Genomic DNA, 55,636 nt, shown 5'->3' with positions numbered 1-55,636 from the left:
GAGATCACCCACCGGGCGGTCGGCACCAACCTGGTGCAGATGATCCTGTCGATCGACCTGCTGGACCGAAACACCCACGGCGTCAGCTGGTTACCGCTCTACCACGACATGGGTCTGTCGATGATCGGCTTTCCCGCGGTGTACGGCGGGCACTCCACGCTGATGTCGCCCACCGCGTTCGTGCGCCGGCCGCTGCGGTGGATCCACGCGCTGTCGGAGGGCTCGCGGCAAGGGCGGGTGGTTACCGCGGCGCCCAACTTCGCCTACGAATGGGCCGCGCAGCGCGGCCTGCCCCGGCCGGGCGACGACGTCGACCTGGGCAACGTGGTGCTGATCATCGGGTCCGAACCGGTCAGCATCGAGGCGATCAAAACCTTCAACAAGGCCTTCGCGCCCTACGGATTGCCGCGCACGGCGTTCAAACCGTCGTACGGCATCGCGGAGGCGACGCTGTTGGTGGCGACCATCGAACCCGCCGCGGAGGCTTCGGTGGTCTACCTCGACCGCGAACGGCTGGGCGCCGGGCACGCGGTGCGCGTCGCGGCCGACGCGCCGAACGCCGTGCCGCAGGTGTCCTGCGGGCGGGTGGCCCGCAGCCTGTGGGCGGTCGTCGTCGACCCGGACACCGCGGACGAATTGCCCGACGGCCGGGTCGGCGAGATCTGGCTGCAGGGCGACAACGTGGGCCGCGGCTATTGGGGCCTGCCGGCCGAAAGCCGGCGGGCCTTCGGCGCGCAGCTGCGATCCCGGCTCGGCGAGGGCAGCCACGCCGAGGGCGCGAACGCCGGGCGCCCCTGGCTGCGGACCGGGGACCTGGGGTTCTATCTCGACGGCGAGCTGTACGTGACGGGCCGCATCGCCGACCTGGTGACGGTCGGGGGCCGCAACCACTACCCGCAAGACATCGAGGCCACCGCCGCCGGGGCGTCGGCGATGGTGCGCCGCGGCTACGCGACCGCGTTCACCGCGCCGGCCGGCGACGGCGGCGAGCGGCTGGTGATCGTCGCCGAACGCGCCGCGGGCACCAGCCGCGACGACCCGGCGCCGGCCATCGAGGCGATCCGGGCCGCGGTGGCGCGGCGGCACGGGGTAACCGTGTCCGACGTGCGCTTCCTGCCCGCCGGCGCGATCCCACGCACCACCAGCGGCAAGCTGGCCCGCCGGGCCTGCCGCGCCGAATACCTCGGCGGCACGCTGGGCGCGCACTAGGGTCGGGGTCAAAACGCCCGGCCACCCCCTCGGGGGTGGCATCCTGGCCGTGTGGGCTTGCTATTCCGGTTGGCGGAGCTGCTGATCGTGATCCTGCCGGTGGCGGGCATGTTCTTTGCCGCGGTCCGGGCGTTCGCCGCCAACCGGCGCCGCGCCGCAGAACCGCGGCCCCTCGATCACGCCCCGACGGCCGAAGCGGCCACGCCCTCCGCCTCGAACGCCAATAGCCAAGCCGCGCAATGGCGTTCGCTGCGGCGGGTGATCGAGGAGCACGGCCGCACGGACGCGCGCTGGCTCGAGTACGAACTCGACGTCGCCAAACTTTTGGACTTCCCACTGATGACCGACATGCGCGACCCGCTGACCGTCGAATTCCACAAGGCCAAGCTGCGGGCGGACTTCCTGCGCCCGCTCAAGGCCGAAGACCTCCTGGACGACCGGGAGGTGGCGGCGCGATATCAATCCGCGGTCGAGGACTACGTGACCGCGTTCAACGTCGCCGAGGCCGAGGCGATGCGCAGGCGGCGCAGCGACTTCTCGCGCGACGACCAGCAGCGCATCGCGCGGGCGCAGAGCCTGTTGCGGGTGGCGGCCGACCCCGCCGCGGCACCGCGGGAACGCCAGAACGCCTTCGACCTGGCCCGCAAGGAACTCGATGGCCTGATCGTGTTGCCGGCCACCACGCGGGCGAGCATCGATCGCGGAATCTCCGGCCAGCTGGAGGGATAGCCGATCTAAGGGCAGGTGTAGCCGCCGTCGATGACGAGGTCGGAACCGGTCATGTAGCTCGACGCCTCGCTGGCCAGATACAGATACAGGCCGGTGAGTTCGTCGGGCCGGCCCATTCGCCCCAGCGGTATCTTCGGCTCCCATTGGGCGTGGTATTCGACCAACGGCTCGACGAGCTCGGTGCGGATGTATCCCGGGCTGACGCTGTTGACCCGGATGTTGTGCGGCGCGAATTCCACGGCCATCGCCTTGGTCAGGTGGATGACCGCGGCCTTGGAGGTGCAGTAGTGGCCGACCTGCTGCGGGACGTTGATGATGTGGCCCGACATCGAGGCGGTGGTGATGATGGCCCCGCCGTTGCCGCGCTTGACCATGGCCCGGGCGGCGGCCTGGGCGGTGAGGAACACCCCCGTCACATTGGTGTCCTGGATCGCCTGAAACTGTTCGGGCGACATGTCCAGCAGCGCGGTGACATTCACGAATCCGGCGTTGCACACCGCGATGTCGAGCCCACCCAGATCGGCGGTGACCCGGTCCACCATCGCGGTCACCTGCTCGGGTTGCGTCACGTCACAACCGATCGGCAGCACCGCGCCGCCGACCGAGGAGAGCTCCTCGGCGACCTCGTGCAAAACGTCGGAATGGCGTGCCGCGATGGCGACTTGGGCGCCGGCCTGCAGGTATGCCTCCGCCACCTTCTTGCCGATGCCGCTGGACGCCCCGGTCACCAGGGCCGTCTTGCCGCGCAAGTCAAACAGATCCAAAACGCCCATGCCAACCCCATTCGAGAACTTTCGCCAATAGTGAGAACACGTTCTAGTGTGTCCGCTATGGGCAGATTCAGCAGGGCCGAAATCGAAGAAGCCGTCCGGAACTACACCACCGTCGTTGAAGGGTGTAGCGCCTCGGGCGACTGGCGTCCCTTTGCCGACCTCTTCACCGAGGATGTGGTCTACACCGAACACCACTACGGCGTCTTTCACGGCCGCGAGGCCGTGCGGGACTGGATCGTCGCGGTCATGGCCCCGTTCCCGCACATGCGGTTTCCCAGCGACTGGATCGCCTACGACGACGACAACGACGCGGTCGTCGTGATGATCAAGAACCTGCTCGACCACCCCACCGACCCGAACGGTGAGCCGTTCTGGTTCCCGAACTGGACCCGCCTCGTCTATGCCGGCGACGGCCTGTTCTCCAGCGAGGAAGACATCTACAACCCCAACCGGGACGCGCCTCGGGTCGTCGCCGAATGGATGCAGGCCGGCGGCCAGCTCGCGACCACCGACATCCTGCAGCCCCAGTCATAGCGCCGAGCGTGCAATCCGCGACGCGTCACCGGCGTGTCGCGTCGTGAATTTCACGCTCGGCGTTGGACTTAGCGGCCCGCTTCGGCCGGCCACACGATCGGCACGTCGGCGCCGGGCGGGTTGCGCAGCAGCGCGTACGGGCCGATCATGTCCAGCCGGTGAGTCCGGGGTAGGCCACGAACGCGATCTGTGTCATCGGTGTTGTCCTCTCTGCCTAGGCGAAGGCCTTGCGGTACTGGTCCGGTGAAATACCCACGCGCCGAAGGAAATTGCGGCGCATGGTTTCCGCGGTGCCGAAGCCGCACCGGGCGGCGATGGCGACGACGGTGTCGTCGGTTTCCTCCAGCTGGCGGCGCGCGGCTTCGGTGCGGACGCGTTCCACGTAGCGGCCGGGCGCCTCACCGACCTCGTCGGTGAACACACGCGTGAAGTGGCGCGGGCTCATCGCGGCGCGGCGGGCCAGCTCGCCGATGCTGTGCGTGCCGCCCGGTTCGGCCTCGATGGCCTCCTATACCTCGCGGATCGACGGCCGCTTGGCGCGCGGCATCCACACCGGCGCCGCGAACTGCGTCTGCCCACCGGGCCGGCGCAGGTACAGCACCAGCCAGCGGGCGACCGTCTGCGCGATCTCGGTGCCGTGATCGTCCTCGACCAGCGAGAGCGCCAGGTCGATCCCGGCGGTGACGCCGGCGGCCGTCCACACCGTCTCGGAGCTGCGCACGAAGATCGGGTCCGGGTCGACGTCGACGCTCGGAAACTCGCGGGCCAAGCGCCCGGCAAACGCCCAGTGGGTGGTCGCCCGCCGCCCGTCGAGCAGCCCCGCTTCCGCGGCGAGAAAGGCGCCCGTGCACACGGTGACGACGCGGCGGGCGTGTCCGGCGACCGCCTTGACCCAGGCCATCAACTCCGGGTTGGAGCGCGCCGCGTCCACACCACCGCCCCCGGGCAGCACGACGGTGTCGACGGGTTCGCCCGGATGCGGCAGCGGCGCCGTGACGAAACCCAGCCCGGTGGCGGTGGTCACCGGCTGCCGGTCGGGCGCGGCCAGGGCGACGTCGTAGCCGCCGCCGGTCAGCAGGGACGCGCTGGTGAACACGTCGTGGGGCCCCACCACGTCGAGCGCCTGGACGCCGGGGAAGCCGACGATCACGACGTTGCGAGCCATGGCCGTTAGTCTTCGCCACCCGCCGGATGTCGTCTACGCCAGGTGCCCCACCATTTAGGACATGTGGACCTGGCCCGCGGTCGCGCCGCGGCGCTTGGCAGACTGTGGCCATGGCACAGATAACCTTGCGTGGAAACCCGATCAACACTGTCGGCGAGCTTCCTGCCGTCGGATCTAAGGCCCCGGCCTTCACCGTGACCGGCAGCGACCTCGGCGCGGTCAGCAGCGAGCAGTTCAGCGGAAAGCCCTTGCTGCTGAACATCTTTCCGTCGGTCGATACGCCGGTGTGCGCGACGAGCGTGCGAACCTTCAACCAGCGCGCCGCCGACAGCGGTGTGTCGGTCCTGTGCGTATCGAAGGACCTGCCGTTCGCCCAGGCCCGATTCTGTGGCGCGGAGGGCATCGAAAACGTCAAGACGGCCTCGGCGTTCCGGGACAGCTTCGGCGAGGACTACGGGGTCACCATCGCCGACGGCCCGATGGCGGGGCTGCTGGCCCGTGCGGTCGTGGTGATCGGCGCCGACGGCAACGTCGCTTACTCGGAGCTGGTGCCCGAGATCGCGCAAGAGCCCAACTACGACGCGGCGCTGGCGGCCCTGAGCTGAGCCGGCCCGACCGGGCGCCAAGTCCACGCTGACGCCGGCGCTCACCGCGGATCGATGAGGTCACGAAAGCTCGCCGACGGATAGACCGTCGCGCCCAGCCCGGCGACGCGATCGGTGAGCGCCTTGTCCGAGGTGACGACCCGTATCTCGCCGGGTCGCGCGTCGGCCCGCACCAGGCGAACGATCTCGTCGTCGCCGGAGTTCGCCGCGGCCCTGGGCGCATAGGCGATCTCGACCACCGACGAAGTGACGGCCGTCGCCGGCGGCCGCTCGAACACCACCGTCACGCGGCCTTCCTGCGTCGGCGCCCAGGCCTCGAGCCGGTCGACCAGGCTCACCATCGCGCGGCCGCGGTCCTTCCACCACCCGTCGGGGCGACTCCCGATCACGTTCATGCCGTCGACGATCCACCGCACAGCCACACGGTAGGGCACCGCCGTAGAGTTAGGCGATCCGCCGCTCGATGAGGAGTACGCCGATGACGTCGTTGGCCGACACGGACGACCGCGTGGTCTCGCTGGCCCGCGGAATGCGAGAGCTGGTTCGCGCGCAGGCGGCGGAATCCGAGCGGGCCCGCACCCTCACCCCCGCGATCGTCGACGAGATGTGGGCCACCGGGCTGATGTCGGCCTTCAACCCCGTCCCGGCCGGCGGTGTCGAGCCGTCGTTCGCCGAGATGATCGAGACCTGGATCGAAATGGCTTGGCAGGACGGGTCGTTCGGCTGGATCGGGATCGCCAACCTGCCGTCGTCCTTCGCCGCCGCGGCCTACCTGCCCGACGAGGGCTTCGCGGAGGTGTTCACGGCCCACAACAACCGCGTCACCCTGGGCGGCCAGTTCTTCCCCAACGGGCAGGGCACCGCCGTCGACGGCGGCTACGTTGTGAACGGGGCGTGGAACTTCGGCTCGGGCATCGGCCACTCCCAATACATCGCGGCCGGGTTCCTGCCGATGGACGACGGCGAGATGCGCTGGATCAGCGAGGGCTTCCCGGAGATGCGGGTCGCCGTGGTGCCGCGCGACCAGATCAGCTTCGACGACGGCTGGTTCGTCCAGGGGCTCAAGGGAACCGGGTCCTACGACTACAGCGCGCAGGACCTGTTCGTGCCCGCCGAGCGCACCTTCGAGCTGTTCGTGCGCGAGCCCCACCGCGGCGCGTCGCCGGCCACCCGGATGGGGCTGATGCCGGTCACCGCCGCGGGCCACGCGTCGTGGGCGCTCGGGGTCGCCAAGAGCATGCTCGACGACGTCCAGGAGCTGGCCGCCACGAAGTTCCGGATGAGCGACATGGCGTCGCTGGCCAGCCGGCCGACCTTCCAGAAGGGGCTGGCCCACCACCGGGCGGCGTGGCGCGCCGCCCGCCTGCTGGTGCTCGACGCGTTCGGCACCGCCGAGGCGGCCGTCGCGGCCGGCGACGACCTGACACCGGCCCTGCGCGCCGACATGCGGGTGGCCGCCGTCTACGCGACCGACACGGCCCGGGCCTGCGCCGAGTGGGCCCATCTGGTCGCGGGCACCAGCTCCATCCGCGAGGGCAGCCGCCTGGAGCGCGCCTTCCGCGACATGTACACCGGAACCCAGCACGCCTTCATCAGCGAGAAGGTGGCCATCGACGCGGCGCAGATCTGGCTGGGCATCATCGACGATCAGCCGGGGCTGTGAATCCGTAACGCCGCCAACACCTCACGCTGAGCACAATGCGCAAAACCGGGTAATCGTCGCTTAGTTCGACTATCGCCCACAAGCGAGACTCCCCACACCGTCGCGCCGTAACTTCGGTTTCAGCTGATAACCGAATACGCCGCAGGAACGCCGCATGAGCCGAAAAGCCGCTCGCGGCAACCACTTTCGCGAGATTGCGATCGGGCCGCGGCACGACACGAGAAACGGGGTCGGGGAAAATGGTCGCACTGGGAAGCATCGACGGGTGGCAGCCGGGCGAGGGTCGGGTCGTCACGTGGCGGGCCTCGGCCGCCGCGCGCGCCGCGGCCCGCATCGCGCCGCGCAGCGACTTGGCGCCCAGTTACCAGCGCGCTCGCCACCTGCGGACCGCCCACGACGCCGCGAAGCGGGGCGCGCAACTGCCCCGGCTGATGGTGGTGGCGTGGGACATCCCCGGTGCATGTGACATCGCGGCGATGACGGCGACGATCACCGCGCACGTCCGCCGTCACGACGCCTACCACGACTGGTTCCAGCTCGAGGACGGCGTCATCGTCCGCCGCACGATCGAGGACCCCCGGGCCATCGACCTGGTGCCCACCGAGTTCGGCCACATGAGCGCCGAGCAGGTTCGCACGCACGCGCTGACGACGACGCCGCCGACGCTCGAGTGGGACTGCTTCACGTTCGGCGTCGTCCAGCACGCCGACCACTTCACCTTCTACGCCAGCGTCGACCACCTGCACATCGACGGGATGTCGGCCGGCCTGATCTTCTTCGACGTCCATTTGACCTACCAGCACCTGTCGCAGCCCGGGGCCGAGCCCGTCGCGCTGCCACAGGTGGCGAGCTACCGCGCCTACGCCGCGCGCCAGCGCGACGGCCTCGCGGGGTTGACCCTGTCCGCACCGGAGGTCAAGGCGTGGATCGACTTCGCGCGCGACGCCGGCGGCCAGTGGCCGACCTTCCCGCTGCCGCTCGGCGACGGCGGGGCCGCCAACAAGGGCGCCTTCATCACGGTCGACCTGCTGGACGCCGCCGACACCGAGTCGTTCGAGATCGCCTGCCACGCGGCCGGGGCCCGGTTCAGCGGGGGAGTGCTGGCCTGCGCGGCCTTCACCGAGCACGAGTTCACCGGCGCCGCAACCTATCACGGCTTCACGCCGTACGACACGCGCACGCCGGGCGTCGACTCGATGACCGTCGGGTGGTTCGCCAACCTGGTCCCGGTCAGCGTGCCGATCTGCACCGCCACCTTCGCCGAGGCGGCCCGGGCCGCTCAGGAGTCGTTCGGCGCCGCCAAGGCCCTCGCCGACGTGCCCGTCGAGCGCGCGCTCGAACTGGCGGCCCCACTCGAGTTGGGCATCGCGCCACCCGACCACCGGGCAATGATGGTGTCCTTCATGGATTTTCGGAAGATCCCCGCCTTCGGCCTCTTCGAAGAGACCAACTGGGGCACCTACGCCGACAACCTGTCACACGGCGGAGTCAACCTGTGGATCAACCGTCAGGCCGACAAGACCACCGCGACGATCTCATTCCCGGACAACCCCGAGGCCCGCAAGTCGGTGCACCGCTACCTCGCGGCGCTCACCCGGGCGTTCGCCTACGCCGTCAAGTCCACCTCGGGCTGGACGGATGCCGTTGCACACCACGCCAATTCGTCGCACGGCATACCGGTCATCAGCCGCTGACAAACCCCTGATTAGGAAAGGACCGACCGACATGACCAACGTCCTCGACCTGTTCGACCAGGCCCTGTTCCGCTTCGAGGAGGCGACCGGGGTCACCGGCGTGGGGCAGTGCGTCTGGGTGTACAACCGCGGGGTCGACCTGGACGGCCTGCGCCGGTTTCACCGCCACCTGATGCGGGGCCGGCTGGCGCGGCGCATCGAACGCTCGCCGCTGCCGTTCGGCCGGCACCGGTGGGTCGCACCCGCCGATGACGCCGAGCTCGAGATCGTCGCGACGCCGCGGCCGCGCGAGGAGTTCGACGCCTGGCTGGGCGAGCAGGCCGCAACTCCCCTGGACGCCGAGCGCGGACCGGGTTTTCACCTCGCGGTGCTGCCGTTCACCGACGGCGGCGCGGGGGTGAGCCTGGTCGCCCTGCACAGCCTGGCCGACGGCATGGCCGGCTGCCTGGCGGTGATGGAAGCGGCCTGCGGCTACGACAGCGCCATCGACTGGCCCGCCGCCGGGGCGCGCCGACGCTGGCAGGCCCTGCGCGAGGACGCCCGCCAGACCGCCCGCGACCTGCCGGCCGTCCGGCGCGCGTTGAAAGCCGCCGCCGCCGCGGCGCGTCGGGCACGGCGCGACCGCGGCGCCGAGCAGGCCGGTCCCGCCGCCACGCCGGCCGGCGGCGCGGACGAGCCCGTCACCATCCCCACGACGACGGTCTTCCTCGACGCCGCGGAGTGGGACGCCCGCGCCGAGGCGCTCGGCGGCACCAGCAACGCGCTGCTCGCGGGGCTGGCGGCCCGGCTCGCCCAGCGCGTGGGGCGCGTCGGCGCCGACGGCTCGGTCGCCCTGGCGATTCCCGTCAGCGAGCGCACCGCGGGCGACACCCGCGCCAACGCCGTCGCCAACGTCGACGTCACCGTCGACCCCGCGCCCGCGGCCACCGACCTGCGCGAGATCCGGGCCGCGATCAAGCGGGCGCTGATTCACCGCCAGGAGGCGTCGGACGAGCGGGAGGCACTGCTGCCCCTCGTCCCGCTGCTGCCCAAGCGGGTCGCCAAGCGGTGCGTGGGCGTCGCCACCGGCAATGCCACCGGCGTCGTCTCCTCCAACCTCGGCGCGGCCCCCGCGGAGGTCAACCGGCCAGACGGCACCGACGCGGACTACGTCTCGGTGACCTCGCTGTACCCGGGCATGACCCGGGCGACGATGGAACGCGTCGGCGGGGTGCTGGCCCTGCTGTCGGCGCGCGTGCACGGCCAGGTCTTCGTCTCGGTGCAGGCGTACCAGCCGGGTCGGCAAAACTCCAAGGACGCTCTGCGGCAAGCGCTTTCGGGCGCATTGCACGACTTCTCACTCAACGCCACCAGCGGCTGGCCGGCCCCCGCGCTCGCGGCCCGATAGACCCCGACAGACGACAGGAACAAGGCACATGAACACCACGCTCGACCTCTTCGACCAGACCTTCGCCACCCTGGAGCGCGCGACCAAAGTCCTCGGCCAGCTGCAGTGCGTCTGGGTCTACGAGCGAGCGATCGACCTCGACGGCCTGCGCCGGTTCCACCGCAACCTGCAGCGGGGCCGGCTGTCGCGCCGGATCGAGCGCTCGGCGCTGCCGTTCGGCCGGCACCGCTGGGTCGCACCCGCCGATGACGCCGAGCTCGAGATCGCCGCGACCCCGCGGCCGCGCGAGGACTTCGACGCCTGGCTGCGCGAGCAGGCCGCCACGCCGCTCGACGTCGAGCGCGGGCCCGGCTGGCAGCTGGCGGTGCTGCCGTTCACCGACGGCGGCGCGGGGGTGAGCCTGGTCGTCCCGCACGTGCTCACCGACGGCATCGGGCTCTGCGACGCCCTGGCCGACGCCGCCGCGGGCCGCCCCGACCCGATCGAGTGGCCCGCCGCCGGGTCGCGCCGGCGCTGGCGCGCGCTGCGCGAGGACGCCGGCCGGCTCGCGCGCGACCTCCCCGACATCGGCCGCGCCTTGCGCGCCGCCGCACGGCTCGCGCGGCCCGGCCACGACGGCCCGGTCCGGGCCGGCCCGCCACCGGCGTCTCCCCGCGGCGCCGACGAAACCATCACGCTGCCAACGGAAACCATCTTCGTCGACGCCGCCGAGTGGGACGCCCGCGCCGAGGCGCTCGGCGGGACCAGCAACAGCCTCCTCGCGGGGCTGGCGGCCCGCCTGGCCCAGCGCGTGGGACGGGTCACCGCCGACGGCGCCGTCACCGTGGGCATCCCCGTCAACGAGCGCACCGCGGGCGACACCCGCGCCAACGCCGTCGGCAACGTCGACATCACCGTCGACCCCGTCCGCGCGGCGACCGACCTGCGCGAGATCCGCGCCGCGACCAAGCGGGCGCTGATCCGCCGGGGGGACGTCCCGGACAACCGGCGGGAACTGCTGCCCCTCGTTCCGCTGATGCCGCGGCGGCTGGTCAGGCGGATCGCCGGGGCGGCCGCCGGCAGCCCCACCGCGGTCGTCTCCTCCAACATCGGCGTGGTCGACCCGGACGCCTACCGGCCGGACGGCACCCGGGCCGACCGGTTCGCCATCAAGGCTCCCCACCCCGACGTCAGCACGTCGATCATGGACCGGTTCGGCGGAATGCTGTCCGTGGCCTCGGGCCGGGTCAACGGGGAGGTTTTCGTCTCCGTCGTCGCGTACCAGCCGGGCCGTAAACCCTCGAATGGGACGCTGCGGCAAGCACTTTCGGGCGCCCTGAACGACCTGTCGCTGAACGCCACCATCGGCTGGCCGTGCCGCGAGCCGGCGGCGGCGGGGTAGCCGCGCGGCGAGCACAACGCGCAAAACCGGGGAATCGTCGCTATTTCCGACTATCGCTCACAAGCGAGACCCCGGCGCCTGCGGCGCCATAAGTTCGCCGTACCGAGGCGAAAGTCGTTCGCGGCCCGACGATGAGGGGTTTGAAAAATGACCAAGCAGTCCACCACGCCCAAGGCCGGCACCGGCGCGTTCGGCGTGCTGGGTCGCGCCGCGGTGCGCGCGCCGTGGCTCGTGATCGCGGCCTGGGCCGCGGCGGTGGCGGTGCTGGCCGTCGCCTTCCCACCGCTGGCCAAGGTGGTCGAGGGCCAGACGGTGCAGCCGCTGCCGGCCAAGGCGATGGCGGCCGCCGAGCAGATGGCCAAGGACTTCGGCGAATCGGCCCAGAATGTCCTGATCGTCGTCCTCACCGGCGACCGGGGCCTGCAACCGGCCGACGAGGACGCCTACGGCAAGCTGGCCGCGACGCTGCGCGGCGCGGCGCGCGACGTGGCCGGCGTGCAGGACGCGGTGACCACGCCCGCGCTGCGCCCCCTGCTGGTCAGCGCCGACAACAAGGCCCTATACCTGGCGGTGATGCTGCGGGCGCCCGCCGGCTCACCCGAGTCCTCGGCGGCCTACCAACGGATCACCGACGTCGTCAAGCGCTCCACCGCGGGCAGCGCGCTCACCGCGAACGTGACCGGGCAGGCCGCCATGGTCGGGGACATGTCGATCGTCACCGCCCGCGACATGCACATGACCGAGATCGTCACGGCGTTGTTCGTGCTGATCATCCTGCTGGTCATCTACCGGCGGCCGGTGACCGTGCTGCTGCCGTTGATCACCATCGGGGTCTCGGTGGCGTCGGCCCAGGGCGTGGTGTCCGCCCTCTCACAGGTCGGGCTCGGGGTCTCGGCGCTGACGATCGCGCTGATGACCGCCATGATCTTCGGCGCCGGCACCGATTACGCGGTCTTTTTGATCAGCCGCTACCACGAGTACATCCGGTCCGGCCTCGAGTCGGACGCGGCCGTGCAGAAGGCGCTGAGCTCCATCGGCGAGGTGATCGCGGGATCCGCCGCGACCGTGGCGGTCACGTTCCTGGGCATGGTCTTCACCCGGCTGCCGGCCTTCACCAGTATCGGTCCGGCGCTTGCGATTTCGATCGCGATCGCGTTTCTGGCCGCCGTCACGCTGTTGCCGGCCATCCTCGCGCTGGCCGGCCGGCGCGGGTGGGTGGCGCCGCGCGCGGCGCTCGCCGGCCGCCTGTGGCAGCGGTCCGCCGTGCACCTGGTTCGCCGGCCCAAGACGCACCTGCTGGTCAGCCTGTCGGTGTTGATCGCGCTCGCCTGCTGCGCGGCGTTCCTTCGGCCCACCTTCAACGACCGCCTGCAGCTTCCCCAAACGGCCCCCAGCAACGCCGGGTTTTCGGCGATGCAGAACCACTTCTCGACGAGCGCGCTGCTGCCGGAATACATCTACGTCCGCTCGCCGCACGACCTCCGCACGTCGCGGGCGCTCGCCGACCTCGACCAGATGGCGCAACGCGTGTCGCAGCTGCCGGACATCGCCGCGGTGCGCGGCATCACGCGGCCCGACGGCCAGCCGCTGGATCAGGCCAAGCTCAGCTCGCAAGCCGGAGCGGTCGGCGGCAAGCTGGCCGACGCGTCGACACAGATCAGCGACCGCGCCACCGACCTCGACGCGCTGGCCGGCGGCGCGGACAAACTGGCGGCAAGCCTCGCCGAGGTGCGCGACCAACTCCGCGGCGCCGGCGGCCCCATGACCCAGCTCGCCGCCACCGTCGCCCAGGCGCAGCGACAGCTCGCCGGGGCCGCCGGGACGCTGGACGACATCCGCGGGCTGGCCAACGGGTCGGTTGCGACACTGGCCGACAGCGTCGCGGCGGCCGCCGGCCCGCTGCTGGGCGGGGCGAACCCGCGGCCCGCGGTGGCCGGCATCCAAGCGGCCGTGCGGAATCTGAGCGCGCTGCTGGCCGCGGCCGGCAACGGGTTGCGGACCGCCGGCAACGGCGCCGCGGGCATGCGGCAGAAGGTCGCGCAGATGCAGGCGGCCGCCGACCAGCTGGCCGACGGCAGCCGCAGGCTGGCCGACGGCGTGCGGACCCTGGTCGACCAGACCAAGAAGATGGGCCTGGGCATGAACCAGGCGGCCGACCTGCTGCTGTCGATGAAGCGCGACGCCGGCCAGCAGTCAATGGCGGGCATGTACATCCCGCCCCAGGCGCTCGGCTCGGACGATTTCAAGAAGGCGGCCAAGATGTTCTTCTCACCGGACGGGCATTCGGTGCGCTACCTCGTCGAAACCAAATTCGACCCGTTCAGCACGGCCGCGATGGACCAGGTCGCGTCGATCCTCGACACGGCCCGCGGCGCGCAGCCGAACACCTCGCTGTCGGACGCGACGATTTCGTTGGTCGGAACGACCGCGATGTACAGCGCGATTCGCGGCTACTACGACCACGACGTGCGCCTCATCGTGGCGATGACGCTGCTCATCGTGTTCCTCATCCTCGTGCTGCTGCTCCGCGCGATCGTGGCGCCGTTGTATCTCATTGCGTCCGTGGTGATCTCGTTCCTGTCGGCGGTGGGAGTGGGCGTCGTCTTCTTCCAGTTCGTGCTCCATCAGCCGATCTACTGGAACGTGCAGGCGACGGCGTTCATCGTGCTGGTCGCGGTCGGGGCGGACTACAACCTGCTGCTGATCACCCGGATCCGCGAAGAGTCGCGCACCGGCGTCCGCTCGGGCATCGTTCGCGCGGTCCGTTCGACGGGCGGGGTGATCACCTCGGCGGGCATCATCTTCGCGGCCTCGATGTCCGGACTGTTGTTCGGCAGCCTCTCGACCATGGTGCAGACCGGATTCATCATCGGCATGGGCATCTTGATCGACACCTTCGTGGTGCGCACCGTCACGGTGCCGGCCCTGGCGGCCCTGGTCGGCAAGGCGAACTGGTGGCCCGCCAAGCCCAAGGACCGCGGGCAGACGCGGACGCGCGTGAACGCGCCCGCGCCGGTGCGAGTCTGCGTCTGCTCGGCCGGGGACTACCAGTTAGCGCGGTAGCCGGGGTCGCCGGTTGTCCGACGCGGTGAACTCCTGTTCGGGCCGCCCGGTGGTGCCGTAGCGCAGCCCGACGGTGACGTCACCGGCGGTGGCCAGCGCCGCCAGGTACCGCTGGGCGGTCGCCCGCGAGATGCCGATCGACGCGGAGACCTCCGCCGCGGACATGGCCTTGGCCGAGGTTCGCAGTGCCTGCAGCACAAGCTGTTTGGTGGACGACGCCGCGATCGTGGGGGGAGTCGGGGCGGCGACGCGGGGGCGCAGCGCGTCCTGCGCCGCGTCGACGTCGGCGGCCGTGAGGTTCTGGGACGCCAGGATCTTGCGGTAGCGCGCGTAGCCGGCCAGGCGGGCGGCCAGCTCGGTGGTGGCGAACGGCTTGACGAGGTAGCTCAGCGCCCCGGCGGACATGGCGGCGCGGATCGTGACGGCCTCCGTCGCCGCCGTCAATACCATGCTGTCGCAGTCCAATTCGCGGACGAAGTCGATCCCGGAACCGTCGGGCAGGTAGACGTCGACCAGCGCGAGGTCGACCGCGGGGGCCTTGCGCGCGGCCTCGAGCGTGTTCACCGTGGCGGTCACGGTGAAGCCGGGCAGCGTGTTGACGACCTCGGCGTGCATGTTGGCGACCCGGAAGTCGTCGTCGACCACCAGCACGGTCAGGTCTGCGTCGCCCATTGCGCCTCCTCAACCATCACGCCCGGCAGCCGGGCAATGAATTCCGCTCCGCACAACCTCAACTCGGCGTTGCCGGCACTGGCCAGCAAGAGGTCGCCGCCGAGCGCGCGAGTGATCTGCCGCGACAACGCGAGCCCGATACCCCGGCCGCCCGGTATGCCGGAGTCCGGCTTGGTGGTGGTCCCCTCGGTGAATAGCTGGTCGACGAAGCCGGGCGCGACGCCGTCGCCGCTGTCGGCGACCGTGATGTGCAGCGTCGTACCCTCTTGCAACAGCTCGACTTCCACCTCTTTGACGGCGTTGCCGCTCATCCGGACCGCGTCGATCGCATTGTCGAGCAAGTTACCGAGGACCGTGGTGACGTCGACCGGCAGGACGAGCCGACCGGGCACCCAGGTGTTTTCACCGATGGTGAGCGTCACGCCGGCCTCGCGGGCGGCCGCGCCCTTGGCCGCCAGGAACGCTTGCAGGTAGGTGTCGCGGATGGCATCGATACCGGGCAGCGCCGATCCCAGCGGCCCCGCCCCCAACAACTCCTCGAGGTATTGCAGTCCCTCCTCGACGTGGCCGCCGTGCAAGAGCCCGGTCAGCAGGTGCAGCCGGTTGGCGAACTCGTGACGCTGGGCGCGCAGCACGGTGCTCATCACCTGCACCGCATCGAGCTGCCGGGTCAGCGATTCGACGTCGGTGCGGTCCCGCACCACCAAAACCGTTCCCAGCTCACGCCCTTCGCGCGAGACCGGTCGCGCCGAAACCACGACGATGCGTTCGCCGACCGTCGCCAAACTGGGCTTTGAATCCGCAGCCTTGAACACGTCGAGCACGCGGGGCGTCAACCCGATCTCGTCCACAGGCCGCCCGGTGTCGGTACCGATCTCGAGCAGTCGGCACGCCTCGTCGTTGACGAAGGTCGTCCTCCCGGCCGTGTCGGTCGCGAGCACACCCTCACCGATGCCCTGCAGCACCGCCGCCTGAGTTCGCACGAGTTCGGTGATCTCGTCCGGGCGCAAACCCAACGTCAGCCCTCGCCATCGGCGGGCCAGTACCACCGAGCCGGCGCCGCCGAGCAGCAGGAGGACGCCTGCGATACCGGCCATTACGCGCAGGTTCCTCGAGAATTGGTCGTCAAACTCCTTCGTGGAGATGCCAACGAGGACCGCCCCCAGGACACGACCGGAACCGGGCTCGAGCACTGGGACTTGGGCCACTATCGCCCGGCCTAAAGGAGTGGCTTCGTGGAACGTCCCCTCGTGCCCGGTCAGCGCCCGGGTGATATCGGCGCGGACCGAAAGACCCAGCGTGTCGCGATCGGGAGCCGCGAGCTTGATGCCGCGCATGTTGGCGACCACTACGAACGAAGCATGTGTGCGGTCTTCGACGCGCGACGCGATGCCCTGGATCGGGCCGGTCGTGAGTTCGCCGATCAGCGCCGGCCCGGGGCTCAATTTTTCGGTGTCGTAGCGGCCGATGTTGTTGATGACCGTCGGCGACGAGGAAACGACGCGGGCGATATCCAACGCGTGGCGGTTGTACTGGAGGTCCAGACGGTGGCGATTGAACCAGGCGAACAAAACGAGCGCGACGAGCAGCGTCAGCGTCACGATGACCAGCTGCAGCAGCATCACCTGGGTGGCGAGTCGCAGGCTGATGCGACCCCTGGTAGCCATGGAAGGACCCTACCGCGCGGCTGAGCACAATGCGCGAAAGTCGGGCATCACACGTGCCCGGCGAAGGCCGCGCGCTTTGCCGATCGCCTACCATCAGCGCATGCGCGGCTCGAAAATCCTGATCACCGGTCCGACCGGCTAAATCGCGACGCCCGTCGCCCGGGCCCTCGCCGCCGACAACGAGGTGTGGGGCATCGCCCGCTTCACCGACCCGGCCGCGCAAGAGGGCCTCGAGAAGGCCGGGATTTGCTGCCAGCGGGTCAACCTGGCCAAGGGCGACTTCACAGGCCTGCCAAACGATTTCGACTACGTGCTCAACCTTGCGGTGGCCAAGAGCGGCGGCTGGGACACCGACCTGGCAACCAACGCGGAATCGGTCGGCCTGCTGATGGCCCACTGCCGCGGCGCCAAGGCCTTCCTGCATTGCTCGTCGGCGGCCGTGTACGACCCGCCGGGCGACGAGCCGCGGACCGAGAAGGCCGCGCTGGGCGACAACCACAAGTGTTTGTTCCCAACGTATTCCATCTCCAAGATCGCCGGGGAGGTCGTCGCGCGGACGGTGGCGCGCGCCCTCGGTGTGCCCACCACCATCGCCCGCCTCAACGTCCCGTACGGCGACAACGGCGGGTGGCCGTACTACCACATGGAGATGATGCTGGCCGGCATCCCGATTCCCGTCCCGCCGGGCGGACCCGCCTTCTACAACCCGATTCACGAGGACGATGTCATCGCGACCATCCCCAAGCTGCTCGAGGTGGCGTCGGTGCCGGCGACGACGGTCAATTGGGGCGGCGACCAGACCGTCAGCCTGCAGGAGTGGTGCGGCTTTCTCGGTGAGCTCATCGGCAAGGAGCCGGTGTTCAGCGAGAGCGAGCAGGCGCTGCGCGGCAACCCCACCGACGCAACCCGGATGCACGAGCTGATCGGCGGCACCACCGTCGACTGGCGCGACGGGCTACGCCGGATGGCGGCCAAGTTCCACCCCGAGCTGGTCGCCTGACCTTTTGTTTCGAAGGCGGCGTCGAGCCTGCGTACAGATACGCCTTTCGCGCGCCGACCCACGCGCTGGGCGCAGTCTCGGCGCGCGAGGCGGGCGCGGGGTCACGACCCCCTGTTGTAGCGGGTCAGGAAGCCGACCGCCGCGACGCCGGCGACGGCGCCGATCACGGCCAAGAACACCATCTGGAAAACCAGCGAACCGAACATCCAGTCGAAGGTGAACGCCAGGTAGAGCACCCAAAGCAGGCGGAACACGCTCAACACCGCGACCACCGCGGCGCTGATTCCGAAGTACAGGCTGCGCTGCCGGTCGACGCGGTTGATCTGCTCTTCGATGCTGGCGGGGACGATCTTCATCTTGCTGATTTCCTTTCAGGTGGCGCCGCCGGGTTGGCGTCGTCGTTGCGAGAAGTACAAAAGGACCGACGGGCTACCGATCCCAAGAACCGTGCGACGCGGGCCTCAGGGCGCGATCGGCGCGCTCTCCGCGTCCTCGCCAACCGCGCGGTTGATCTCGGCGCAAAACCGGCGGTACCTCTCGCTGTGTCCGGGCCGGCGCCGCACGATCAGCCATCCCGCCGCAAGGATTACGAACCACAGCGGAAACCAGCCCAGGGCGATCGCCGTTTCCCGCTCGGTACACAACGTCCAAATCACGAACGCGAAGAACACCAGGACGGCCCAACACATCACCACGCCGCCCGGCATCTTGTAGCGCGACGCGGCGTGCCGCGCCGCGTCGCGGCGGCGGTAGGCGAGGTAGCTGACGATGATCATCGCCCACACGAACATGAACAGCAGCGAAGAAATCGTCGTCACGAGCGTGAAGGCGTTCATCACGGAACCGCCGACGTAGAGCAGCGGGATGGCCGTCAACAGCAGGGCGGCGGTGAGAAACAGCGCGAGCGCCGGCACGCCGCCGCGGTTCAACCGGCGGAAGGGCGCCGGGGCGCTCCCTTCGTCGGCCAGGCCGAAAAGCATGCGGCCGGTGGAGAATACACCGGAATTGGCCGAGGAGGCGGCCGCGGTGGTGACGACGAAGTTGACCACCGACGCCGCGGCGGCGAGCCCGGCCAGCGAGAACATCGTCACGAAGGGGGACTCGCCGCTGGGTAGCCGCCGCCAGGGGACGACGGTGAGGATCGCCAGCAGCGCACCGATGTAGAAGATCGCCACCCGCAGCGGGACCGCATTGATGGCGCGGGGGAGGGTGCGGCGCGGATTGGCCGTCTCGGCCGCCGCGGTGCCGACCAATTCGACGCCCACGAATGCGAAAAACGCGATCTGGAATCCGCCGACCACGCCCATGAAGCCGGTCGCGAAGAACCCGCCGTCGTTCCACAGGTTATTCACCGTCGCGGGATAACCTTGCGGCGAAACGAATTTCGTCGCAACCAGGATGGCACCGACGACGATGAAACACACGATCGCGGCGACCTTGATCATCGCGAACCAGAACTCGATCTCCCCGAAATGCCGCACGCTGAACAGATTGAACAGCAGGATCAGCCCGACGGCCACCACGGCCGGCAGCCATGCCGGCAGGCCCGGCCACCAGAATTTCGCGTAGCCGGTGATCGCGACGATTTCCGCGATCGCGGTGACGACCCAGGCGAACCAGTACGACCACCCGATGAAAAACCCCGCCGCGGGGCCCAACAGGTCGGCGGCGAAGTCGAGGAACGACTTGTAGTTCAGGTTCGACAGCAGCAATTCGCCCATCGCGCGCAGCACGAAGAACACGAAGAACCCGATGATCCCGTACACCAACAGCACCGCCGGGCCGGCCAACGAGATCGTTTTGCCGCTGCCCATGAACAAGCCGGTGCCGATCGCGCCGCCGATCGCGATCAACTGGATGTGCCGGTTGGCAAGACCTCGGCGCAGCTGCGGGACGCCATCGGCGTCACCGCGACCGGCGACATCGTTTGCCATGGGTGGATCCTCGTCAGTCAGGAACCGTTGCTGGGCCGCGCAGGGTCCGCGGACGACCACATGATTCCTCATTTCCGGTGACCGTGGGTGACGATGACGGTTGTCTCTATGGCTGGTGATCGCCGACCTTGACCACGAGCTTGCCGACGTTCTTGCCGTCGAACAGCATGTTGATCGCCGTGGGCAGCTTCTCGAAACCCTCGACGACGGTCTCGAGCGGCGTGAGCTTGCCGTCGCCGATCAGGCCGGCGATTTCGCCCATCGCTTCTGTCGCGCGGCCCAGGTGGTCGAGGACGATGAAGCCCCGCAGCGTGGCGCGCTGGACCAGCAGGTTGCCGAAGGCGCGCGGCCCCGGCGGCGGGTCGGCCGAGTTGTAGCCGGAGATCAAGCCGCAAAGCGCAACGCGCGCACCGATGTTCAGCCGCGCGAACACCGCGTCCATGATGTCGCCGCCGACGTTTTCGAAGTCAACGTCGATGCCGTCGGGGGTCGCCGCGGCGAGCCGGGCGGCCCAGTCGCCGGCGCGGTGGTCGACGGCCGCGTCGAAGCCGAGCCGGTCGGTGAGCAGGGCGCACTTCTCCGGTCCGCCGGCGATGCCGACGACGCGCGCCCCGGCGGCCTTGGCGAGCTGACCGGCGACCGAGCCGACCGCGCCGGCCGCGGCCGAGACGACCACGGTGTCGCCCCGTTTCGGCTTGCCGATGTCGCGGATGCCGATCCAGGCGGTCAGTCCGGTCGTTCCCAGCGCACCCAGGTAGGCGCTCGGCGAAATGCCCGCGGCGACGTCGACCGGCGTCACGAACGCCGCGTCGGAGATCACCGCGTACTCCTGCCAGCCGAGCAGACCCTGCAGCGTCTGGCCCACCGCATACTTCGGATTCTTCGACGCGACGACCTCGCCGAGACCGCCGGCGCGCATCACCTCCCCGATGCCCACCGGCGGCAGGTACGTCGGCGTGTCGTTGATCCACATGCGGTTCGTCGGGTCCAGCGATATCCAGTCGACACGGACCAGCGCCTCGCCGTCGCCGATGTCGGGCACGGCCTCCTCGCGCAGCTCGAAGGTGTTCGGGCCGATGCGTCCGGTGGGGCGCTCGCGCAGCAGGAAGCGACGGTTTCGTTCGGGCATAGCCGCACCGTACCCTCCAGAAGGGGGTAGCTGAACGGGAGGTTTGGCGCGATGAAAGCGATGCCGCGAGTTGCCCTCATCCCCGTCGCGGTGCTGGCGATGGCGGCGCTAGCGCCACCGCGACCGGCCGCCGCCGAACCGCCCCCGACCCAGCAGATCACGGTCGTGGCCGTCGGACCGGGCGGCGAACCGATCAACGGTTACCAGGTGGCGTCCGGGCCGGGCAACGTCGGGCAGGCCAGCGACTGCACGACGGCGTCGCCGTCGGCGGTGGCCGGCGACGTCTACTACTGCTCGCCAACCGCGGCCGGTGCCAACGCCTGTTGGCCGTCGACGCCCGGATCGCTTCTGTGCGTGGACAATCCGTGGGACAAGAGCATGCATCGCGTGACCTATGGCCGTCCGCTCCCGCCCGTGCAGCCGACGGCGACTCCGGACCCGTTCGCGCTGGCGTTGGACGACGGCAGTCACTGCCTGTTCCGCAACGGCGGCGCGTGGGGTGCCCGCGCCGACGGGTATGAAGGCGTCTACAGCTGCGACGGCGGCCCCCAACCAAACCTCAGGGTGCTGTGGCTCCCGAGCCAGGGCGCCGGGAGCTGCATCGACCGATCGTCGGCGGCGTGGACGGTCCGAGTCGGCCAGCTCGGCGCGCCGGGCGCCGTCTTCCCGCCGCCCGAGACCCGGGCGGTGACCGCGGCGTGGTTCGCCGGGCCCAGGGCCGGCCAGTAGCGACAACTGCTATAAGCAACGTATGTCAAGCCCGGGGCCATCGATCACCCACGTTTCCGACACCGCCCGCTGGACCGCGTTGCACCGCGCCACCGAATCCTCGCGCCCCGACGCCCTGTTCAGCGATCCGCTCGCGGCGCGCCTGGCCGGCGAGCAGGGCCACGCCATCGTCGCCGGCTCGCCGCGATCCGCCCGCAGCGGCTGGTGGCTCGTCGCGCGCACCAAGATCATCGACGACGCCATCGCCGACGCGATCGCCGACGGCTGCGACCGGGTACTGAACCTGGCCGCCGGCCTGGACACCCGGCCCTACCGGTTGCAGCTGCCGCCCGACTTCGCCTGGGTGGAGGCGGACCTGCCCAAGTTGCTCGAGGAAAAGACGCGGCTGCTGGCCGACCAGACACCGCGCTGCCGGCTGACCCGCACCGCCGTCGACCTGGCCGACCCGCAGGCCCGCGACGCCTTCCTCGATGAGGCGCTGCGCGGGGCGACCAGGGCGCTGGTGCTGACCGAGGGCCTGTCGATGTACCTGGACGACGCCGACATGACCTCGCTGTCCGCGGCGCTCACGCGCCCCGAGGTTGCCTGGTGGATGATCGACTTCGCCGGTCCCGGCCTGAAGAAGCTGATGAACAAGAAGATGGCGGGCATGCTGCAGAACGCGCCGTTCAGGTTCGCACCCGAGAACGGGATGGCCTTCTTCGAGGACCTCGGCTGGCGCGTCGTGGACGTGCAGGCGCTGTATCTGGCCGCCCACCGGCTGCGACGGCTGCCGCTGTCCATGCGCCCCCTGACCTGGCTGCCCGAGCCGGACCCGCGTCACCCGGGTCGCCGGCCGTGGAGCGCGACGGCCCTGCTCACCCGCTGAGCGCGGCGGATTACCAGACGCGGATCCAGTCGATCAGCATGTCGGCGGGGTACGTCCCCGGGCCGGGATCGCCGCCGCCGGAACCGGCGATCGCGAGGTTGAAGACCGGAAAGACGGTGTAGCCGGCGCCGTTGAACGGCCAATCCGGCAGCGAGCTGGCCGGCACGTCGAAGTAGGGTTGGGCGCCGTCGACGTAGTCCTTCCAGAACCGGATGCCCGCCTCGTCCCACTGGGTGCGCCAGGTGTGCCAGGCGCTGTCCACGGCGATGTTGTGGGTCTTCCATTCGCCGCCGTTCGCCTTGGCGTGCACGGTGGTGGCCGACGGCCAGTTGCCGTTGCCGTACCACTCCATGACGTCGATCTCGCCCTGATCGTCGTTGCCCAGCCAGTACGCGGGCCACGCGCCCGCGGTCAGGCAGTTGAGCTTGATCCGGGCTTCCCAGGTGTGGCCCACGCCGCCTCGCCAGAGGCTTTGCACCTTGCCGCTGAAATAGGTGGGGCCGTCCTTGGCGGCGCGCAGCACGAGATTGGAGTTGCCGTCGAGAAACACGTTGCGGCGGTCGTCGCGGTACTGCCCGATGTTCTCCGGCCGCTCCCAATAGGTCGGGTCCTTGATCGTCTCGCGGGCCTTCGCGACCGCCCACTTCGACCCGTCGGGGGCCGAGCCGGCCGGGCCGTCGAACTCGTCGTGGAAGATGTAGCTCGCGGTCTGGCCGCTGGGCGCGGCCGGCGGCGACACCCGTTCCGGGTTGGCCCGGGCCTCGGGCAGCGGCAGCGCGGCTGCCAGGACGCCGATCCCGGTCGTCAGCATCATGCGGCGGCGATCCATCTCCGGCATAAGCAAGGGACGATAGCAGCCGAGCCGCGGCGCGGTCGAAACCGCAATTCTGTCGGTGCCCGTCGCTACAGTTCGATCGCGGCCGGCCGGAAACGGGCGGCCGCGCGGTAGCGGTTCTGGATTCGGGCGATTTCACGGCCAATTCTCATGTTTGCGCATGGTTTGGTCTCAGGATCACCGAGGCATTCTGGAATCACGATCCGATAACCAGCGTTCTTTTGTTTTGCAGGTTGCCCGGGGAGGAGTGGAATCGTGGCGAATGAATCAGGAGCGACGGTCATTTTCCTTGAATCGCATCCGACCTGGCTCGCTGCCCGGCGACAGGCACGCGAACGAAGCGAAGCGATGCGCCGCCACCCCTCGGGTTTCACACGTCGGCGCGGTGGGGCGGCGGCCGTCAGCCGCAACTTCCGGGTGTACTCCAGCACCGACACCCCGGCCTGAGTTCGCCAATCCCTCGGTCTCGACGCATTTAGCTGGCGGGGCCGACTGATTTCTTTTCGGTGCTGACGCGCCAAGCGAATTCACCCTTATTAGTCGACGCGTTTACATCGGCGAACTTCGGGGACCGGCGACTCCGGCGGCGCGCGAGGCCCGACCCGGGACCCGAAGCCGAATTGCATACAACACGGCAGGCAACCGCCCGTGAGCCCTCGCCAGCGGGATTGACACCCGTCAAATCGCCCCTAGTGTATACAAAATGGCCGTCTCGCTCGGATCGCCGTCGCGCGCGTCGGAACTCGACGAACTCCGCGACATGGTGCGCAAGGTGGTGGCCAGGCATCTGCCCCTGCGCGAAACCCGCCACGCCGACGCCGCGGCCGCGCGGCGGGCGGGCTGGCCGGTGCTGGCCGAACTCGGCCTGCTGGGCATCGCCGTGCCGGAGCAATACGGCGGCGGCGGCGCCGGCCTGAGGGAACAGGCCGTCGTGTTCGAAGAGCTCGCGCGCGAGCTGACGCCGGTGCCCTACTTCGCCTCCGCCTGCCTGGCGGCCGAGGCGCTGTTGGCCTCCGGTGACGGCGATGCCTGCGCCGAGCTGCTGCCCGCGCTGGTTTCCGGCGAGCTCACCGCCACGCTCGCCGGCGACCCGGCGCGGGCCGAACGCGACGGATCGGGCTGGGCCCTCGCTGGCGACCTCCGCCACGTCCCCGACGGCGCCGACGCCGACCTGGTCCTGGTGGTCGCCGAAACCGACCGCGGCACCAGCCTTTTCGCGGTGACCGGTCGCGACGGCCTGTACCGCGAGCGATTGACCACCCTGGACACGACACGACCGCTGGCCAATCTGCGGCTGTCCGGCGCGCCGGGCCGCCGCATCGGCGTGGCCGGAGCGGCCCAGTCCATCCTGGCCCGAGTCCGCCTGCGCGCGACGGCGCTCCTGGCCGCCGAGCAGGCGGCGCTGGCGGAGCACTGCGTGTCACTCACCAGGCAGTACCTCTTGGACCGCCGCCAGTTCGGCCGACAGATCGGCGCGTTCCAGGCGCTCAAGCACCGCCTCGCCGACGCCGCCGTCCGCGCCGAATTGTCCACCGGCAGCGCCTGGTATGCGATCCGGCAACTGCAAACCGATGCCCCCGACGCGGAGTTCGCCGTGGCGGTCGCCGCGGCGCGGTGCGGCGACGCCGCCCTGCAGAACGCCGCCGAGATGATCCAGCTGCACGGCGGCATCGGCTACACCTGGGAGCACGTCGCGCACCTGTACCTGCGCCGCGCCAAGGCCGACCAGTACCTCATCGACCACCCGTCGACCCACCGCGACCGGCTCGGCGAGGCGGTGGCCGAAAGGCAGCCCGTGGCAACGCATTCCGCGTCGGCAGCCACCGGCGGAGCGCCGGCCGCGGTCGAGGAGCTGCGCCGCTGGCTGGCCGACAACCTCACGGCCGCCGTCGTCGACGACGACCAACCGCCGGCGGCGGGCGAAAAGTACTCACCGGCGCGCCGCGACTGGTATCGCCGGCTCGGCCAGGCCGGCTGGGCGACGCCGACCTGGCCGACCGAATTCGGCGGCCGGGGGCTGGGCCGGGACGAGGGGGCCGCGGTGGTCGAGGAATTGCGCCGTCGCGGCGTCGACCGGCCCGAGGAGGACTTCGTCGGCGTCTGGCTGGCCGGCCCGACCATCCTCGAGTGGGGCACCGACGAGCAACGCGAAACCTACCTGCGGCCACTGGCGCTCGGCGAGCACCGCTGGTGCCAGCTGTTCAGCGAGCCCGGCGCGGGCTCCGATCTGGCGTCGCTGGCCACCTCGGCGGTCCGGATCGACGGGGACCGCTGGTTGGTCAACGGGCAAAAGATCTGGAGTTCGTTCGCCGACACCGCCGACTTCGGTCTGCTGATGGCCCGCACCGATCCGACGCTGCCCAAACACGCCGGAATCACATACTTTTTGCTCGACATGCGCACCCCGGGGGTGGAGGTGCGCCCGCTGCGCCAGATGACCGGTGACGCCGAGTTCAACGAGGTCTTTTTGACCGACGTGGTGGTGCCCGACTCTGCGCGCCTGGGCCCGCTGAACGCCGGCTGGAAGGTCGGCATCAGCACGTTGATGCAGGAACGCAACAGCCTCACCGGCCCCGCGGTCGTCGGCCCGGGCGTGACCGATCAACTCGTCGCGGAGGCGGTCGCCAGCGGGGCCTGGCGCCATGCGGACGTGCGAAATCGGCTGCAGCACTTGCTCGTTGACGAACGCGCCCTGCAGGCCGCCAGCCTGCGCGCCAGCGTCACCCCGGGCCGCGACCCGGGAGCCATCGACTCCATCCGCAAGCTCGTCAGTGCGGATCTGCACGAACGCGCCGGCCGCGTCCGCGTCGACCTGCGGCCCGAGCTCACGATGGGCTGGCCTGCCGGCGCTCAAATGCCCGCGGGCACCCGGTCTTTCCTGGAGATGAAAAAGTACTGCATCGCCGGCGGCACCTCGGAAATCCAGCGCAACATCATCGCCGAACGGGTGCTGGGGCTGCCGCGCGAGACCGATCCCGACCGTGGTAAGCCGTTCAACGCGCGGACCAGCCGATAACGAGGAGCGTGCACCCAGATGATGACCGGCGAGCAATACAAGGACTCGTTACGCGACGGACGGCGCGTCTACCAGGACGGCAAGCTGGTCGCCGACCTGGACACCGAGCCGTTGCTGGCACCGGCGCTCAATGCGGTGGCCGCCGGATACGACGAGTATTACCGGCCCGAAGCCGGCGCGGTGAACCCGCTCGTCGAGGCGCCGCGCAGCGTGGCCGAACTGCGCGACCGGGTGCCGATCCTCACCCACATGGACTTGTTGCTCAACGTCACCTACCAGTCGCTGATGACGCTGGTGGTGGCCGCGGCCCGGCTCGCCGAGGCGCACCCCGAGTTCGTCGCGCGCATCAATGCCTATGTCGCACAGGCGCGTCGGGACGACATCCGGATCGCCGAATGCATCACCGACTCCAAGGGCGACCGGTCCAAGGCGCCCGCCGCGCAGCAAGACGCCGACCAGTACGTCCGCGTGGTCGAGCGGCGCGACGACGGCGTGGTGATCCGCGGCGCCAAGCTGCACATCAGCGCCGCGCCCTTCGCGCATCACCTGATGGTGATGCCGACCAAGTCGATGAAGCTGGGCGAGGAGGACTACGCCATCGCCTGCGCGGTGCCGGTCAACGCGCCCGGCGTGCACGTCATCAGCCGCACCGTGCAGGCGCGCGGCGGGGACAGTCGCGACTACCCGGTGAGCGCGGGCCGCAGCATGCCCGACGGGTTCGTCATCTTCGACGACGTTTTCGTGCCGACCGAGCACGTGTTCCTCGACGGGGTGGCGGCTCAGGCCGGGATCTTCGCGCATTCGCTCGGGCTGTGGGAACGCCTCGGGGGCACCGCGGTCATGGTGGAACAGGCCGACGAGATGGTGGGGCTGGCGCAGTTGATCGCGGAAGCCAATGGGACGGCACGGGTTTCGCACATCCGAGAAAAAATCGACGAGATGATGATCCACGCCACCAACCTGCGGGCAGGCATGGAGGCCGCGATCAGCAACGCGCACACCACGCCCGAGGGCTACTACTATCCCGACGACCTGTACACCAACGCCACGAAATACCTTGGCGCGGCGAACTTCAACCTTATGGTGCGGCACCTGCACGACATCGCCGGCGGCGGCGTGATCACCACACCGTCGATGGCCGACTTGGACAACCCGGACGTCGGCCCGCAGCTGCGCAAGTATCTGACCGGAGCCCCCGAGGTGCCCGGCGATGTCCGCGCCAAGCTGTTCCACGCGATCCGGGACGCCACCGCGGACGCGTATGGCGGCTGGCATCTGGTGACCAACGTGCAGTCCGGGGGCGGGTTGTTCGCCCAGCGACTGGTGACGCGCAAGCACTACGACCTCGAACGGGCCAAGCGCCTGGCCCGGCGGGCCGCCGGCCTGGAGTAGGCCCGCACCGCGAAAGCGCCACCGCCGATTTCGCCATGCCCATACACCCTTGCATGAACGTGAACGTAGACGTAGATTCGCGGTATGCGCTTTGGGGTCTTCATCGCTCCGTACCACATGGTGGGGGACAATCCCACGCTCGCATTGGAGCGTGACCTGCAATTGGTCGAGGCCGTCGAGGAACTCGGCTACGAGGAAGCGTGGTTCGGCGAACACCATTCCGGCGGAACCGAAATCATCGGCGCGCCAGACCTGATGATCGCGACGGCCGCCGCGCGCACCAAGCGCATCCGGCTGGGCACCGGCGTCGCGTCGCTGCCCTACTACCACCCGTTCATGTTCGCCGACCGCATGGTGCAGCTCGACCACCTGACCAGGGGCCGGCTGATCGTCGGCGTCGGGCCCGGCGCCCTGCCCGGCGACGCGTACATGATGGGCATCGAAACCACCCGGCAGCGCGACATGATGCTCGAGTCGCTGGAGGCGGTGCTCGCACTGTGGCGCGACGAGGCGCCGGTGAACCGCGAGACCGACTGGTTCACGCTGCGCGACGCCCGGCTGCAGCTGCGGCCGTACAGCAAGCCCGGCATCGAGGTGAGCGTGGCGGTCACGGCGTCGCCGTCCGGCCCGGTGGCCGCGGGCAAGTTCGGCATCGGGCTGCTGTCCATCGCCGCGACGCAGAAAAAGGCGTTCGACGCGCTGGCCCGCAATTGGCGCACCGCGACCGAGACCGCGGCCGCGCACGGCACTACGGTGAGCCGCCAGGGCTGGCGGATGTGCGGGCCGATGCACATCGCCGAGTCCGAGGAGCAGGCGCGCCGCGACGTCGAGCTCGGGCTGGCGCAATGGGTCGACTACTTCCAAAACGTTGGCGCCATCCCGATTCTGGGCGACTTCGACCCGGGGGAGGACATCGTCGCGGCGGTCAACGAGACCGGCGTCGGGGTCATCGGCACGCCGGACATGGCGATCGACCAGTTGCGCCGGCTGGAAAGGCAGTCCGGCGGCTTCGGCACCTACCTGTTGATGGCGCACGAGTGGGCCAACCGCGAGGCCACGCTGCGCTCCTACGAGCTGATCAGCCGCTACGTCACGCCGGTGTTCCAGGATTCGCTCGAACCGCTGGAGCGCAGCCGGGACTGGACGATCTTCCACCGGGAGACGCTGATGGGCAACATCACCAACGCGATCGTCGGCGCGACGCAGCAATTCCTCGAGGAGCGCGACGCCCGCCGGCGCGCCGAAACCGACGCGCTGCACGCCCGTCAGTGACCGACTTCGGCGTCCTGCTGTTTCCCAACGCCGCGTGGCCGACGCTGGTGGATCGCTGCGAGCGCGCCGAGGAGTTGGGCTTCCGCAGCCTGTGGATCGACGACCACGGCGCCAATCCGCAAGCGCCGAGGTCGAATTGGTTCGAAGCCTTCACCACGCTGGCGGGTCTGGCCACCTGCACGCGGCGCATCCTGTTGGGCCCGCTGGTGTCCAACGTCGTCCTGCGGCATCCGGCGCTGCTGGCGCGGCAGGCGATCACGCTCGAGAACATGTCGGGCGGGCGGCTGCAGCTGGGCATCGGTGCCGGCTACGCGCCGACCGACCACGAGCTCCTCGGCGCCGAACCGTGGCGGCGGGGGGAGCGCGCCGAACGGTTCGCCGAGGCGATCGAACTGATCGACGCGCTGCTGCGCGCCGAGCCCGTCGACTACGCCGGCAAGCACTACCGCGCCTCGGGTGTCCGGCTGCGCCCGCGACCGGTCCAGCGGCCGCGCCCGCCGATTTGCGTTGCGGCGCATGACCGTTCGAGCCTGCGGCTGGCCGCCCGATTCGGCGACATCTGGAGTTCCTTCGGCGGGTGGGGCCTGTCGTCACAGGAGCTGCTCGCCGTCACCAGGAGGCGATCCGCGGTGCTGGACGAGTTCTGCGCGGAGCTGGGGCGTGACCCGTCGGGCATCCGACGGCAGATCCTGGCGGGCAGCCCGGCGACCACCCCCGACCCGATCTGGTCGTCGGTGGCGGCGTTCGACGACTGGGTGGCGGCCTGGCGGGAGGCCGGCATCGACGAGATCGTGCTGTATTTCCCGCCGGAGCTGCTGTACGAGCCGGAGCTGATCGACCCCGCCGTCCTCGAGCACCTGCGCCGGTTGCTCTTCGCCCGGGCCTCAGGTGAGCAGCGCGCCGCCGTCAACGGGCAGCACCGCGCCGCTGACGAATGACGCGGCCGGGCTGGCCAGGAACAGGACCGCCGCGGCCACCTCGTCGGGGTCGCCGAGCCGCCCCGCGGGCACCCGCGTTTCGACGAAGTCGTCGTTGAAGCCCTCGGGGGTGAGTGCGGTCAGGCCGGTCGACAGGAACCCCGGCGCCACAGCGTTGACCCGAATGCCCTTGCGGCCGGTCCATTGCCGGGCCAAATCCCGTGTCAGGCCGAGCAATCCGGCCTTGCTCGACACGTAGCCCGCCTGGGGTAGGGCCGTGGTGGTCAGGCCCAGGATGCTGCTGATCATCACGACGGCCGACCCGCGCTCCATGAGCCGCCCGCACGCCTGGCTCATCCAGTAGGCGCCCATCAGGTTGACCTCGACCGTGCGCCGGAATTGCGCCGGGTCCTCGCGGGTCGCGGGTGCGGCGGTGCCCACACCGGCGTTGTTGACCAACACGTCCACGCGGCCGAACCGTTCCATGACCTGAGCCACGCCGCCGGCGCAGGACTCGGGGGCGGCGACGTCGATGTCGAACGCCGCCGCGTCGATGCCCTCGTCTCGCAGCGCGGCACACCGCGCCTCCGCTGCACCGATTCGTCGCCCCGCCAAGGCGATCCGAGCCCCGGCGGCACCGAGCGCCCGGGCGATCGACATGCCGAGTTGCGAGGTCGGCCCGGTCACCACGGCGACGCGGCCGTCGAGACGAAACCGTTCCAGAATCGGTGCGCTCACGAAGCGTGCGTCTCGGTCTCGCGAACCGGCCTCGAGCGCAGGGCCAGCAGCGAGTCCCTGCCCTGCAGGATGTGCTCGGCCATCAACGCACCGGCGCGGTCCGGTTCGCCGGCCGCGATCGCGTCGCGCACCATGCGGTGGAACAGGTTGGACCGCTCGCCCTCGGCCCGCGTCTGGTGCCGAAAGACCTGATACACCAACGGAATGTCGACGGCGTGCTCGAGCAGAACCGAAAGCCGCCGGTGCTGCGCCCCTTTGACGACCGCCTGGTGAAAGGCGCTGTTGGCGGCGGTGATTCGGCGCAAGCTGGCGTCGTGCGCACCACTGGACGCCAGTTCGAGCCCGGCGTCGAAATCGGCGATCGCGGCGTCGAGGGCCGCGACGCCCTCGGGACCCATGCGGGTCGCGGCGCGTTCGGCCGCCAGCGACTCGAGCCGCGCGCGCAGCTCGTACTGGTCGCGGATGTCGGATTCCGACATCGTGGCAACGACGGCGCCGCGGTTACGCTCGATGACCACCAGTCCGTCGGCGGCCAACGCGCGCAACGCTTCCCGCACCGGCGTGCGCGACAGGTCGAACATCTCGCCGATGCGCTGTTCGATCAGCCGGGAACCGGGCTCGAATTCGCCCTCGGCGATTGCGCGCCGGATGAGCCGGTAGGCCAGCTCCGACCGCCCGTCCATCTCGGTCACGTCAGTCACGCCCGGACGTCGCCGCGCCGATGTCCAGCACGCCGCCGCCCTCCGGGTCGGCCACCTCCACGATCAGGTCATCGACGTCGTCGAACTCCAGGCGCAGCGCCCGCGACATGATGGCGTGCATCACGTACATGGTGGTGGTGTAGGTGAATTCGAGGATTTCGGCGTCGGTGAACTGCTCGCGGAGTTGTTCGAACAGCCGCTCGGGCACCCGACCCTGTTGGCCCGCAAGGCAATCCGTGTACGCCAGCAACAGCCGCTCGGCGTGGTCGAAGCAGTCGGCGGTCTGCCAGGACGGTATTGCCTGGATCTTCTCCTCGGACAGCCCCGCGGAACGGCACGCCTTGCAGTGTTGGGAGAACACGAACTGGCTGCCGACCACCCAGCCCGCCCGTATCTGGCCCAGCTCGCGGTGATCCGGCCGGATCCGCACCTCTTCGCGATAGAGGCGGAACCCGCGCACGGCGTGGCGCAGGGCGGCGGGGGACTGCGCCATCACCGTCCACCAGTTGCCGGGGGTTCCGCCGACGGCGCCGGGCTCGGCCACCGGATCGCGGTCGCCGAACATGAAGTCGTACATCTTGAGCGTGAAGTCGTCGGCGACCTCAGCCCGGGGCACTGGCGTCAAACGTGGCATGATTGCATTCAATCCCAGCCTTTAGCGGCGCGTCAACGCAGCTCACCGATTCGGATTGGGGCCGGATTGCGTACAGTCGCGGAAGTCAGGGGCGAAGGCCGGACAGCACCATCGCCGCGAAGGCATCACCGATCTCGTCGAGCGTGTTGCGTCCGCCCGGGACGTACCAACGGTGAATCCAGTTGTGCATGCCCAAAATTCCGAGCATCACCAGCCGCGGGTCGAGGTCCTGGCGAAACGCCCCGGACGCCACGCCCTCCTCGACGATGGCGAGCAATGCCTTGCCGTAAGCGTCGGCGTTGGCGACGATGTCGCGGGCTTCGGGAATGGCCGCGAGGTGCTGGCTCTCGTTGAACAGCAGGAACACCTCGGGATAGGCGGCGAGGTCGTCGACGTAGGCGCGCAGCGCGCGGCGCAGCTTCTCGTCGGCCGGCGCGTTCGACTCGAGCGCCTCACGGCAGTGCCGGGTCATCGCGTAGGCCGGCTCCTCGATCAGCGCGACCAGCAGCTCCTCCTTCGTCCCGACGTAGTAATACAGCGAAGCGCGGTTGATGCCGACTTCGACGGCGACGTCCTCGAGGCGGGCCCGGGCGTACCCTTCGCGGCGGAACACCTCCGCGGCCCCCTTGAGGATGGTCTGCCACCGCTCGCCGGAGGCGCGGCGTTCGGCGTTGCGCCGTTCTTGGCGCCGGCGCGCATTGTCGCTCTGCTTGCGCGCGGCTGTATCTGGAGCAGGAATCGTCAACCTCCCTCGTGCGGGGTGCGTCGGTTCGTCAACCTACGCCCCGGCGCCACCCACCTGCGAATTACCATCTTATGAACGTGAACGTTGATGTTGACAGCCGGTCCGGGGCGCCGTAGCGTTCGGAACTGATGCGGTACCACTCGCCCTCACTTGCGGCCCAGATTCGCTATGGCGGCCCGGAAGCGTCGTGCTCCATGGCGGCGGCCTCCAGCGCGAGGGACAACGGCAGCACGGTCCCGCAGGCCAGTGCGAGCAGCCGGTTGACCGCCGCCTTGGTGCCCTGGACGGCCTGCGGCGCCAGCGCTGCCAGGCGTTCGGCCATCGCCATCGCCATCGGCAGCACGTCGGGCGCCGCGACCACGCGGGTGACCAGCCCGAAGCGCTCCGCCTCGGCGGCCGTGAGGATCTCGCCCGTCATCAGCAGGTGTTTGGCGCGGTTGAGCCCGACCAGCAGCGGCCAGATCACCGCGGCCCCGTTCCCGGCCGGCAACGCCGCGTGCACGTGCAGGTCGCCCAGTTTGGCCGATTCGGCCATGTACGAGACGTCGGCCAGGGTGGCCAACACCGCGCCCAGCCCGATCGCGTGGCCGTTGACCGCGGCGATCAGCGGTTTGGCCAACCCGACGATGTCCTCCACGATGTGCCGCGCCTCCTCGATGGGGGTGCGGCCCGTCGCGGTCGAGTACTCACGGGTGCCGGATTCGTCACCGCCGGCCGAAAAGGTCCGTCCCGCGCCGGTCAGCACGACGGCGCGCACCCGGGCGTCGTCCTGGGCGGCCGCGAACACGGTGGACAGCTCCGAATGCATCACGTCGTCAACGGCATTGGCCTTGTCGGGCCGGTTGAGGGTCAGCACCGCCACGCCGGTCGCACCGTCCACGACGACGTCGATGGTGCGGTAAGCGGCCGGATCCAGCATGGCGCGAGCCCTTTCCTCAACGTGAACGTTGACGTAGATCATAGGAGCTGGATGGCATGTTGAAGTTCGGAACCTTCATCGCCCCCTACCACCCCGTCCGGGAAAGCCCGCTGACCAGCTACGAGCGCGACCTCGAGCTGATCCAATGGTGCGACCGATGGGGGTTCGACGAGGCCTGGGTCGGCGAGCATCATTCGGCCGCCTGGGAGAACATCCCCGACCCCGCCATGTTCCTGGCGGTCGCCGGCCAACGCACCCAGCGCATCCGCCTGGGCTCGGGCGTGGTCAGCCTGCCCTACCACCACCCGATGATGGTGGCCGACCGGTTCGTCCAGCTCGACTACCTCACGCACGGCCGGGCGATGCTGGGCGTGGGTCCCGGCGCGTTGATCTCCGACGCGACGATGATGGGCATCGACCCCACAACGCAGCGCCCGCGGATGAACGAGGCGCTCGGGGTGATCATCCGGTTGCTGGCCGGTGAGACGGTCACCCACCACAGCGACTGGTTCACGCTGAACGAGGCGCGGCTGCAACTACTTCCGGTCAACGGCTCGATGCCGATCGCCGTCGCGTCGAGCACCTCGCCGTCGGGGATGACGGCCGCCGGCCGCCACGGCGTGGGCGTGCTGTCGTTGGGTGCCGGCCTGATCGGCGGCAAGAAGGACCTGGCGGCGCACTGGGCGCTGGGGGAGAAGGCGGCCGCCGACAACGGCAAGCAGCTGCGCCGCGAGGATTGGCGACTGGTGATCCGGGCTCATCTGGCGCACACCAGGCAGCGGGCGATCGCCGAGGTCCGGGAGGGCCGCGAGGCCGAACGCATCGGCTACTTCAAGCGGGTCGCCGGGCTGAAGAACGACTACACCCTCGAGCAGGAAATCGAGGAGGACGCCGCGATCGTCGGCACGCCCGACGACATGATCGAGGCGCTGCACCGGCTGCAGGAGGTCACCGGCGGATTCGGCGGTTTCCTCGTGCTGGCCGGTGACTGGGCCGACCGCGAGGCCACGCTGCGCAGCTACGAATTGATGGGCCGCTACGTGATTCCCGAGTTCCGTGGCCACCTCGACCCGCTGCGCGCCAGCTACGACATGGTGGTCGCCAAGAAGCGTGACTACGGCCCGCCGGCGATGGCGGCGATCAAGAAGGCCTACGAGGACGCCGGCCAGCAGATGCCCGAGGACCTCAACCCGACCAACCTGCGCTAGCCGTGGCCCGTCGCCTGGCTTAGAGCTTTCCGGCGACGAAGTCGGCGGCCTGGTTGGCCATTCCCGCGTCGATGTAGGCGCTCGCGAGGTGTTGTGGCCAGTTCTCTTTCCAGGTGTTGGGATCGGCCGGGTTGCAGACGGGGTCGGCGCCGTGGCACAGCTCGATCGTGCGGTCGTTGTAGACCGGGTTGAAGTTCGTGATCGGACCCACCCACTGGCTGCCGTTGCCGAACAGCGCGACCGCGGCGATGTGTTGATCCGTGCCCTCCGGCAGCGGGCTGTCAAAACCGAAGGCGTTGAACGGCACCGCGAGCACCACGTCGGTGACGGCCGCACCCAGCGAATAGCCGCCCAGCACCAGCCGGGTGTCCGGGCAGGAACTGACCGTGTTCTGGATGTGGTGGCTCATGTCGTTGGCCCCGACGTCGACCTCGGTGTCGGCGGGGTATTTCACGGCGTAGGTGTTGATGCTCTTGTTGGCGGCCTTGGACCGGAGCGCACTGATGAAGGCGTTGCCCAAGACCCCCGGCCCCGGCGATTCGAACCGGCCGCGGGCGAATACGACCTCGACCTGCGGGCAGCTCGCCGCGGCCGTCGGCGCCACGGCGGGCAGCCCGATCAGTCCGGCCGCCGCCACGACCGTCGCCAGGGCGATATCAACCGGCTTGCGGGTAAACCAAGCGCGCACAGCACGATGGTAGGACGATCGCGCCGAACCCGCTGGCCGTCGGCGCGACCACCCCGCCGGGGCGACGAGGCCGACCGATATGTTCGGCTCATGAGCCGCGCCGACACCAGTTCACCGCAGCGCCTCTTCGCGCTGGCCGAGCAGGTGCAGGGTTTCATGCCGCCCGACGAGGGACGCGCGCTCTACGACGCCGCGCTGCGGTACCTGGGCGGCGGCGTCGGCGTCGAGATCGGCACCTACTGCGGCAAATCCACGTTGCTGCTCGGGGCGGCGGCACAACAGACCGGCAGCGTGCTCTACACCGTCGACCACCATCACGGCTCCGAAGAACACCAACCGGGCTGGGAATACCACGACACCTCGCTGGTCGACGCGGTCACCGGGCTGTTCGACACGCTGCCGACGTTTCGCCGCACGCTCGACGCCGCCGCGCTGGACGATTACGTCGTCGCCGTCGTCGGCAAGTCGCCGGTGGTGGCTCGGGGGTGGCGGTCGCCGCTGCAGTTCCTGTTCATCGACGGCGGCCATTCCGAGAAGGCCGCGACCGAGGACTTCGAGGGCTGGGCGAAGTGGGTGAGCGTCGGCGGGGCGCTCGTCATCCACGACGTATTCCCCGATCCGCGCGACGGAGGGCGACCGCCCTACTACATCTACTGCCGCGCCGTGGATTCCGGTGAGTTCCGCGAGGTGTCGGCGACGGGCTCGCTGCGGGTGCTGGAGCGCACCGGCGGCCGGCCGGGCGAGCCGATCGTCACCGCCCCGGCCCGCTGATGACGCACTCGCAATCGAAGTCGGTCTGCAATCCCATCGGCAGGCCGTCGCCGCGGAAGATCGCGCCGCCCGCGGTGGTGTCCGAGAGGGCGTCGGCCGCCAGGATCATCGCCGCCCCGGTCCACGTGGTGCGCTCCTCCGGCCAGCGCTTCCCGTCGGCGAATACCAGGCCCGTCCAGTAGGAGCCGTCCTCTTCGCGCAGGTGCTGCATCGCGGCAAACTGCCGATGTGCGGCGGACCGGTGCCCGACGGCGTCGAGGGCCATCACCAATTCGCAAGTTTCGGCGCCGGTGACCCAGGGCCGGTCGTCGACGCACCGGATGCCCAGGCCGTCGACCACAAAAGCGTTCCAGCGCTGCTTGATTCGCTCGGCGGCAGCGGGGCCGCGCAGCGCACCGCCGAGGATCGGGTAGTACCAGTCCATCGAGTACCGGTCCTTCTCGGTGAACGCCTCGGGATGGGCTGCGATCGCGTGGCCGAGCCGGCCCAGCGCCAGCTCCCATTCCGGCTGCGGCTCTTCGACGAGGGCGGCCAGGGCCAGCGCGCAGCGCAGGCTGTGGAACACGCTGGCGCACCCGGTCAGCAACGCCTCGGGAAGGGGCCCGGCTTCGCTTCGGGCCCAGGCGATCTCGCCGTAGCCGAACTGCAGGTCGATGACGAAGTCGACCGCCGCGTGCACGACCGGCCACATCTGGGCGGCGAACGACCTGTCGCCGGTGATCAGCACGTGGTGCCACACGCCGGTGGCGATGTAGGCGCAGAAGTTGCTGTCGCTGTTGGCGTCTTCGACCGTGCCCGCGCGGACCTGGATGGGCCACGAGCCGTCGGGCCGCTGGGTGCGGCGGCTCCACTCGAACGCGGCGCGCGCCGGCTCCAGCAGGCCGGCCGCGGTGAGCGCCATCGCGCACTCGATGTGGTCCCACGGATCGGTGTGACCGCCGTCGAACCAGGGGATGGCGCCCGACGGCTCCTGCGCGGCGGCGATCGACCGCGCGGTCTGCCGGCATTGGTCGGGCGTCAGGACGCCCGGGACGCCCGGCGCGCTACCCCGACGCAACTGTAGATCCCGAATATCCCGGGGCCTCTTGGCTTTCGGTCGCCCGCGACTTGGTGAAGTACATCGCGACGCTCTTGCCCAGGAGCGGGTTGAGCAGCGACTCCGCCAGCTGGGTTATCTTCGGCCGGCGCATCAGATCCCATACCAGCAGCTTGTGGTAGGCGGCAACCGCGGGATGGTCCGGGTTCGATACGCCGACGGCGCATTTGAGCCACCAGAACGGGGAGTGCAGCGCGTGCGCGTGGTGGGCGTGGGTCAATTCCATTCCGCCGCTGAGGATCTTGTCCCGCAATTCGCTGGCCCGATAGATGCGGACGTGGCCGCCCTCGTTGCTATGGTATTCGTCGGACAGCAGCCAGCAGACTTTCTCCGGGAGCCAGCGCGGCACGCTGACCGCCAGTGTGCCACCGACTTTGAGGACCCTCAACAGTTCGGCGATCGCGGCGTCGTCCTGGGGGACGTGCTCGAGGATCTCCGACGCGATGACGCAGTCGAACGTCTCGTCGGCGTACGGCAGGCTCAGCGCATCGCCGTGGACCACCGTCGCCGACGCCGCCGCGGGCGCCTCCCCGGCCTCGGCCATGGCCCGCAAGATCGTTTCGACGGAACGCAATTCGGACTCGTCGCGGTCGAACGCGACGACGTCGGCGCCGCGCCGGTAGGCTTCGAAGGCGTGCCGGCCGGCCCCGCAGCCCACGTCGATGACCTTGACCGACGGCCCGATGCCGAGCCGGTCGAAATCGATCGTCAGCATCGCGCGATCGCCCGCTCGTAGACCCGCACGGTCTGGGCGGCCACGGCTTCCCAGCTGAACACGTCGACCGCGCGGGCCCGGCCCGCCTCGCCCATGCTGCGGCGCTTTTCCGGCGAGTCGAGCAGCGTGCCGAGCGCGCCGGTCAGCGCGTCGACGTCGGCGGCGGGAACCAGCTCGGCGCAGGCGCCGTCGGTGCCGACGACCTCCGGTAGCGCTCCGACCCGGCTGGCCACGATCGGGGTGCCGCTCGCCATGGCCTCGACGGCCGGCAGCGAAAACCCTTCGTAGAGAGAGGGAATGCAGGCGACCTCGGCCGAGGCGAACAGCGCCGCGAGCTCGGCGTCGGAAAGGCCGCTGGTGATGTGGACGATGTCGGAGATTCCCAGTTCGGCGATCAGCTTGTGGGTGGGGCCGTTGGGCTCCACCTTGGCCACGAGCCGCAGCTCGAGGTCGCGGCGCGTCCGCAGCCGGGCGACGGCGTGCAGTAGCGTCCGCACGCCCTTGAGCGGGGTGTCGGCGCTGGCGATCGCGATGACGCGACCCGGTTGGCGCGGTTCCGGTCCCGGCTTGAACAAGTCGGTGTTGACCCCCAGCGGCACCACGTGCAGTTGCTCCGGCGAGACACCGAAGTCGGTCACGATGTCGGCGGCCGACGACGACGACACCGTCAACAGGTCCGGGATCCGACGCGCCACCTGTTCCTGCATCTTGGAGAACCCATACCAGCGGTGCACCAAGGGCTTTCGCCACCACTTGGCGGCGGCGACGTCGAGCACGCGGTCGCGCGTGATCGGGTGGTGCACGGTGGCCACCACCGGCAGCCCGGCGTCGGCGATGGCCAGCAGGCCGGTGCCCAGGCTCTGGTTGTCGTGGACGAGGTCGAAATCGCCTGTCCGCTGGGCTAATAGGCGCGCGACGCGCAGCGTGAACGTTCGCGGTTCGGGAAAACCCGCGGTCCACACCGTCAGCAGCTCCAACAGGTCGATCGAGTTGTGGATCTCGCTCGGGCGGGGCACCCGGAACGGGTCGGGTTCGCGGTACAGGTCGAGGCTGGGTACCTTGGTCAGCCGGACCCGCGGGTCGAGCAGTTGGGGATAGGGCTGGCCGGAGAACACTTCGACGTCGTGGCCGAGCTCGACCAGGCCGCGGCTGAGATGGCGCACGTAGACGCCCTGTCCGCCGCAATGGTCCTTACTGCGGTAGGACAGCAGGGCGATTCGCATACTCAACTCTTAGCCGTCCAGCAGTCGGGACGGACACCCGCCCCCCGATCCGTCACTCTCAACGGCGGCCCGCAACCCGCGACAGCAAACTGGACATGTGTCCAGACTATAGTTCGCCCACCTAATCGACGCAACGAGACCGGACCGCACCGCCGGCAGCGCTTTGCTACCATCGCGCGGTGCGCGATTCGGTTTCTCGCCGCGACGTCTTCAAATACGCCCTGGCCCCGGCGCTGCTCGGGCTGGGGGCGGCGGCCGCGCCGCTGGGAGAACGACGGGCCCGGGCCGCCGACGTGCGGCTGATCGACTTCGCCGAGAAGAGGATCGCGCCCAGCGAGATCAAGGCGGCGGGCTATGCGGGCGTGGTGAACTACGTGTCCGAGTCCCGACCGGGCGCCAACTTCGAGGCGAAGCCCATCACCCGCGAATACGCCGACGCGTTGCGCGCCGCCGGCCTGCAGATCGTGAGCAACTTCCAGTACGGCAAGCCCGGCTGGCCGGACCCGTCGGACTGCACCCGCGGCTACGACGGCGGGGTGGCGGACGCGCAGACGGCCCTGCGGCTGCACAACGCGGCCGGCGGCACGGCGTCGGCGCCGATCTTTTTCAGCATCGACGACAACATCGGCGCCGACGTCTGGAATTCGGTTGGCGTGCAATGGTTTCGCGGGATCAACTCGGTGCTCGGCGTGGCCCGCACCGGTGTCTACGGGGACGCTCAGGTATGCGGTTGGGCGATCCGCGACGGCGTCATCGGGAACTCGAGCACGCCGGGCCACCGGTGGGCATGGCAAACCACCGCGTGGTCGAACGGTGCCCGCGAACCCGCGGCGGTGCTGTACCAAGCCGTGGTCAACAGCCCGTCGAACCCCGGCCCCCTGCTGGGCGGGATCAACGTCGACGTCGACGACGTGCTGGCGCCCGACTTCGGCCAGTGGGACTTCGCGCGCTGATCTGGGGCGCGTGGGCGCCCCGCGCCCGCCGAGACATAAACGGTTGCGACCGTCCGCGGCGAGTCGTGTGCGTGAGTCACGTGTCGCGGGCCGGGCGGCGCCTCGCGGGCCGATGAGCCCGCGATATACCGCCCGACTTGCCGCTACTTCAGGTCGAACCGGTCGGCGTTCATGACCTTGACCCAGGCCGCGACGAAGTCCTCGACGAACTTGCCCTGGTTGTCGTCCTGGGCGTAGACCTCCGACAGCGCGCGCAGCACCGAGTTGGACCCGAACACCAGGTCGTTGGCGGTGGCCGTCCACTTCAGCTGGCCGGTGGAGCGGTCGAATCCCTCGTAGACGTTCTCGGCGTTCTCCGACGCCTTCCACTCCGTGCCCATGTCGAGCAGGTTGACGAAGAAGTCGTTGGTCAGCGCGCCGGGCCTGTCGGTGAACACGCCATGCTTGCTGCCGCCGTGGTTGGCGCCGAGGGCTCGCAGCCCGCCGAGCAGCACCGTCATCTCCGGACCGCTGACGCCCAGCAGGTAGGCGCGCTCCAGCAGCAGCTGCTCCAGCGGCGCCTTCTCATCGGCACGGATGTAGTTGCGGAACCCGTCGGCCCGCGGCTCGAGCACCGCGAACGACTCCACGTCGGTGTTCTCCTGCGAGGCGTCGGTGCGCCCGGGCGCGAAGTGCACGGTGATCTCGTAGCCGGCGTCCTTGGCCGCCTTCTCCACGGCCGCAGACCCGGCCAGCACGATCAGGTCGGCCAGCGAGATCTTCTTGCCACCGGACGCCGACGCGTTGAAGTCCTGCTGGATGCGTTCCAGCACGGGCAGCACCTTGTCCAGCTCGGAGGGCTCGTTGACCTCCCAGCTGCGCTGCGGCTCGAGCCGCAACCGCGCCCCGTTGGCGCCGCCGCGCTTGTCGGTGCGCCGGTAGCTCGACGCCGCCGCCCACGCCGTCTTCACCAGCTGGGGGACCGACAGCCCGGACTCGAGCACCTTGCTCTTCAGGGCCGCGACGTCGTTCTCGTCGACCAGCTCGTGGTCGACGTCGGGAACCGGGTCCTGCCACAGCTGCGGCTCGGCGACCCACGGCCCCAGGTAGCGGCTGAGTGGTCCCATGTCGCGGTGCAGCAGCTTGTACCAGGCCTTGGCGAACGCCTCCGCCAGCTCTTCGGGGTGATCCAGCCAGCGCCGGGTGATGTCGCGGTAGATCGGCGACTCCCGCAACGCGATGTCGGTGACCAGCATCGTCGGTTGCCGGCCCGGGCCGCCGAACGGGTCCGGGATGGTGCCCGCACCGGCGCCGTCCTTGGCGACGAACTGCCAGGCACCGCCGGGGCTCTTGGTGAGCTCCCACTCGTAGCCGTACAGGGTCTCCAGGAAGGAGTTGTCCCACTTGGTCGGGGTCGGCGTCCAGACCACCTCAAGGCCGCTGGTGATGGCGTCCTTGCCGACACCGGTGCCGTAGGAGCTCTTCCAGCCCAGCCCCTGCTGCTCGATCGGGGCGGCCTCCGGCTCCGGGCCGACCAGGTCGCCGGGGCCGGCGCCGTGGGTCTTGCCGAAGCTGTGCCCGCCGACGATGAGCGCGGCGGTTTCCTCGTCGTTCATCGCCATCCGGCCGAACGTCTCCCGGATGTCGATGGCCGCGGCGATCGGATCCGGCTTGCCCTCGGGCCCCTCCGGATTCACGTAGATCAGGCCCATGGTGGTCGCGCCGTAGGGCTGGGCGAGCTCACGCTCGCCGGAGTAGCGCTTGTCGGTGCCGAGCCAGGTGTCCTCTTCGCCCCACAGAATCTCTTCGGGTGCCCACACGTCCTCGCGGCCGAAGCCGAACCCGAAGGTCTTGAACCCCATCGACTCGAGGGCGCAGTTGCCGGCGAAGATGATCAGGTCCGCCCACGAGATCTTGTTGCCGTACTTCTTCTTGACCGGCCACAGCAGCCGGCGCGCCTTGTCCAGGCTCACGTTGTCCGGCCAGCTGTTGAGGGGGGCGAACCGCTGCAGGCCCTGCCCGCCGCCGCCGCGGCCGTCGAAGATGCGGTAGGTGCCCGCGGCGTGCCAGCTCATGCGGATGAACAGGCCGCCGTAGTGACCGTAGTCGGCGGGCCACCAGTCCTGCGAGGTGGTCATCACCTCGAACACGTCGCGCTTGAGCGCCTCGACGTCGAGCTTGGCGAACTCCTCGGCGTAGTCGAAATCTTGGCCGTACGGGCTCGCCTGCGAGTTGTTCGGGTGCAACGTCGAAATGTCGATCTGGTCCGGCCACCAGTCCCGGTTGGTAAGGGGCGCATGCGATTTCGGCTTGGGGGAGGGGATTGCCGGGTTTTCGCTCTCGCTGACGCTGGCGGTCTTGCTGGCGTCGTGGGGCGGGCGGCTTTCAGAGATATCGGATGACACGACGTTCCTTTCCGTGGTGGGTGATGCGGGCTGCGATCACGGACAGTGATCTACAAATCTGCGGTGGAGCAGTCGGGGCACAGGCCCCAGTAGATGACTTCGGCCTCGTCGAGGACGAAGCCATCCAGAACGTTGTTGTCGTCCGAAGGGGTCAGGCAGGGCGCCTCGCCGACCGCGCAGTCGACGTCGGCGATGACCCCACAGGAGCGGCACACGACGTGGTGGTGGTTGTCGCCGACCCGGGCCTCGTAGCGCGCGACCAGGCCCAACGGCTGAATCCGGCGAACCAGTCCCACGGCGGTCAGCGCGTTCAGCACGTCATACACGGCCTGGCGGGACACGTCGGGCAGATTCACTCGGACCGCCGAAAAGATCGTTTCGGTGTCCGCATGCGGGTGGTCGTGGACCGCCTCCAGAACGGCCATCCGGGGCCGGGTCACCCGCAGATCGGCCATCCGCAGACGTTCCGCGTACTCAGCCGTTGAGGCCACAATGCCAATATGCCACTTATCTGGACCGAGTCAAGACTCTCTTGGAAGACGGTGCACGAATAGGCGGTGAATCGGGCCCGCGGCGGCGCGAACAACGTTGCGCGATAGGCAAAGTGCTTACTGGGCGGGCTTCAAGGCGCTGCCCGTTCGCCACTGATCCCAGCTCAGCGTCCAGTCTCCGTTTTGCGCCAGCGTCAACGGCGGGCCGCCGCTGTTGCGGACCTCCACGACGTCGCCGGGCACCGAGAAGTCATAGAACCATTTGGCGTTGTCGGCGTTGAGGTTCAGGCATCCGTGCGAGGTGTCCCGGTGGCCCTGCGCCCACACCGTCGCGTCCAGCTCGTGCAGATAGATGCCGTCGGTGCTGATCTTGGTGGCCCAGTTGATGGTTTCCCGGTACCCGAGGCGCGAGTTCTTGGGCAACCCGAACGTCGAGGAATCCATCACGACCGGGTTGCCCTTGTCGAGGACGGTGTAGACGCCCGGGGGAGTCCACAACGAGATGGTGCGCCCGCCGACGTTTTCGGTCCCGCCCATCCCCATGGACGTGGGCATGGTGCGGACCAAGGCCCCGTTGTCGAAGACGCTGACCTGATGGGTGGCGTCGTCGGCGACGGACACGTGCGCGTCGCCGATCCGGAACGACACCTTGCTGTCTTCCTGCCCGAACAGGCCTCCGCCCAAAGAGATTCCGTAGATCTTCGCTTCGGCGGTCACCGCCGTGCCCGGCGCGTAATAGTGCTCGGGCCGCCAGTGCGCGTTCTGGTCGTCGACCCAGGACCACGACCCCGGCACCGACGGTTGGGTGGTCACCTTCAGCTGCCGCTCGGCGGCGGCCCGGTCGGTGATCTTCTCGTCGAAGTGGGCGACGACCACCGTTCCCACCCCGTAGGTCCCGCCGTCGCGCAGCGGGGCCTCGGACGTGGTCGTGAGCGACACCTTGGTCTGATTGGACGGCTGCAGCGTGGAAAACGACGAAACCTGGTTGCTGTCAACGCCGTTGGCGCCCCGACTGGCGATCGTCAGCGTATAGGTGCGCCCGTAGCCCAGGGGCACGGTCGGCTTCCAGACGGAATTGTCCGGCGTCATGACGCCGTCGACCGGCTTGCCGCTGTCGTTGACCATGCGGACGTCGACCAGCGTGCCGCTGTCGGCCTTGACCGACACCGGCGTCACCGGGTCGACGCCATGCGCGCCCGAGGCGGGGGTGACGCTTATCCGCGGCGGCTCAGGCGGTTTCGCAGCGACCCCGTGCCGCGAGCACGCGCCCACCACGCCGACGACGGCGACGACCAACACCGCCAGCAGGAACCGGCGAGGCCGACCGGCCTCGGACTTCATCACGCTGTCACATCCCATGGTGTGCTTCATGTAGCCCGGGGCGTTCCACCTGAAACGTGAGGCGAGAATGGCGTCATGGCCGACGACGCACTCGACAGTCTGTACTGGGTCGCGCCGGAGGCGTTCACCGCGCGGCGCACCGAGCTGGTCGCCGCGGCCAAGAAACGCGGCGACACCGCGGCCGCCGGCCGGATCTCCGCGGCGCGCAAACCCACGACGGCGGCCTGGATCGTCAACCGGCTGGCGCTCTCGGACAAGAACGTCAAACGCCGCCTGGCCGACCTGGGCGACCGCCTGCGCGCCGCGCACGCCGAGATGGACGGCGAACGCATCCGGGAGCTGTCCGCCGAGCAACACCGGCTCATCGGCGAGCTCGCCCGGGCGGCATTCGACGCGGCCGAGTCGGCGCGGCCGTCGGCGGCCGTCCGCGACGACGTGACCAGCACGTTGCAGGCCGCGGTGGCCGACCCCGACGTCACCGCGCGGCTCGGCCGACTGGCCAAGCCCGAGCGATGGTCGGGGTTCGGCGGGTTCGGTGACGCGGCGCCGGCGTCCGAGCCGTCGCGGCCGGCGCCCGAAAAGCCCGAAGAGCCCGAAAAGCGGGCCCCGCGCCAGACGGCCGCGCAGCGCCGGCCCGAAAAGCTCAACGCGGCCGTGGCCGCCGCCGAGCGACGGAAGGCCGAGGCCGACGCCGACCAGGAGCGGCGGCGGGCAGAACGCGATGCGGCCCGGCAGCGCTGCGACGAGGCGCTCGCCGTGCTGCGCCAAGCCGAGCGCGAGTTCAACATCGCCGACGACAAATACGAGCAGGCAAAGCGCGCCAGCCGCGCCGCCGCCGATTCGGTGAACGAGGCGAAAGCCCAGCTCAGGCGGGCGTAGACGGGATCCGAGGCCCCCGCCGTCGGCTGACGGTCCGTTTCCCCGCGGGCCGCGAGGGTACTAGCACAGCCGTGACTTCTTTATGGTTGGCCGATCGGGCCGAACAGCCTTGGACTGCAAGCCAGCTTGATCAGGGTCCCCGCTCCGCCGACGTCATCGTCGTGGGCGCCGGGATCACCGGGCTGATGACCGCCGTCCTGTTGACCCGCGCGGGCAAGGACGTGCTGGTGCTGGAGGCGCGCACGGTGGGGGCCGGCGCCACCGGAAACACCACCGCCAAAATCAGCCTGCTGCAAGGGTCCCACCTGTCAAAGGTGCTGCCCAGGCACGGCAAGGACCTGGCTCGCGCGTACGTCGACGGCAACCGCGAAGGCCAGGACTGGGTGATCAACCACTGCCGGTCGCACGGAATCGCGGTGCAGCGCGAGGACGCCTACACCTATGCCCAGTCCGCCAAGGGGGTGCCGTCGGCCCGCGCCGAGCTCAAGGCGTGTCAGGCGGTGGGCCTGCCCGCCGTGTGGGACGACGACGCCGACGTGCCGTTCCCGTACCACGGCGGGGTGCGGCTGCCCGAGCAGGCGCAGTTCGACCCGATGCCGTTCCTCGACTCGTTGGCCAAGGAGCTGCTCGACCGCGGCGGACGCCTGGTCGAACACACCCGCGTGCGGCGGGTGTCGGCCCGCGGCAAGGGGGTGCGCGTGCACGTCAACGACGCCGCACAGCGGGACGTCGAGCTCGATGCGGGGCAGCTGGTGCTCGCCACCGGCATCCCGATCCTGGATCGCGGCGGCTATTTCGCGCGGGTGAAGCCGAGCCGGTCCTATTGCCTGGCGTTCAAGGTTCCGGGCAACATCACCCGGCCGATGATGATTTCCACCGACTCGCCGACCCGCTCGGTGCGCTACGCACCCGTCGCCGACGGGGAGCGGCTCATCGTGGGCGGGGCCGGCCATACCGTCGGCCGCAAGAAGAGCCCGTCGAAGTCGCTCGAGGAACTGGCGTCGTGGGCGCGCCAGCACTACCCGGGCGCCGAGCAGACCCACTTCTGGTCGGCCCAGGACTACACGCCGATCGATCAGTTGCCCTACGTCGGGCCCATCCTGCCCAACAGCGAAACCATCTTTGTCGCAACGGGTTTCAACAAGTGGGGGATGACCAACGGGCCCGCCGCCGCGTTGGCGCTTTCCAGCCGGATCCTGGGCGGGCGGATGGACTGGGCCCGTGCGTTCGCCAGCTGGAGCCCGCACGAGCTGACTGGGCTGTTCACCGCCATGCAGTTCAACGCCGAGGTGGGATTCGACCTGGCGAAGGGTTGGATCACCCCGGTAACGCGCACCGGCCGCCGCCACCCGGTCGACGGGGAGGGCGGCGTGGTGAGCGGGCCGCCCTGGCACCTGGAAGCCCGGTGCCGAGTCGACGGCGCCGAGCACCGAGTTTCGCCGGTGTGCCCGCACCTGGGCGGGATCGTGAACTGGAACGACGCCGACAAGGCGTGGGAATGCCCGCTGCACGGGTCGCGGTTCGCGCCCGACGGCACGCTGCTGGAGGGTCCGGCCACTCGCGACCTGACGGCGTCGTACTGAGGGGTCAGACCTGGCGCCATGACGGCTGACCAGGGTCGACCAGCTTCTGGTCGACGGGACCCACCCCGAATACGGCGATCACCGCAGGGTCGGGCTGGTTTGCCGGGACACCATCGTAGTGGGGGGTGCGAGCGGCGCGCTTGACGTAGCCGCCGGGGCCGACCGGAACCGCATCCTGCGGGCGAAAGTCGTTGCCGCTGTTGACAAACCAGGTGCCGAAAACCACCACCTGAATCCGGTCGGTCGCATAGGTATGGGGCGCGCTGAACCACCCGGGGTTCCATTTCATCATGACCAGGTAGGGCCCGGGCTTGTCGAAGTCCCCGTATAGCTTCGCCATTTCGCCGCTGTGGGGCGGGAGGTTGCCCCACGGCTGGAAGCCGATCTGCTCGTATGGCTGGACGAAAGTTTCGGCTGGATCCGGACCCGTTTCAGGTGGCGGCGCAAGCTTGATGTCGCCGATCTCGCCGGTCTTGTCGCCGGCGCCCAGCGCCGCCAGCAGCAGTGGAGCCGCCAGCAACAGCGAGCGCCGGCTCGATTCCACCGCACCCATCGCGCACCTCCCGATACACCGCCCACTCAACGATATTCGAAAGTTCAGCCCGACTTCCGGTAGACCAGCCAGCGCAACTCGATCGGCGACTCCTCCCGCGCGACATCGAATACGTCGAGGCCGCTGGCCCAATTCTCGAACCAGCCGGTGGGCGGCCAGGCGCCTTCGGGCAGGTGCGCCTTCTCGTACTCGTAGGCCGAGTCGTCGGCCACCAGCTCGAGGGGCAGCCCCGCCGCCGCCGCGGTCACCTCGGCGCGAGTGAAGATCATGGTGTTGCACTGCTGACCCAGTTCGCGCGCAGTGCTGTCGGGGGTATAGCCGGGGCGCGCCAGGAAGGTGTTGAACACCAGATGGCCGCCGGGGGCCAGGCAGTCCACGGCGAGTTCGAACACGCCCCGTAACTCGTGAGTCGTCCGGAAGTCGGGCACCACCTCGGACAGGATCATCAGCTGGTATTCGTCGCGGACGCCTTCCATGGCGGTGAACACGTCGCTCTGGATGACGCGCATCGCGAGCGATTCGTTCTCGACCTCCGAGCGCATCACGTCGGCGAAGTTCGGCGCGATTTCCACCGCGTCCACCGGGTGGCCGAGCCGGGCCAGCGCCAGCGCGTTGCGCCCGGTTCCCGCGCCGATGTCCAGCACCCGATAGGCGCCCCGGTCGCCCGCTTGCCCGGCGAGCGCCATCACCCGCGCGTCCGGTTCGGTGCCGAACAGCGGCGGGGGCCTGGTGGCGACCCAGTGATCGTAGTCGGCCTCGACGGTCCGCCACTCGGCCTTGACCCGGTAGTTCATCCCCGTTCCGAACGGAACCTGGAACGAGATGACGACGTCGGAACGCTGGGAGGCCTTGAAGGCCTTCGCCAGCTCGGCCTCCAGCACCGTCCTGAGCTTGACGGACTCTTCGGGCGTGTACCAAACGCCCAGGCTGGCGCAGAGGTTGCCGCACAGCTGCACGTACTCGTCGAGCAGGCCCGGCACCGCGGGCACCGTGATCTGGCCCTCGGCCATCGTTCGGCGGTACAGCCGCCTGACCATCGCTTCGCGCAGCGCCGAGGAATCGAACGATATGGGGGGCGGCTCGTCCACCAGACCCTTCTACCGCACCGCGTGCCGGGTCGCACCGCGGGAGTCTCCGACGCCCCGTCGGCGCGGTGCTGGTCAATTTGGGGCGCGGGGGATGTAGTACTAGAGGAACGCGATTGTTTGCTGGTCCCGCGCCGCCCAGTACGCCGTCACGGAAGCCGTCAGCGCCCTGGCGGCCATCGGAGCCGATCGGAGAAATGACATGGATTACGCGCTATTGCCCCCGGAGATCAATTCGGCGCGGATGTATGCCGGCCCAGGCTCGGGACCGATGCTGGCCGCCGGGGCGGCCTGGGAGGGACTGGCCGCCTCGCTGCATTGGGCCGCGAGCGCGTATCAGTCGGAGGTCACGGTGCTCACCGCCGGGCCGTGGATGGGCCCGTCGGCGGTGGCCATGGCCGCCGCGGTCGCCCCCTATGTGTCCTGGACCAGAACGTCCGCCGCGCGGGCCGAGGAGGCGGCCAACCAGGCCAAGGCCGCGGCCGCCGCCTACGAGACCGCCTTCGCTGAAACGGTGCCGCCGCCGGTAATCGCCGCCAACCGGGCCCAGCTGATGGCCTTGGTCGCGACCAACATCTTCGGCCAGAACACCGCGGCGATCGCCGCCACCGAGGCGCAGTACGCCGAGATGTGGGCCCAAGACGCCGCCGCCATGTACGGCTACGCCGCCGCGTCGGCGCTCGCGACGGTTCTGACGCCGTTCTCACCACCGCCACGGACCACCAGCGAAAGCGGGCCTGCCACCCAAGCCGCCGTCGTCGGGCAAGCCACCGCCACCTCCGCGGGAAATGTTCAGAGCACGTTGTCGAGCGCCCCGCAGGCGGTGCCTGCCGCCTTGACCAGCCTCGCGGCGACCCCGGCCCAAGCCACGCCGCTCGACCTGCTCGACGTGATCAACCTCCTAGGCAGCCTGAGCGGCATTTTCGTCGACCCAGAGCTTGGTGCGGGGGGACTCGCCGTCGACGCGACCGCTCTTCCCTACGACGTCGTCGGCGCGCTGACCGGTTTCCACACCGACGACATCGTCAGTGGCTGGGCGGGAATTCAAAGCTGGCCCGGCACGGCGCCCGTGCCGCCAACGCCGTTCCCGGTGATCACCAACTTGGCCGGCGGATCGGCGATGTCGGCGGGCCTTGGCGAAGCGAAAACAATTGGGGCACTGTCGGTTCCGCCCACATGGACCTACGAGACGACGATGATACGCCCCCTTGCGGTGGCGTTGCCCGCCGCGACCACCGCCGCCGCGGAAGCCTCGGCCGGCAGCGCCGGAAGCCTGTTCAGCCAGATGGCCCTGGCGAGTTTGGCCGGGCGAGCCATGGCCGGCACCGGCCCGGGCCCCGGTGCGCCGGGTCGCCGCGAGCGCATCGGGGCGCCGACGCGGGAGGCGGCGGCGCCGCCGCAGATTCCGGAGGGCGGCCCGGTGACGAGCATCGCCGCCGAGTTGCGCGAGCTGGCCTCTTTGCGCGACTCCGGAATACTCACCGAAGAGGAATTCACCGAGCAGAAAAAGCGCCTGCTGGCTCACTGACACCGTGGCAAATAATTTATTAGGGCAACAGTTGCCAATTGACGCAATAAACCCTTTTTAGCACCCGCGCATTCGAGGGCTCCGGAGGGCGCCGATTTGCACCGGTCTTATTAATTGCGCCTCCGAACGCCCATATACTGGCGGAGCCCTACGACGCCTACGGATAAGGAAGGCATGAAATGTTTGCACCTCGCCGGCTAGCCAAACTTGCGATCCCCGTGATGCTTGGCGCCGCCCTCACCAGCGGCGCCGCAATTGCGACGGCCGACAGCACCGACGACACCTACCTGGCAAAACTGAAAAATTTGGGATTCGCCTGGAACTCCGGGGCCGAGTCCGACATGGTCTCGATCGGGCACCAAATCTGCGCCGACCGCATGGCCGGCAAGACGCCGGATGGGATCGCCTCGGACATCCACTCGACCCTGAGCTCAAAAGGCTACTCGTTCGCCGACGTCACCGGCATGGTGAGCGCCGCCGAATCCGTGTATTGCCCGGATTAGTCGTTGTCCGGCCCGTCGCCGGACGCGTGAGGGCGGTACCGTTTCTCTGACGACAGTGCCGCTGGTGGGGATGCGTGGTGGAGGAGCCGACGAGCTTGGCCGGTCCGGCTGAAGCCGAGATGAGGGTGGAGAGCCTGCGCCGCTACCCGGTGAAGTCGATGCTCGGCGAGACCGTGGACCGCATGTTCGTCGACGAGCACGGCGCCGAGGGGGACCGGCGCCTGGCGCTCGTCGACACCGAGACCGGGTATGTCGCCAGCGCCAAGCAGGCGCGGCTGTGGCGGGGGCTGCTCAAGTGCACCGCCAACGCCGGCACCGGCGGGGTGAGCATCGGGCTGCCCGACGGAACGCGGCTGGAGGCCGACGATCCCGACGTCGACGAACAGCTCTCGCACCTGGTGGGGCGGCGGGTTCGGCTGATCAGCAAGCGGCCCGACGGTGCCACGGTGGAGCGCCCCGACCCGGAAAAGCTGCTGGAGCTCGGGCTGGACGCCGAGGTCGGTGGGCGCATCCTGCAGATCGCCCAGGCGACCCCTGGCGACTCGTTCACCGACGACGCCCCGTTGCATGCGATCACCACCGCAACGCTCGAGCACATCGGCGTCGAAGCGCTGCGCTACCGGCCCAACGTGGTGGTCGCGACGCCGCCGGGCTATCCGCCCTACACCGAAAACCATTGGCTCGGCAAGGGTTTCACCATCGGCACTGTGCGGCTCCGCGGCCTGCCCGCCACTTCGCGGTGCGTGGTGCCCACCCTCGAACACGGCCCGCTGCCACGGTCCCCGCAGGCCCTGCGCACGCCAGCGCTCGAAAACCGTTGGAACGCAACCGGTTCCGGCGCACAGCCGTGCGCTGGGGCTTACCTCGAGGTGGTGGCGGCCGGCGTCATCCGCGTGGGGGACCCCGTCACAATCGCGCCGTAGCGGGTCAGGCGCCCAAATTGCGCACGGCCGTGTCGAGCTGCTCGGCCTGCTCGGCCAGCTGAGGATCCGACAGCTCGCGGCCGCCCGCCCGCCGCACCACGTCGTCGCGCCTCGCGATCTGCAGGGCGCCGCGGTAGTCGGCCGACTCCAGCTGCGCCGGCGTGACGACCTCGATGCGGCCCTCGATGGCAACCAGCGCGGCGTCCGCTTCCCGGGCGTCCAGCAGCCGCCGAACGTCCTCGGCACCGACCGTCAATCGGTTCGACATCAGCTCCCTCCAACCATTTTCAGAATCAGCAGCACCGCCACCGCGACGAACACCACAGCGAAGACGCACACGGTGGCGACGGTGAGAACGGAACTTGGAGTGAACCGCCGGGTGTTGGGGGGATGCGGCTGGGCCACACCCGAGGTCTGCGGCGCGGCCGGCGGGGTAGTGCCCGGGGCGACGCCGCCGCCCGGCTCGAGGCCGGGCGTCTGCACGGGGTCAGGATCGGGAGGTTGCGCGGTCATCGCTGACACTGGTCCTTTCGGGGCTCTGCCGCTTCGGGGCGGGGGCTTTGACGCCCGGGCGCATCGCCACCCGGATGCACCCGTCTTGTTTGTTCTTGAACAGGTCGTAGGCGCGCACGCCGTCCTCGAGCGGCAAATCATGGGTGATGAGCTTGGCCGGGTTGAGGTCGCCCTGCTCGATGTAATCGAACAGCCGGGTCACGGAGCGCTGGCCGTGCTGCTGGGCCGTTTTGAGGGTCAGGCCCTTGTTGGTGAGCACGCCCGTCGGGAACTTGTCGGTAACGCCGTAGACCCCTAGCACCGACACCACCCCGCCCTTGCGGCACGCCAAGATGGCCTGCCGCAGCGCGGTGGCGCGGTCGGTTTCCATCCGCAGCAGCTGCTTGGCCCGGTCGTAGAGCTGCTGCACTCCGGTGCCGTGGCCCTCCATGCCGACGGCGTCGATGCACGCGTCCGGGCCGCGGCCGCCGGTCATCTCACGCAGCGCCTCGTACACGCTGTCGACCGCCGAGTAGTCGACCGTCTCCAGCCCGAAATCGTTGCGGGCCAAGGCCAATCGCTCGGGGATGCGGTCGACGACGATGGCCCGCTCGGCGCCCAGCAGCAGGGCGCTGCGGGCGGCCATCAGGCCCACGCCGCCGGCGCCCCAGACCGCGACCGTGTCGCCGCCGGCGATGTCGCAGAAGTCGGCGCCCATGAAGCCCGTGGGCGCCGCGTCGGACAAGAACAGCGCCTGCTCGTCGGCGATATCACCGGGAACGGCAAAGCAATTCGCGTCGGCGAAGGGGACCCGGACGTATTGCGCGTGCGAACCCGCGTAGCCGCCGAACGGATGCGTGTAGCCGTAGATTCCGCCCGACGGGTAGCCCAGCAGCGGCTGCTGCAGCTCGGCGTTGGGGTTGGTGGTGTCGCAGCACGAATACAGTTCGTGCTCGCAATACCAGCAGTGGTTGCACGCGATGAACGACGGCACCACCACCCGGTCGCCCACCTTGGTGTCGCGCACCTCGCGACCCGTCTCGGCCACGACGCCCATGAATTCGTGACCGAAGACGTCGCCTTCGCGCATGCCCGGCAGGTAGCCGTCGATGAAGTGCAGGTCCGAGCCGCAGGTGGTGGTCAGCCGGACCTCGACGATCGCGTCGTGGGGATTCAGGATCTTCGGGTCGTCGACCGTCTCCACCGACAAGTCGTTGACGCCGTTCCAGCACAGTGCGCGCATGGCGTGCCGCCTCTCGCTTACCGCGCGGACTTCCGCGCGCTGGGGTTGGACTGGATGGTCGGCACCTCGCCGGTCTGCATGAGCGCCCGCAGCCGGTACAGCACCTTGAACGCCGCGGCCCCCGACAACAGCCCGGGCGCCGGCGTGTTGACCCGCAAGGTGACCTCGGTGCCCAGGTCGCGCGGGGCGGGCCGGTAGCTGACCGCGATGTGGTTGCCGTCGTCGGCGCCGACGAACCGAAGCCCCTCGGGCTCCGGGATCAGCGTGGACTCCCAGACGACTTCCGGCTGGTTGCGCAGCCGCCAGCGGTAGCGGTCCTGCCCGGCCGCGTTGACTTCGGCGATGTCACCGAGCACCACCGACATCTGGTTGGGGTCCCGCCAGAACTGCTCGATCCGTTCGAGCGGGCATTTGATGGTGACGGTCTGCGCCGCCGCCCGGCGGGGCTGGGCGGCGACGACCTTTTTCACCACACCCAGCACTTGGTCCTTGGCCGAATCCAGGTAACTCACGCCGGCTCCCTCCGTTGCGACGTGGCGGTACCCGGCCGCGCGGTGCCCAAACGCGCGGGCGGCATCCGCGCCGGGCAGTGACCCGGGCCACACGAAGGTTTGAGGGTCCCAGCCTGTGGAACCACTTCCTAATCAACACCCGAATCGATTCGCGCGTTGCTGGCCAACGCCCGAAGGAGACCGTATGAGTGAGCACGACAAGGCCGACGAAGCCCGCAAGGGCCTCATCGACTCGGTGAAGGGCAAGGCGAAAGAGGTTATCGGCGCTGTTTTCGGCAATGATTCGCTGACCGCCGAGGGCCAGCTCGAACAGACCCAGGCGCACCAACGCAAGGAGGCCAACAGCGCCGAGGCCGTTGCCGAGGCGGAGGCCGAAGAGGCGCGCGCCAACGCGGCCGAGGCCAAAGTCGAAGGCGCCCAACAGCGTCTCGCGGCCAGCGCCCAGGCCGCGGCGGCCGAAGATTCGATCGAAGCCCAGCGGACCGCGCAGAAGCGGGCGGCCGAGCAGGCGGCTCAGCAAAGCGCGATCCGGGAGACCGTCCGGGCCGAGGCGAACGCCCAGCGCGAGGTGCAGCAGGCGAAAGCCGCGGAGCGTGAGGAAAAGCGGGACGCGACAGCAGAAGTCGTCGACGCCGCCGCCGAGCATCAGAGCTCGGTGCAGGCGGCCGCGAACGAAAAGCTGGAGGCCCAGCGCCTGCGCCGCCAGGCCGACGAGGCCGCCAACGAAGCCGACCTGCCCTGACCACGGGGCCGAACACAGGAGCAGTTTGATGAAAATTTCCGAAGTCCGGGTCGCACTCTTGCGATTTCATTACCAGCTCGCCCGCTTTCCGCTGCAGGTGATCGAGGAGCGGGTGGTCACCCGCATCGATAGCGAAGCGCCGGCGCGGCTCTTTTACGAGCGCTCGCTGGGCATGCTCGACACCACGGTCGGCAATGCCCTCGGCGACCCCAGGCTCGTCGAGCGCGGGACGGCGCTGGTCGAGCGCAGCGACGCGCTCGGCCGCGCCGCGAAGCTGGACGCCAAGGCGGAGACCCGGCGCGAGCAGGCCGACAGCAGGCTCAAGCGCGCCCGCGACCAGGCCGTCGAGGACCGGCAAGAGGCCGAGGCCGCGACCGAGCAGGAGATCAAGGAGGCCCGCGCCACCGCCGAGCAGCGCAAGCGGGAAGCGACCCAGTCCGCGCAGAAGCGCAGCGCCTCGGCCAAGCAGCAGGCCGACAAGGTGGCCGCCGAGCGCAAGAACGCCGTCGAATCGACCAAACGCCAGGTCGACGCGACGACGCGGTCCGTCGAAAAGGCCGCGGCCAAGGCCGCCGATGCCAAGGTTGGCGACGCCGAGGAGAAGCTGGTCGAGGCGGCGGCCAAGCGCGCCGAGGCGGACCGCGTGGCCCAACTGGCCACCGCCGAGAAGCACAAGCGCCAGGCCGACCGGTCGAACGGGTCTAGCTAGGCCTCACGCCACTTGATGCCGCACCCGATCGACGGCCGCTGGTTTGAGTCGACGGGCCGCCCGGCGAGCACCGCGTCGACGGCCGCGCGAACGTCGGCGGCGGTCACCGGCAGCTCGTTGCCGGGCCGGGAGTCGTCGAGCTGGCCGCGATAGACGAGCCGACGCTCGCCGTCGAAGACGAACGTGTCGGGGGTGCAGGCGGCGGAGAAGGCCCGGGCGACGTCCTGGGTCTCGTCGTAGAGGTAGGGAAACGTCCAGCCGTGCCGGCGGGCCTCGGCGACCATCTCGTCGGGCCCGTCCTGCGGGTAGGTGACGACGTCGTTGCTGGAGATGCCGACCATCGCGACGCCCTTGTCGGCAAGGTCGCGGCCCAACTCGGCGAGCCCGGCCGCGACGTGCTTGACGTACGGGCAGTGGTTGCAGATGAACGTGACGACGAGGGCGGGGCCGGACAGGTCGTCGAGGCTGACCGTGACGCCGGTGGCCGGGTCGGGCAGCGAGAACGGCGGCGCGGGGGTGCCGAGGGCAAGCATGGTGGATTCGATGGCCATGGCAGCGAGGCTAGATGTACTCGGCCAGGACGTTGGTAGCAGGCGTGTCGGCTTGATGTGAGGAGAACCCCCGGGTGGGGTGTGGCGTGTCG

The 55,636-nt window shown here is 69.7% G+C and carries 54 protein-coding genes and 1 pseudogene (1 of these 55 cut by a window edge); 26 read left to right on the top strand and 29 right to left on the bottom strand.

Annotation, left to right across the window (positions count from 1 at the left end; genetic code table 11):
• Positions 1-1,209, top strand: the 3' portion of a protein-coding gene (locus tag AWC19_RS13010) for a fatty acyl-AMP ligase (protein ID WP_085078482.1). The gene continues 630 nt to the left of window position 1, outside the view; 1,209 of the gene's 1,839 nt are visible here — the last part of the coding sequence; its start codon lies off the left edge, out of view; its stop codon occupies positions 1,207-1,209.
• Between the two features lie 51 nt (positions 1,210-1,260).
• Positions 1,261-1,938, top strand: a complete 678-nt coding sequence (locus tag AWC19_RS13005; protein ID WP_085078481.1) for a hypothetical protein — start codon at positions 1,261-1,263, stop codon at positions 1,936-1,938.
• Between the two features lie 5 nt (positions 1,939-1,943).
• On the opposite strand, the gene AWC19_RS13000 is transcribed toward AWC19_RS13005, so the two are convergent.
• The gene (locus tag AWC19_RS13000) at positions 1,944-2,711 is read right to left on the bottom strand and encodes an SDR family oxidoreductase (RefSeq protein ID WP_085078480.1); all 768 of its coding nucleotides are present in this window, start codon (positions 2,709-2,711) and stop codon (positions 1,944-1,946) included.
• A gap of 57 nt (positions 2,712-2,768) precedes the next feature.
• Here AWC19_RS13000 and AWC19_RS12995 point away from each other — a divergent pair, with 57 nt between their 5' ends.
• Positions 2,769-3,245, top strand: a complete 477-nt coding sequence (locus AWC19_RS12995; protein WP_085078479.1) for a nuclear transport factor 2 family protein — start codon at positions 2,769-2,771, stop codon at positions 3,243-3,245.
• A gap of 214 nt (positions 3,246-3,459) precedes the next feature.
• Here AWC19_RS12995 and AWC19_RS12990 read toward each other — a convergent pair.
• A pseudogene (locus tag AWC19_RS12990) lies at positions 3,460-4,410 on the bottom strand (GlxA family transcriptional regulator).
• A gap of 110 nt (positions 4,411-4,520) precedes the next feature.
• Here AWC19_RS12990 and tpx point away from each other — a divergent pair.
• Complete coding sequence (gene tpx / locus AWC19_RS12985; RefSeq protein WP_085078478.1) at positions 4,521-5,015, top strand: thiol peroxidase; 495 nt, start codon at positions 4,521-4,523, stop codon at positions 5,013-5,015.
• Between the two features lie 41 nt (positions 5,016-5,056).
• Here the strand turns inward: tpx and AWC19_RS12980 are convergent, their stop codons facing one another.
• A complete protein-coding gene (locus tag AWC19_RS12980) occupies positions 5,057-5,431 on the bottom strand; it encodes an NYN domain-containing protein (protein WP_085078477.1) in 375 nt (124 codons plus the stop codon).
• Between the two features lie 62 nt (positions 5,432-5,493).
• On the opposite strand from AWC19_RS12980, the gene AWC19_RS12975 reads away from it, so the two are divergent.
• From AWC19_RS12975 to AWC19_RS12955, 5 genes are all read left to right on the top strand, one after another.
• Positions 5,494-6,678 carry an acyl-CoA dehydrogenase family protein gene (locus tag AWC19_RS12975; RefSeq protein ID WP_085078476.1) on the top strand — a complete coding sequence of 395 codons (1,185 nt, stop codon included), beginning with the start codon at positions 5,494-5,496 and terminating at the stop codon, positions 6,676-6,678.
• A 239-nt stretch (positions 6,679-6,917) separates the two neighbouring features.
• Complete coding sequence (locus tag AWC19_RS12970; RefSeq protein ID WP_085078475.1) at positions 6,918-8,372, top strand: condensation domain-containing protein; 1,455 nt, start codon at positions 6,918-6,920, stop codon at positions 8,370-8,372.
• Positions 8,373-8,403: 31 nt separating this feature from the next.
• Positions 8,404-9,759: a hypothetical protein gene (locus AWC19_RS12965; protein WP_085078474.1), complete on the top strand. Its 1,356-nt coding sequence runs from the start codon at positions 8,404-8,406 to the stop codon at positions 9,757-9,759.
• 28 nt (positions 9,760-9,787) lie between these two features.
• Positions 9,788-11,140 carry a condensation domain-containing protein gene (locus AWC19_RS12960; protein ID WP_085078473.1) on the top strand — a complete coding sequence of 451 codons (1,353 nt, stop codon included), beginning with the start codon at positions 9,788-9,790 and terminating at the stop codon, positions 11,138-11,140.
• 147 nt (positions 11,141-11,287) lie between these two features.
• On the top strand, positions 11,288-14,203 hold the full coding sequence (locus AWC19_RS12955; protein ID WP_085078472.1) for an MMPL/RND family transporter: 2,916 nt from the start codon (positions 11,288-11,290) through the stop codon (positions 14,201-14,203).
• On the opposite strand, the gene AWC19_RS12950 is transcribed toward AWC19_RS12955, so the two are convergent.
• Together AWC19_RS12950 and AWC19_RS12945 are read right to left on the bottom strand one after the other, a co-directional pair.
• Positions 14,192-14,875, bottom strand: coding sequence for a response regulator (locus tag AWC19_RS12950; RefSeq protein WP_085078471.1), 684 nt, complete (start codon positions 14,873-14,875; stop codon positions 14,192-14,194). The genes AWC19_RS12955 and AWC19_RS12950 overlap by 12 nt on opposite strands.
• Positions 14,857-16,542, bottom strand: a complete 1,686-nt coding sequence (locus AWC19_RS12945) for a sensor histidine kinase (protein ID WP_245848942.1) — start codon at positions 16,540-16,542, stop codon at positions 14,857-14,859. The genes AWC19_RS12950 and AWC19_RS12945 overlap by 19 nt, the downstream gene beginning before the upstream one ends.
• Positions 16,543-16,684: 142 nt before the next feature.
• On the opposite strand from AWC19_RS12945, the gene AWC19_RS12940 reads away from it, so the two are divergent.
• A complete protein-coding gene (locus AWC19_RS12940; RefSeq protein ID WP_245848944.1) occupies positions 16,685-17,542 on the top strand; it encodes an NAD-dependent epimerase/dehydratase family protein in 858 nt (285 codons plus the stop codon).
• A gap of 101 nt (positions 17,543-17,643) precedes the next feature.
• Here AWC19_RS12940 and AWC19_RS12935 read toward each other — a convergent pair whose 3' ends face one another.
• The 3 genes from AWC19_RS12935 to AWC19_RS12925 all read right to left on the bottom strand — a co-directional run bounded on the left by AWC19_RS12935 (position 17,644) and on the right by AWC19_RS12925 (position 20,605).
• Positions 17,644-17,898 carry a hypothetical protein gene (locus AWC19_RS12935; protein ID WP_085078469.1) on the bottom strand — a complete coding sequence of 85 codons (255 nt, stop codon included), beginning with the start codon at positions 17,896-17,898 and terminating at the stop codon, positions 17,644-17,646.
• 105 nt (positions 17,899-18,003) lie between these two features.
• Entirely contained in the window at positions 18,004-19,476 is a 1,473-nt protein-coding gene (locus AWC19_RS12930; RefSeq protein WP_085078468.1) for an amino acid permease, read from the bottom strand.
• 106 nt (positions 19,477-19,582) lie between these two features.
• Positions 19,583-20,605, bottom strand: coding sequence for an NADP-dependent oxidoreductase (locus tag AWC19_RS12925; RefSeq protein WP_085078467.1), 1,023 nt, complete (start codon positions 20,603-20,605; stop codon positions 19,583-19,585).
• Between the two features lie 51 nt (positions 20,606-20,656).
• On the opposite strand from AWC19_RS12925, the gene AWC19_RS12920 reads away from it, so the two are divergent.
• Together AWC19_RS12920 and AWC19_RS12915 are read left to right on the top strand one after the other, a co-directional pair.
• Positions 20,657-21,334, top strand: coding sequence for a hypothetical protein (locus AWC19_RS12920; RefSeq protein ID WP_211284912.1), 678 nt, complete (start codon positions 20,657-20,659; stop codon positions 21,332-21,334).
• 22 nt (positions 21,335-21,356) lie between these two features.
• Positions 21,357-22,202: a class I SAM-dependent methyltransferase gene (locus AWC19_RS12915; protein WP_085078466.1), complete on the top strand. Its 846-nt coding sequence runs from the start codon at positions 21,357-21,359 to the stop codon at positions 22,200-22,202.
• Between the two features lie 10 nt (positions 22,203-22,212).
• On the opposite strand, the gene AWC19_RS12910 is transcribed toward AWC19_RS12915, so the two are convergent.
• Both AWC19_RS12910 and AWC19_RS29105 read right to left on the bottom strand, forming a co-directional pair.
• The gene (locus tag AWC19_RS12910) at positions 22,213-23,040 is read right to left on the bottom strand and encodes a glycoside hydrolase family 16 protein (protein WP_085078465.1); all 828 of its coding nucleotides are present in this window, start codon (positions 23,038-23,040) and stop codon (positions 22,213-22,215) included.
• A gap of 65 nt (positions 23,041-23,105) precedes the next feature.
• Positions 23,106-23,321 carry a hypothetical protein gene (locus AWC19_RS29105; protein WP_142281144.1) on the bottom strand — a complete coding sequence of 72 codons (216 nt, stop codon included), beginning with the start codon at positions 23,319-23,321 and terminating at the stop codon, positions 23,106-23,108.
• A gap of 419 nt (positions 23,322-23,740) precedes the next feature.
• Here AWC19_RS29105 and AWC19_RS12900 point away from each other — a divergent pair, with 419 nt between their 5' ends.
• The 4 genes from AWC19_RS12900 (at position 23,741) to AWC19_RS12885 (ending at position 29,655) form a co-directional block, all read left to right on the top strand.
• On the top strand, positions 23,741-26,053 hold the full coding sequence (locus AWC19_RS12900; RefSeq protein ID WP_085078463.1) for an acyl-CoA dehydrogenase family protein: 2,313 nt from the start codon (positions 23,741-23,743) through the stop codon (positions 26,051-26,053).
• Between the two features lie 21 nt (positions 26,054-26,074).
• Positions 26,075-27,445 (top strand): 4-hydroxyphenylacetate 3-hydroxylase N-terminal domain-containing protein, encoded by a 1,371-nt coding sequence (locus tag AWC19_RS12895; RefSeq protein WP_245848940.1) that lies wholly within the window; start codon positions 26,075-26,077, stop codon positions 27,443-27,445.
• Positions 27,446-27,529: 84 nt separating this feature from the next.
• Complete coding sequence (locus AWC19_RS12890) at positions 27,530-28,717, top strand: LLM class flavin-dependent oxidoreductase (RefSeq protein ID WP_085078461.1); 1,188 nt, start codon at positions 27,530-27,532, stop codon at positions 28,715-28,717.
• Positions 28,714-29,655: an LLM class flavin-dependent oxidoreductase gene (locus AWC19_RS12885; protein WP_158090864.1), complete on the top strand. Its 942-nt coding sequence runs from the start codon at positions 28,714-28,716 to the stop codon at positions 29,653-29,655. The genes AWC19_RS12890 and AWC19_RS12885 overlap by 4 nt, the downstream gene beginning before the upstream one ends.
• On the opposite strand, the gene AWC19_RS12880 is transcribed toward AWC19_RS12885, so the two are convergent.
• From AWC19_RS12880 to AWC19_RS12860, 5 genes are all read right to left on the bottom strand, one after another.
• Positions 29,602-30,372, bottom strand: a complete 771-nt coding sequence (locus AWC19_RS12880; protein WP_245848938.1) for an SDR family NAD(P)-dependent oxidoreductase — start codon at positions 30,370-30,372, stop codon at positions 29,602-29,604. The two genes, AWC19_RS12885 and AWC19_RS12880, sit on opposite strands and share 54 nt — an antisense overlap.
• Positions 30,369-31,073, bottom strand: a complete 705-nt coding sequence (locus tag AWC19_RS12875) for a GntR family transcriptional regulator (RefSeq protein WP_142281143.1) — start codon at positions 31,071-31,073, stop codon at positions 30,369-30,371. Before AWC19_RS12875 ends, AWC19_RS12880 begins: the two co-directional genes overlap by 4 nt.
• Positions 31,066-31,707, bottom strand: coding sequence for a carboxymuconolactone decarboxylase family protein (locus tag AWC19_RS12870; RefSeq protein WP_085078458.1), 642 nt, complete (start codon positions 31,705-31,707; stop codon positions 31,066-31,068). The genes AWC19_RS12875 and AWC19_RS12870 overlap by 8 nt, the downstream gene beginning before the upstream one ends.
• An 85-nt stretch (positions 31,708-31,792) precedes the next feature.
• Positions 31,793-32,452 carry a TetR/AcrR family transcriptional regulator gene (locus AWC19_RS12865; RefSeq protein WP_245848936.1) on the bottom strand — a complete coding sequence of 220 codons (660 nt, stop codon included), beginning with the start codon at positions 32,450-32,452 and terminating at the stop codon, positions 31,793-31,795.
• A gap of 166 nt (positions 32,453-32,618) precedes the next feature.
• Positions 32,619-33,371, bottom strand: a complete 753-nt coding sequence (locus tag AWC19_RS12860; RefSeq protein WP_158090863.1) for an enoyl-CoA hydratase/isomerase family protein — start codon at positions 33,369-33,371, stop codon at positions 32,619-32,621.
• A 56-nt stretch (positions 33,372-33,427) separates the two neighbouring features.
• On the opposite strand from AWC19_RS12860, the gene AWC19_RS12855 reads away from it, so the two are divergent.
• Positions 33,428-34,579 (top strand): LLM class flavin-dependent oxidoreductase, encoded by a 1,152-nt coding sequence (locus tag AWC19_RS12855; protein WP_085078456.1) that lies wholly within the window; start codon positions 33,428-33,430, stop codon positions 34,577-34,579.
• A gap of 19 nt (positions 34,580-34,598) precedes the next feature.
• Here the strand turns inward: AWC19_RS12855 and AWC19_RS12850 are convergent, their stop codons facing one another.
• Positions 34,599-35,228 (bottom strand): cutinase family protein, encoded by a 630-nt coding sequence (locus tag AWC19_RS12850; RefSeq protein ID WP_276042925.1) that lies wholly within the window; start codon positions 35,226-35,228, stop codon positions 34,599-34,601.
• A 129-nt stretch (positions 35,229-35,357) separates the two neighbouring features.
• On the opposite strand from AWC19_RS12850, the gene AWC19_RS12845 reads away from it, so the two are divergent.
• Entirely contained in the window at positions 35,358-36,038 is a 681-nt protein-coding gene (locus tag AWC19_RS12845; RefSeq protein ID WP_085078454.1) for a class I SAM-dependent methyltransferase, read from the top strand.
• On the opposite strand, the gene mmpH is transcribed toward AWC19_RS12845, so the two are convergent.
• The 3 genes from mmpH to manT are packed head-to-tail and all read right to left on the bottom strand — an operon-like array spanning position 36,019 to position 39,072.
• Complete coding sequence (mmpH, locus tag AWC19_RS12840; protein ID WP_085078453.1) at positions 36,019-37,095, bottom strand: MMP endo-(1,4)-3-O-methyl-alpha-D-mannosidase; 1,077 nt, start codon at positions 37,093-37,095, stop codon at positions 36,019-36,021. The genes AWC19_RS12845 and mmpH overlap by 20 nt on opposite strands.
• A complete protein-coding gene (locus AWC19_RS12835) occupies positions 37,082-37,849 on the bottom strand; it encodes a class I SAM-dependent methyltransferase (RefSeq protein ID WP_085078452.1) in 768 nt (255 codons plus the stop codon). The genes mmpH and AWC19_RS12835 overlap by 14 nt, the downstream gene beginning before the upstream one ends.
• The gene (gene manT, locus AWC19_RS12830) at positions 37,843-39,072 is read right to left on the bottom strand and encodes an MMP alpha-(1->4)-mannosyltransferase (RefSeq protein WP_085078451.1); all 1,230 of its coding nucleotides are present in this window, start codon (positions 39,070-39,072) and stop codon (positions 37,843-37,845) included. Before manT ends, AWC19_RS12835 begins: the two co-directional genes overlap by 7 nt.
• A 179-nt stretch (positions 39,073-39,251) precedes the next feature.
• Between manT and AWC19_RS12825 the strand changes: the two genes are divergently transcribed.
• Positions 39,252-40,025 (top strand): DUF1906 domain-containing protein, encoded by a 774-nt coding sequence (locus AWC19_RS12825; protein WP_085078450.1) that lies wholly within the window; start codon positions 39,252-39,254, stop codon positions 40,023-40,025.
• Between the two features lie 143 nt (positions 40,026-40,168).
• Here the strand turns inward: AWC19_RS12825 and katG are convergent, their stop codons facing one another.
• The 3 genes from katG to AWC19_RS12810 all read right to left on the bottom strand — a co-directional run bounded on the left by katG (position 40,169) and on the right by AWC19_RS12810 (position 44,241).
• Positions 40,169-42,409 (bottom strand): catalase/peroxidase HPI, encoded by a 2,241-nt coding sequence (gene katG, locus AWC19_RS12820; RefSeq protein WP_085078449.1) that lies wholly within the window; start codon positions 42,407-42,409, stop codon positions 40,169-40,171.
• A 50-nt stretch (positions 42,410-42,459) separates the two neighbouring features.
• Positions 42,460-42,864, bottom strand: a complete 405-nt coding sequence (locus AWC19_RS12815; RefSeq protein WP_085078448.1) for a Fur family transcriptional regulator — start codon at positions 42,862-42,864, stop codon at positions 42,460-42,462.
• 153 nt (positions 42,865-43,017) lie between these two features.
• On the bottom strand, positions 43,018-44,241 hold the full coding sequence (locus tag AWC19_RS12810; RefSeq protein ID WP_085078520.1) for a L,D-transpeptidase: 1,224 nt from the start codon (positions 44,239-44,241) through the stop codon (positions 43,018-43,020).
• Positions 44,242-44,316: 75 nt separating this feature from the next.
• On the opposite strand from AWC19_RS12810, the gene AWC19_RS12805 reads away from it, so the two are divergent.
• The gene (locus tag AWC19_RS12805) at positions 44,317-45,120 is read left to right on the top strand and encodes a hypothetical protein (protein ID WP_085078447.1); all 804 of its coding nucleotides are present in this window, start codon (positions 44,317-44,319) and stop codon (positions 45,118-45,120) included.
• A 71-nt stretch (positions 45,121-45,191) separates the two neighbouring features.
• On the top strand, positions 45,192-46,703 hold the full coding sequence (locus AWC19_RS12800; RefSeq protein ID WP_211284910.1) for an FAD-dependent oxidoreductase: 1,512 nt from the start codon (positions 45,192-45,194) through the stop codon (positions 46,701-46,703).
• 4 nt (positions 46,704-46,707) lie between these two features.
• Here the strand turns inward: AWC19_RS12800 and AWC19_RS12795 are convergent, their stop codons facing one another.
• Entirely contained in the window at positions 46,708-47,256 is a 549-nt protein-coding gene (locus AWC19_RS12795) for a cupin domain-containing protein (protein WP_245848933.1), read from the bottom strand.
• 44 nt (positions 47,257-47,300) lie between these two features.
• On the bottom strand, positions 47,301-48,344 hold the full coding sequence (locus AWC19_RS12790; RefSeq protein WP_085078445.1) for a class I SAM-dependent methyltransferase: 1,044 nt from the start codon (positions 48,342-48,344) through the stop codon (positions 47,301-47,303).
• 199 nt (positions 48,345-48,543) lie between these two features.
• On the opposite strand from AWC19_RS12790, the gene AWC19_RS12785 reads away from it, so the two are divergent.
• The 3 genes from AWC19_RS12785 (at position 48,544) to AWC19_RS12775 (ending at position 51,295) form a co-directional block, all read left to right on the top strand.
• Positions 48,544-49,869 (top strand): PPE family protein, SVP subgroup, encoded by a 1,326-nt coding sequence (locus AWC19_RS12785; protein WP_085078444.1) that lies wholly within the window; start codon positions 48,544-48,546, stop codon positions 49,867-49,869.
• 179 nt (positions 49,870-50,048) lie between these two features.
• Positions 50,049-50,372: a DUF732 domain-containing protein gene (locus AWC19_RS12780; protein WP_085078443.1), complete on the top strand. Its 324-nt coding sequence runs from the start codon at positions 50,049-50,051 to the stop codon at positions 50,370-50,372.
• A 119-nt stretch (positions 50,373-50,491) separates the two neighbouring features.
• The gene (locus AWC19_RS12775) at positions 50,492-51,295 is read left to right on the top strand and encodes an MOSC domain-containing protein (protein WP_142281149.1); all 804 of its coding nucleotides are present in this window, start codon (positions 50,492-50,494) and stop codon (positions 51,293-51,295) included.
• Positions 51,296-51,299: 4 nt separating this feature from the next.
• Here the strand turns inward: AWC19_RS12775 and AWC19_RS12770 are convergent, their stop codons facing one another.
• Genes AWC19_RS12770 through AWC19_RS12755 form a run of 4 tightly spaced genes read right to left on the bottom strand, consistent with a single transcriptional unit; the run spans position 51,300 to position 53,542 of the window.
• Entirely contained in the window at positions 51,300-51,563 is a 264-nt protein-coding gene (locus tag AWC19_RS12770) for a hypothetical protein (protein ID WP_372508578.1), read from the bottom strand.
• On the bottom strand, positions 51,563-51,808 hold the full coding sequence (locus AWC19_RS12765; RefSeq protein ID WP_085078442.1) for a DUF6480 family protein: 246 nt from the start codon (positions 51,806-51,808) through the stop codon (positions 51,563-51,565). The genes AWC19_RS12770 and AWC19_RS12765 overlap by 1 nt, the downstream gene beginning before the upstream one ends.
• Complete coding sequence (locus AWC19_RS12760; protein WP_085078441.1) at positions 51,783-53,030, bottom strand: zinc-dependent alcohol dehydrogenase; 1,248 nt, start codon at positions 53,028-53,030, stop codon at positions 51,783-51,785. The genes AWC19_RS12765 and AWC19_RS12760 overlap by 26 nt, the downstream gene beginning before the upstream one ends.
• A gap of 17 nt (positions 53,031-53,047) precedes the next feature.
• Positions 53,048-53,542, bottom strand: coding sequence for a hypothetical protein (locus AWC19_RS12755; protein WP_085078440.1), 495 nt, complete (start codon positions 53,540-53,542; stop codon positions 53,048-53,050).
• Positions 53,543-53,726: 184 nt separating this feature from the next.
• Here AWC19_RS12755 and AWC19_RS12750 point away from each other — a divergent pair, with 184 nt between their 5' ends.
• Both AWC19_RS12750 and AWC19_RS12745 read left to right on the top strand, forming a co-directional pair.
• The gene (locus tag AWC19_RS12750; protein WP_085078439.1) at positions 53,727-54,284 is read left to right on the top strand and encodes a CsbD family protein; all 558 of its coding nucleotides are present in this window, start codon (positions 53,727-53,729) and stop codon (positions 54,282-54,284) included.
• Positions 54,285-54,312: 28 nt separating this feature from the next.
• Positions 54,313-54,993, top strand: coding sequence for an IF2 family translation initiation factor (locus AWC19_RS12745; protein WP_085078438.1), 681 nt, complete (start codon positions 54,313-54,315; stop codon positions 54,991-54,993).
• Here the strand turns inward: AWC19_RS12745 and AWC19_RS12740 are convergent.
• Positions 54,990-55,544 carry a thioredoxin family protein gene (locus AWC19_RS12740; RefSeq protein WP_085078437.1) on the bottom strand — a complete coding sequence of 185 codons (555 nt, stop codon included), beginning with the start codon at positions 55,542-55,544 and terminating at the stop codon, positions 54,990-54,992. The genes AWC19_RS12745 and AWC19_RS12740 overlap by 4 nt on opposite strands.
• Positions 55,545-55,636: the final 92 nt, after the last annotated feature.

Source organism: Mycobacterium palustre (assembly GCF_002101785.1).
GTDB classification, from domain to species: Bacteria; Actinomycetota; Actinomycetes; order Mycobacteriales; family Mycobacteriaceae; genus Mycobacterium; species Mycobacterium palustre.
This window is presented reverse-complemented; position numbering and strand designations above follow the sequence as displayed.

Bases quoted from the DNA above. Each gene is read 5' to 3' on its own strand.
- AWC19_RS13000 (WP_085078480.1), bottom strand. From the start codon at position 2,711: ATGGGCGTTTTGGATCTGTTTGACTTGCGCGGCAAGACGGCCCTGGTG.
- AWC19_RS12995 (WP_085078479.1), top strand. From the start codon at position 2,769: ATGGGCAGATTCAGCAGGGCCGAAATCGAAGAAGCCGTCCGGAACTAC.
- tpx (WP_085078478.1), top strand. From the start codon at position 4,521: ATGGCACAGATAACCTTGCGTGGAAACCCGATCAACACTGTCGGCGAG.
- AWC19_RS12975 (WP_085078476.1), top strand. From the start codon at position 5,494: ATGACGTCGTTGGCCGACACGGACGACCGCGTGGTCTCGCTGGCCCGC.
- AWC19_RS12970 (WP_085078475.1), top strand. From the start codon at position 6,918: ATGGTCGCACTGGGAAGCATCGACGGGTGGCAGCCGGGCGAGGGTCGG.
- AWC19_RS12965 (WP_085078474.1), top strand. From the start codon at position 8,404: ATGACCAACGTCCTCGACCTGTTCGACCAGGCCCTGTTCCGCTTCGAG.
- AWC19_RS12960 (WP_085078473.1), top strand. From the start codon at position 9,788: ATGAACACCACGCTCGACCTCTTCGACCAGACCTTCGCCACCCTGGAG.
- AWC19_RS12955 (WP_085078472.1), top strand. From the start codon at position 11,288: ATGACCAAGCAGTCCACCACGCCCAAGGCCGGCACCGGCGCGTTCGGC.
- AWC19_RS12950 (WP_085078471.1), bottom strand. From the start codon at position 14,875: ATGGGCGACGCAGACCTGACCGTGCTGGTGGTCGACGACGACTTCCGG.
- AWC19_RS12945 (WP_245848942.1), bottom strand. From the start codon at position 16,542: ATGGCTACCAGGGGTCGCATCAGCCTGCGACTCGCCACCCAGGTGATG.
- AWC19_RS12935 (WP_085078469.1), bottom strand. From the start codon at position 17,898: ATGAAGATCGTCCCCGCCAGCATCGAAGAGCAGATCAACCGCGTCGAC.
- AWC19_RS12930 (WP_085078468.1), bottom strand. From the start codon at position 19,476: ATGGCAAACGATGTCGCCGGTCGCGGTGACGCCGATGGCGTCCCGCAG.
- AWC19_RS12925 (WP_085078467.1), bottom strand. From the start codon at position 20,605: ATGCCCGAACGAAACCGTCGCTTCCTGCTGCGCGAGCGCCCCACCGGA.
- AWC19_RS12920 (WP_211284912.1), top strand. From the start codon at position 20,657: ATGAAAGCGATGCCGCGAGTTGCCCTCATCCCCGTCGCGGTGCTGGCG.
- AWC19_RS12915 (WP_085078466.1), top strand. From the start codon at position 21,357: ATGTCAAGCCCGGGGCCATCGATCACCCACGTTTCCGACACCGCCCGC.
- AWC19_RS12910 (WP_085078465.1), bottom strand. From the start codon at position 23,040: ATGCCGGAGATGGATCGCCGCCGCATGATGCTGACGACCGGGATCGGC.
- AWC19_RS29105 (WP_142281144.1), bottom strand. From the start codon at position 23,321: ATGACCGTCGCTCCTGATTCATTCGCCACGATTCCACTCCTCCCCGGG.
- AWC19_RS12900 (WP_085078463.1), top strand. From the start codon at position 23,741: ATGGCCGTCTCGCTCGGATCGCCGTCGCGCGCGTCGGAACTCGACGAA.
- AWC19_RS12895 (WP_245848940.1), top strand. From the start codon at position 26,075: ATGACCGGCGAGCAATACAAGGACTCGTTACGCGACGGACGGCGCGTC.
- AWC19_RS12890 (WP_085078461.1), top strand. From the start codon at position 27,530: ATGCGCTTTGGGGTCTTCATCGCTCCGTACCACATGGTGGGGGACAAT.
- AWC19_RS12870 (WP_085078458.1), bottom strand. From the start codon at position 31,707: ATGCCACGTTTGACGCCAGTGCCCCGGGCTGAGGTCGCCGACGACTTC.
- AWC19_RS12860 (WP_158090863.1), bottom strand. From the start codon at position 33,371: ATGCTGGATCCGGCCGCTTACCGCACCATCGACGTCGTCGTGGACGGT.
- AWC19_RS12855 (WP_085078456.1), top strand. From the start codon at position 33,428: ATGTTGAAGTTCGGAACCTTCATCGCCCCCTACCACCCCGTCCGGGAA.
- AWC19_RS12845 (WP_085078454.1), top strand. From the start codon at position 35,358: ATGAGCCGCGCCGACACCAGTTCACCGCAGCGCCTCTTCGCGCTGGCC.
- AWC19_RS12835 (WP_085078452.1), bottom strand. From the start codon at position 37,849: ATGCTGACGATCGATTTCGACCGGCTCGGCATCGGGCCGTCGGTCAAG.
- manT (WP_085078451.1), bottom strand. From the start codon at position 39,072: ATGCGAATCGCCCTGCTGTCCTACCGCAGTAAGGACCATTGCGGCGGA.
- AWC19_RS12815 (WP_085078448.1), bottom strand. From the start codon at position 42,864: ATGGCCGATCTGCGGGTGACCCGGCCCCGGATGGCCGTTCTGGAGGCG.
- AWC19_RS12810 (WP_085078520.1), bottom strand. From the start codon at position 44,241: ATGAAGTCCGAGGCCGGTCGGCCTCGCCGGTTCCTGCTGGCGGTGTTG.
- AWC19_RS12805 (WP_085078447.1), top strand. From the start codon at position 44,317: ATGGCCGACGACGCACTCGACAGTCTGTACTGGGTCGCGCCGGAGGCG.
- AWC19_RS12795 (WP_245848933.1), bottom strand. From the start codon at position 47,256: ATGGGTGCGGTGGAATCGAGCCGGCGCTCGCTGTTGCTGGCGGCTCCA.
- AWC19_RS12785 (WP_085078444.1), top strand. From the start codon at position 48,544: ATGGATTACGCGCTATTGCCCCCGGAGATCAATTCGGCGCGGATGTAT.
- AWC19_RS12780 (WP_085078443.1), top strand. From the start codon at position 50,049: ATGTTTGCACCTCGCCGGCTAGCCAAACTTGCGATCCCCGTGATGCTT.
- AWC19_RS12775 (WP_142281149.1), top strand. From the start codon at position 50,492: ATGAGGGTGGAGAGCCTGCGCCGCTACCCGGTGAAGTCGATGCTCGGC.
- AWC19_RS12770 (WP_372508578.1), bottom strand. From the start codon at position 51,563: ATGTCGAACCGATTGACGGTCGGTGCCGAGGACGTTCGGCGGCTGCTG.
- AWC19_RS12765 (WP_085078442.1), bottom strand. From the start codon at position 51,808: ATGACCGCGCAACCTCCCGATCCTGACCCCGTGCAGACGCCCGGCCTC.
- AWC19_RS12760 (WP_085078441.1), bottom strand. From the start codon at position 53,030: ATGCGCGCACTGTGCTGGAACGGCGTCAACGACTTGTCGGTGGAGACG.
- AWC19_RS12750 (WP_085078439.1), top strand. From the start codon at position 53,727: ATGAGTGAGCACGACAAGGCCGACGAAGCCCGCAAGGGCCTCATCGAC.
- AWC19_RS12745 (WP_085078438.1), top strand. From the start codon at position 54,313: ATGAAAATTTCCGAAGTCCGGGTCGCACTCTTGCGATTTCATTACCAG.
- AWC19_RS12740 (WP_085078437.1), bottom strand. From the start codon at position 55,544: ATGGCCATCGAATCCACCATGCTTGCCCTCGGCACCCCCGCGCCGCCG.